The 57,671-nt window shown below is 70.5% G+C and carries 44 protein-coding genes (1 of these 44 running past the window's edge); 21 read left to right on the top strand and 23 right to left on the bottom strand.

Annotation, left to right across the window (positions count from 1 at the left end):
• The 3 genes from M503_RS0100220 to M503_RS0100210 all read left to right on the top strand — a co-directional run.
• Positions 1-1,742, top strand: partial view of an SLC13 family permease gene (locus M503_RS0100220; RefSeq protein WP_028918489.1) — the 3' portion only. Its footprint begins 79 nt before the window's first position; the window shows 1,742 of its 1,821 coding nt (coding positions 80-1,821); its start codon lies beyond the left edge, outside the window; its stop codon occupies positions 1,740-1,742.
• 70 nt (positions 1,743-1,812) lie between these two features.
• Positions 1,813-4,056 carry a DNA topoisomerase IV subunit A gene (gene parC, locus M503_RS0100215; protein ID WP_028918488.1) on the top strand — a complete coding sequence of 748 codons (2,244 nt, stop codon included), beginning with the start codon at positions 1,813-1,815 and terminating at the stop codon, positions 4,054-4,056.
• Positions 4,057-4,252: 196 nt separating this feature from the next.
• Entirely contained in the window at positions 4,253-4,909 is a 657-nt protein-coding gene (locus tag M503_RS0100210) for a thiopurine S-methyltransferase (RefSeq protein ID WP_028918487.1), read from the top strand.
• An 18-nt stretch (positions 4,910-4,927) separates the two neighbouring features.
• On the opposite strand, the gene bfr is transcribed toward M503_RS0100210, so the two are convergent.
• Positions 4,928-5,419 carry a bacterioferritin gene (gene bfr / locus M503_RS0100205; protein ID WP_028918486.1) on the bottom strand — a complete coding sequence of 164 codons (492 nt, stop codon included), beginning with the start codon at positions 5,417-5,419 and terminating at the stop codon, positions 4,928-4,930.
• Between the two features lie 154 nt (positions 5,420-5,573).
• Here bfr and M503_RS0100200 point away from each other — a divergent pair, with 154 nt between their 5' ends.
• Entirely contained in the window at positions 5,574-7,964 is a 2,391-nt protein-coding gene (locus M503_RS0100200) for a penicillin acylase family protein (protein ID WP_028918485.1), read from the top strand.
• 64 nt (positions 7,965-8,028) lie between these two features.
• Positions 8,029-8,346 carry an I78 family peptidase inhibitor gene (locus M503_RS0100195; RefSeq protein ID WP_231472278.1) on the top strand — a complete coding sequence of 106 codons (318 nt, stop codon included), beginning with the start codon at positions 8,029-8,031 and terminating at the stop codon, positions 8,344-8,346.
• A 989-nt stretch (positions 8,347-9,335) separates the two neighbouring features.
• Here M503_RS0100195 and asnB read toward each other — a convergent pair.
• Positions 9,336-11,030, bottom strand: coding sequence for an asparagine synthase B (gene asnB / locus M503_RS0100190; RefSeq protein ID WP_028920471.1), 1,695 nt, complete (start codon positions 11,028-11,030; stop codon positions 9,336-9,338).
• A 329-nt stretch (positions 11,031-11,359) separates the two neighbouring features.
• On the opposite strand from asnB, the gene M503_RS0100185 reads away from it, so the two are divergent.
• Positions 11,360-13,060, top strand: a complete 1,701-nt coding sequence (locus M503_RS0100185; RefSeq protein WP_051412410.1) for an AarF/UbiB family protein — start codon at positions 11,360-11,362, stop codon at positions 13,058-13,060.
• A 2-nt stretch (positions 13,061-13,062) separates the two neighbouring features.
• On the opposite strand, the gene dapE is transcribed toward M503_RS0100185, so the two are convergent.
• The 5 genes from dapE to map all read right to left on the bottom strand — a co-directional run bounded on the left by dapE (position 13,063) and on the right by map (position 19,081).
• Complete coding sequence (dapE, locus tag M503_RS0100180) at positions 13,063-14,202, bottom strand: succinyl-diaminopimelate desuccinylase (RefSeq protein ID WP_028920470.1); 1,140 nt, start codon at positions 14,200-14,202, stop codon at positions 13,063-13,065.
• Positions 14,203-14,263: 61 nt separating this feature from the next.
• Entirely contained in the window at positions 14,264-14,620 is a 357-nt protein-coding gene (locus M503_RS0100175; RefSeq protein WP_028916259.1) for an arsenate reductase, read from the bottom strand.
• Between the two features lie 131 nt (positions 14,621-14,751).
• On the bottom strand, positions 14,752-15,657 hold the full coding sequence (dapD, locus tag M503_RS0100170; RefSeq protein WP_028920469.1) for a 2,3,4,5-tetrahydropyridine-2,6-dicarboxylate N-succinyltransferase: 906 nt from the start codon (positions 15,655-15,657) through the stop codon (positions 14,752-14,754).
• Complete coding sequence (glnD, locus tag M503_RS0100165; RefSeq protein ID WP_028920468.1) at positions 15,657-18,278, bottom strand: [protein-PII] uridylyltransferase; 2,622 nt, start codon at positions 18,276-18,278, stop codon at positions 15,657-15,659. Before glnD ends, dapD begins: the two co-directional genes overlap by 1 nt.
• Positions 18,279-18,301: 23 nt before the next feature.
• Entirely contained in the window at positions 18,302-19,081 is a 780-nt protein-coding gene (gene map, locus M503_RS0100160) for a type I methionyl aminopeptidase (RefSeq protein ID WP_028920467.1), read from the bottom strand.
• Between the two features lie 342 nt (positions 19,082-19,423).
• Here map and M503_RS0100155 point away from each other — a divergent pair, with 342 nt between their 5' ends.
• From M503_RS0100155 to bamA, 13 genes are all read left to right on the top strand, one after another.
• Positions 19,424-19,921, top strand: coding sequence for a Csu type fimbrial protein (locus tag M503_RS0100155; protein WP_037060036.1), 498 nt, complete (start codon positions 19,424-19,426; stop codon positions 19,919-19,921).
• 22 nt (positions 19,922-19,943) lie between these two features.
• Positions 19,944-20,744 (top strand): fimbrial biogenesis chaperone, encoded by an 801-nt coding sequence (locus M503_RS0100150; RefSeq protein ID WP_051414045.1) that lies wholly within the window; start codon positions 19,944-19,946, stop codon positions 20,742-20,744.
• Positions 20,695-23,109 (top strand): fimbria/pilus outer membrane usher protein, encoded by a 2,415-nt coding sequence (locus M503_RS0100145; RefSeq protein WP_028920464.1) that lies wholly within the window; start codon positions 20,695-20,697, stop codon positions 23,107-23,109. The genes M503_RS0100150 and M503_RS0100145 overlap by 50 nt, the downstream gene beginning before the upstream one ends.
• A complete protein-coding gene (locus tag M503_RS0100140; protein ID WP_051414044.1) occupies positions 23,106-24,119 on the top strand; it encodes a Csu type fimbrial protein in 1,014 nt (337 codons plus the stop codon). Before M503_RS0100145 ends, M503_RS0100140 begins: the two co-directional genes overlap by 4 nt.
• A 343-nt stretch (positions 24,120-24,462) precedes the next feature.
• Positions 24,463-25,278 (top strand): 30S ribosomal protein S2, encoded by an 816-nt coding sequence (gene rpsB / locus M503_RS0100135; RefSeq protein WP_028920462.1) that lies wholly within the window; start codon positions 24,463-24,465, stop codon positions 25,276-25,278.
• A gap of 162 nt (positions 25,279-25,440) precedes the next feature.
• Positions 25,441-26,319, top strand: coding sequence for a translation elongation factor Ts (gene tsf, locus M503_RS0100130; RefSeq protein WP_024869749.1), 879 nt, complete (start codon positions 25,441-25,443; stop codon positions 26,317-26,319).
• Positions 26,320-26,567: 248 nt separating this feature from the next.
• Positions 26,568-27,290, top strand: a complete 723-nt coding sequence (gene pyrH, locus M503_RS0100125) for a UMP kinase (protein WP_024869748.1) — start codon at positions 26,568-26,570, stop codon at positions 27,288-27,290.
• A gap of 85 nt (positions 27,291-27,375) precedes the next feature.
• Positions 27,376-27,933, top strand: coding sequence for a ribosome recycling factor (gene frr, locus M503_RS0100120; protein WP_024869747.1), 558 nt, complete (start codon positions 27,376-27,378; stop codon positions 27,931-27,933).
• A gap of 16 nt (positions 27,934-27,949) precedes the next feature.
• Positions 27,950-28,702 carry a polyprenyl diphosphate synthase gene (uppS, locus tag M503_RS0100115; protein ID WP_028920461.1) on the top strand — a complete coding sequence of 251 codons (753 nt, stop codon included), beginning with the start codon at positions 27,950-27,952 and terminating at the stop codon, positions 28,700-28,702.
• Entirely contained in the window at positions 28,699-29,577 is an 879-nt protein-coding gene (locus M503_RS0100110; protein WP_028920460.1) for a phosphatidate cytidylyltransferase, read from the top strand. Before uppS ends, M503_RS0100110 begins: the two co-directional genes overlap by 4 nt.
• Positions 29,578-29,594: 17 nt before the next feature.
• Entirely contained in the window at positions 29,595-30,782 is a 1,188-nt protein-coding gene (locus tag M503_RS0100105; RefSeq protein ID WP_028920459.1) for a 1-deoxy-D-xylulose-5-phosphate reductoisomerase, read from the top strand.
• 27 nt (positions 30,783-30,809) lie between these two features.
• Positions 30,810-32,168 (top strand): RIP metalloprotease RseP, encoded by a 1,359-nt coding sequence (gene rseP, locus M503_RS0100100; protein ID WP_028920458.1) that lies wholly within the window; start codon positions 30,810-30,812, stop codon positions 32,166-32,168.
• A gap of 60 nt (positions 32,169-32,228) precedes the next feature.
• Complete coding sequence (bamA, locus tag M503_RS0100095; protein ID WP_028920457.1) at positions 32,229-34,682, top strand: outer membrane protein assembly factor BamA; 2,454 nt, start codon at positions 32,229-32,231, stop codon at positions 34,680-34,682.
• A gap of 283 nt (positions 34,683-34,965) precedes the next feature.
• Here the strand turns inward: bamA and truD are convergent, their stop codons facing one another.
• The 8 genes from truD to M503_RS0100055 all read right to left on the bottom strand — a co-directional run bounded on the left by truD (position 34,966) and on the right by M503_RS0100055 (position 42,676).
• The gene (gene truD, locus M503_RS0100090) at positions 34,966-36,009 is read right to left on the bottom strand and encodes a tRNA pseudouridine(13) synthase TruD (RefSeq protein WP_028920456.1); all 1,044 of its coding nucleotides are present in this window, start codon (positions 36,007-36,009) and stop codon (positions 34,966-34,968) included.
• Positions 36,006-36,500: a 2-C-methyl-D-erythritol 2,4-cyclodiphosphate synthase gene (gene ispF, locus M503_RS0100085; protein WP_028920455.1), complete on the bottom strand. Its 495-nt coding sequence runs from the start codon at positions 36,498-36,500 to the stop codon at positions 36,006-36,008. The genes truD and ispF overlap by 4 nt, the downstream gene beginning before the upstream one ends.
• Before the next feature lie 262 nt (positions 36,501-36,762).
• Entirely contained in the window at positions 36,763-37,455 is a 693-nt protein-coding gene (ispD, locus tag M503_RS0100080) for a 2-C-methyl-D-erythritol 4-phosphate cytidylyltransferase (protein WP_028920472.1), read from the bottom strand.
• Positions 37,452-37,781 carry a cell division protein FtsB gene (gene ftsB / locus M503_RS0100075; RefSeq protein ID WP_028920454.1) on the bottom strand — a complete coding sequence of 110 codons (330 nt, stop codon included), beginning with the start codon at positions 37,779-37,781 and terminating at the stop codon, positions 37,452-37,454. The genes ispD and ftsB overlap by 4 nt, the downstream gene beginning before the upstream one ends.
• 10 nt (positions 37,782-37,791) lie before the next feature.
• On the bottom strand, positions 37,792-39,084 hold the full coding sequence (gene eno / locus M503_RS0100070; RefSeq protein WP_028920453.1) for a phosphopyruvate hydratase: 1,293 nt from the start codon (positions 39,082-39,084) through the stop codon (positions 37,792-37,794).
• 580 nt (positions 39,085-39,664) lie between these two features.
• The gene (kdsA, locus tag M503_RS0100065) at positions 39,665-40,498 is read right to left on the bottom strand and encodes a 3-deoxy-8-phosphooctulonate synthase (protein WP_024869737.1); all 834 of its coding nucleotides are present in this window, start codon (positions 40,496-40,498) and stop codon (positions 39,665-39,667) included.
• Between the two features lie 120 nt (positions 40,499-40,618).
• Positions 40,619-42,277, bottom strand: coding sequence for a CTP synthase (locus M503_RS0100060; RefSeq protein ID WP_028920604.1), 1,659 nt, complete (start codon positions 42,275-42,277; stop codon positions 40,619-40,621).
• A gap of 129 nt (positions 42,278-42,406) precedes the next feature.
• Positions 42,407-42,676: a hypothetical protein gene (locus tag M503_RS0100055; protein WP_028920603.1), complete on the bottom strand. Its 270-nt coding sequence runs from the start codon at positions 42,674-42,676 to the stop codon at positions 42,407-42,409.
• 223 nt (positions 42,677-42,899) lie between these two features.
• Here M503_RS0100055 and parE point away from each other — a divergent pair, with 223 nt between their 5' ends.
• Entirely contained in the window at positions 42,900-44,789 is a 1,890-nt protein-coding gene (gene parE / locus M503_RS0100050) for a DNA topoisomerase IV subunit B (protein ID WP_028920602.1), read from the top strand.
• A gap of 178 nt (positions 44,790-44,967) precedes the next feature.
• On the opposite strand, the gene M503_RS0100045 is transcribed toward parE, so the two are convergent.
• The 8 genes from M503_RS0100045 to araD1 form a co-directional block, all read right to left on the bottom strand.
• Complete coding sequence (locus tag M503_RS0100045; RefSeq protein ID WP_028920601.1) at positions 44,968-47,073, bottom strand: glycoside hydrolase family 43 protein; 2,106 nt, start codon at positions 47,071-47,073, stop codon at positions 44,968-44,970.
• A 34-nt stretch (positions 47,074-47,107) separates the two neighbouring features.
• Entirely contained in the window at positions 47,108-49,093 is a 1,986-nt protein-coding gene (locus M503_RS0100040) for a glycoside hydrolase family 97 protein (RefSeq protein WP_028920600.1), read from the bottom strand.
• Positions 49,086-50,114: a galactofuranose ABC transporter, permease protein YjfF gene (gene yjfF / locus M503_RS0100035; RefSeq protein ID WP_028920599.1), complete on the bottom strand. Its 1,029-nt coding sequence runs from the start codon at positions 50,112-50,114 to the stop codon at positions 49,086-49,088. The genes M503_RS0100040 and yjfF overlap by 8 nt, the downstream gene beginning before the upstream one ends.
• Positions 50,111-51,163, bottom strand: a complete 1,053-nt coding sequence (locus M503_RS0100030; protein ID WP_428992237.1) for an ABC transporter permease — start codon at positions 51,161-51,163, stop codon at positions 50,111-50,113. Before M503_RS0100030 ends, yjfF begins: the two co-directional genes overlap by 4 nt.
• 8 nt (positions 51,164-51,171) lie before the next feature.
• The gene (locus tag M503_RS0100025; RefSeq protein ID WP_231472283.1) at positions 51,172-52,659 is read right to left on the bottom strand and encodes a sugar ABC transporter ATP-binding protein; all 1,488 of its coding nucleotides are present in this window, start codon (positions 52,657-52,659) and stop codon (positions 51,172-51,174) included.
• 187 nt (positions 52,660-52,846) lie between these two features.
• On the bottom strand, positions 52,847-53,818 hold the full coding sequence (locus M503_RS0100020; protein WP_028920596.1) for an ABC transporter substrate-binding protein: 972 nt from the start codon (positions 53,816-53,818) through the stop codon (positions 52,847-52,849).
• Between the two features lie 82 nt (positions 53,819-53,900).
• Entirely contained in the window at positions 53,901-55,340 is a 1,440-nt protein-coding gene (locus M503_RS0100015) for an aldehyde dehydrogenase family protein (protein WP_028920595.1), read from the bottom strand.
• 64 nt (positions 55,341-55,404) lie between these two features.
• Complete coding sequence (gene araD1 / locus M503_RS0100010; protein ID WP_028920594.1) at positions 55,405-56,412, bottom strand: AraD1 family protein; 1,008 nt, start codon at positions 56,410-56,412, stop codon at positions 55,405-55,407.
• A 157-nt stretch (positions 56,413-56,569) separates the two neighbouring features.
• Between araD1 and M503_RS0100005 the strand changes: the two genes are divergently transcribed.
• Complete coding sequence (locus M503_RS0100005; RefSeq protein ID WP_028920593.1) at positions 56,570-57,526, top strand: LysR family transcriptional regulator; 957 nt, start codon at positions 56,570-56,572, stop codon at positions 57,524-57,526.
• Positions 57,527-57,671: the final 145 nt, after the last annotated feature.

The raw sequence follows: 57,671 nt of genomic DNA, 5'->3' as shown, positions 1-57,671 counted from the left end.
ACCTGGTGGCGATGCTGGCCCTGCTGGCGCTGGGCCTCACCGGCATCCTCGACGCGCGGCAGCTGCTCGCCGGGTTCTCCAGCGAGCCGGCGATCATCGTCGCCTCGGTCTTCGTGCTTTCGGCCGGGCTGTCGGCCACCGGCATCACCGACCGCATCGGCGCCGGGATAGGCCGCGCCGCCGGCGGCAGCGAATGGCGCACGATCGCCGTGGTCATGCCCGCGACCGCCGCGCTGGCGGCGTTCTCGCACCACGTCATGGTCACCGCGATGATGCTGCCGATCCTCATGCGCCTGGCGCGCGAGCGGAAGCTGCCGGTCTCGCGCCTGCTGATGCCGATGTCGCTGGCCGCCTCGCTGGGCACCACCCTGACGCTGTTCAGCGCGCCGGCCTTCCTGCTGGCCAGCGACCTGCTCAAGCGCGGCGGGGCCGAAGGCCTCGACATCTTCGACATCACCCCGATCGGCGCGGTACTGGTGCTGCTGGGCACCACCTACATGCTGCTGGGCCGCTGGCTGCTGCCGCGACGCGAGGGCGAGGCCCAGGCGGTGGATCCGCTGCGCCTGGAACGCTATTACACCGAGCTGCTGGTGGAGGACGGCTCACCGTGGATCGGCCGCACCCGCGGAGAGTTCGAACAGGCCTTCGCCGAGCGCCTGCAGGTGGTGGACTGGCTGCGCCATGGCGTGCGTCGGCGCCGCCAGGCCGGCGACAGCCCGCTGGCCGCCGGCGACGTGCTGCTGGTGCGGGCGCCGCCGGACGAGATCGCCTCGATCCGCGACGAACCCGGGCTGGCCCTGCATGCGGTGGCCAAGTACGGCGACACCCCTCGCGAGGACCGCCAGGCCGAACTGCTCGGCGAGGAGCAGCTGGTCCAGGCAGTGGTCGCGCCGCACTCGGAGTTCATCGGCCGCAGCGTCGCCGACATCGACTTCCTGCGCACGCTGGGCGTGGTCGTGGTCGGGCTGTGGCGCCGCGAGGGCTGGCTGCACGGCGAGCTGTCGGAGATGCGCCTGGAGGAAGGCGACCTGCTGGTGCTGTGGGGCCGGCAGGCGGACGTCCAGTCGCTGGCCTCGCACCGCGGCTTCATGATGCTGATGCCGTTCCAGGGCCGGCGCCAGACCCGGCGTCGTGCGCCGCTGGCGGTGGCGATCATGGTGGCCACGGTGGTCGCGGCGGCCACCGGCCTGCTTGCGCCGCAGACCGCCTTCCTGGCCGGTGCCGTGGCCATGGTGGTCGGCCGTTGCGTGGCGATCGAACAGGCCTATGCCGGGATCGACGTGCGCATCTTCGTGATGATCGCCGGCGTGATCCCGCTGGGCATCGCCATGGAGCAGACCGGCACCGCGCAGGCCGTGGCCGACCTGCTGATGGCCCACGCCGCACAGTGGCCGGTGTTCGTGCTGCTGCTGGTGATGTTCGGCACCGCCGCCCTGCTGACCCAGATCCTCTCCGACGCGGCCACCACGGTGCTGCTGGCGCCGATCGCGCTGGCGGTGGCCGAGTCGCTGGGGCTGCCGCCGACGCCGTTCGTGGTCTGCACCGCCATGGGCGCGGTCGCCTCGTTCCTGACCCCGATCGGGCACCACGGCAACCTGCTGATCCTCAACCCCGGCCGCTACACCTTCGGCGACTTCCTGCGGGTGGGCGTGCCGCTGACCACGGCCATCGCCCTGGCCACGGCGTGGATGGCGCGGGCGCTGTGGCTCGGCGGCCCGCTGCTGCCGTCGCTGCCGGGCTGAACGGCGCCGCCGGGGCGCGGCACGCGGGTAGAATCGCAGGCTTCCGCAACATCAGGCTGTCGCCGCCCCCATGACCGAAACCATCCGCCCCACGTTCCACGGCTTCGAACAGATCCCGCTGCGCGAGTACGCCGAACGCGCCTATCTGGACTATTCGATGTACGTGGTGCTGGACCGCGCCCTGCCGTTCCTGGGCGACGGGCTCAAGCCGGTGCAGCGGCGCATCATCTATTCGATGAGCGAGCTGGGGCTCAACGCCGCGGCCAAGCCGAAGAAGTCGGCGCGCACCGTCGGCGACGTGATCGGCAAATACCATCCGCACGGCGACTCGGCCTGCTACGAGGCGCTGGTACTGATGGCCCAGCCGTTTTCCTACCGCTACCCGCTGATCGAGGGCCAGGGCAACTTCGGCTCCAGCGACGACCCGAAGTCGTTCGCGGCCATGCGCTACACCGAGTCCAAGCTGACCCCGATCGCCGAGGTCCTGCTGGGCGAGCTGGGCCAGGGCACGGTGGACTGGGTGCCGAACTTCGACGGCACCCTGCAGGAGCCGAGCTGGATGCCGGCGCGCCTGCCGCACCTGCTGCTCAACGGCACCACCGGCATTGCCGTGGGCATGGCCACCGACGTGCCGCCGCACAACCTCAACGAGATCGTCAGCGCCTGCGTGCGCCTGCTCGATGACCCCGACGCCACCGTCGCCGACCTGTGCGAGCACGTGCGCGGCCCGGACTACCCGACCACCGCCGAGATCATCACCGCCCCCGGGGAACTGCGGGCGATGTACGAGCAGGGTACCGGCTCGGTCCGTGCCCGCGCCACCTGGCAGAAGGAGAACGGCAACTTCGTCGTCACCGCCCTGCCCTACCAGGTCTCGCCGTCCAAGGTGATCGAGCAGATCGCCGCGCAGATGCGCGCCAAGAAGCTGCCGTGGCTGGAGGACATCCGCGACGAGTCCGACCACGCCAACCCGGTGCGGGTGGTGCTGGTGCCGCGCTCCAACCGCGTCGACGCCGAGCAGCTGATGGGCCACCTGTTCGCCACCACCGACCTGGAAAAGAGCTACCGGGTCAACCTCAATGTCATCGGCCTGGACGGCAAGCCGGCGGTCAAGAACCTGCGCACCCTGCTGGATGAGTGGCTGACCTTCCGTACCGATACCGTCGCGCGGCGCCTCAAGCACCGCCAGGAAAAGGTCGAGCGTCGCCTGCATCTGCTGGAAGGCCTGCTGGTGGCCTTCCTCAACCTCGACGAGGTGATCCGCATCATCCGCACCGAGGACGAGCCGAAGCCGGCGCTGATCGCCCGCTTCGGCCTGACCGACGAGCAGGCCGACTACATCCTCGAGACCAAACTGCGCCAGCTGGCCCGCCTGGAGGAAATGAAGATCCGCGGCGAGCAGGACGAGCTGGCCAAGGAGCTGGAGCGGATCATCGCCACCCTCGGCAGCAAGGCCAGGCTGAAGAAGCTGGTCAAGGACGAGCTGCTGGCCGACGCGAAGAAGTTCGGCGACGCGCGCATGTCGCCGCTGGTCCAGCGCGACGCCGCCCACGCCATCGACGAGACCGAGCTGGTGCCCAGCGAGCCGATGACCGTGGTGCTGTCGGAAAAGGGCTGGATCCGCGCCGCCAAGGGCCACGACATCGACGCCGCCGGCCTGTCCTACCGCGAGGGCGACCGCCTGCTGGCGGCGGTGCGCAGCCGCAGCACCCAGCAGGTGGCCTTCCTCGATTCGCAGGGCCGCAGCTACTCGACCGCGGTGCACACCCTGCCCTCGGCGCGCGGCAACGGCGAACCGCTGACCGGCCGCTTCTCGCCGGCCGCAGGCGCCTCGTTCCAGGCGCTGGCCAGCGGCGACAACGACAGCCGCTTCGTGCTGGCGTCGTCGCACGGCTACGGCTTCGTCACCCGCTTCGAGAATCTCACCGGCCGCAACAAGGCTGGCAAGGCCATGCTCAACCTGACCCCGAACGCGTGCGTGCTGCAGCCGGCGGCGCTGGCCAACCCGGAGACCGACCGCATCGTCGCCGTCACCAGCGCCGGCCACCTGCTGGCGATCCCGGCCGCCGAGCTGCCCGAGCTGGACAAGGGCAAGGGCAACAAGCTGATCGACATTCCCAAGGCCAAGCTCGCCACCGAGCGCGTGGTCGCGATCGCCGCGGTGTCGCCCGGCCAGACCCTGCAGGTACGCAGCGGCCAGCGCACCATGTCGCTGTCGTTCAAGGACCTGGAGGAGTACCTGGGGGCGCGGGCGACGCGGGGCGGGTTGTTGCCGCGGGGATGGCAGAAGGTCGACGCACTGGACGTGGAATAAGCCGTCGCAACCCACTGCCGCAGCGCGCGGCGGCGCGCCCGGCGCCGTCGCAAGCCGGTCGTGCAGGGGCGCGGCAGAAGGTCGACGCACTGGACGTGGAATAAGCCGTCGCGACCCACTGCACAGCGCGCGGCGGCGCGACTGGCGCCGTCGCAAGCCGGTCGTGCAGGGGCGCGCGCCATGAATGGAGGACGCGATGGAACCCGGTTTCTGGCTGCAACGCTGGCAGGAGGGCCGCATCGGCTTCCATCGCGACGCGGTGATGCCGCTGCTGGAGCGGTACTGGCCGACGCTGGAACTGCCCGCGGACGCCGCCGTATTCGTGCCGCTGGCCGGCAAGACCCTGGACATGCACTGGCTGGCCGCGCTCGGCCATCCGGTGCTGGGCGCGGAACTCTCCCCGCTGGCCGTGGAGGCGTTCTTCGCCGAAGCCGGCGTGGTGCCGCAGCGGGAACAGGACGCGGACGGCGTGCACCACCGCAGCGGCCGGATCGACCTGGTGCTCGGCGACGTGTTCGCCCTCTCGGCTGCCACGCTGGCTTCGATGCGCGGCGTCTACGACCGCGCCGCGCTGATCGCACTGCCGCCGGACATGCGCCGGCGCTACGCCGGCGAGGTGTACGGCCGCCTGCCGCGCGGCTGCCGCGGCCTGCTGATCACGCTCGAATATCCGCAGGCGGAGAAGGACGGACCGCCGTTCTCCGTCCCTGAGGACGAAGTCCGCGGCCTGTTCGCCGCGCACTGGGACGTGGAGCTGCTGGAGCGGCGCGACATCCTGGCCAGCGAGCCGGGATTCCGCGCTGAGGGCGTGACCGCACTGTCCACCGCGGTCTACCGCCTGCTGCGCCGCTGACCGCGACGCCCAGGCGCGTCAGCCGTGGGCCGGCGCACCGTCGCCGTCGAGCTTGGACAGCTGGTAGTTCTCCAGGCCGATCATGCGGATCAGGTGCAGCTGCTGCTCCAGCCACCAGGCGTGGTCTTCCTCGGTGTCCTTCAGCTGGGCCAGGAGCATGTCGCGGCTGACGTAGTCCTGCATGTCCTCGCACAGCTTCATCGCCGCGGCCAGGTTGGCGCGGACCTCGTACTCGACCTTCAGGTCGGCCTCGAGCATCTCGACCACGGTGCCGCCCGGGGTGAACGGGTGCGGACGCATGTCCGGCTCGCCCTCCAGGAACAGGATCCGGCGCAGGATCGCGTCGGCGTGCCCGGTCTCTTCCTGCATCTCATGGTCGATGCGCTCGTACAGCGCCTTCAGCCCCAGGTCCTCGTAGCGGCGCGAGTGCAGGAAATACTGGTCGCGCGCGGCCAGTTCACCCCGCAGCAGTTCCTTGAGGCAGTCGATGACTTCGGGGTGGCCCTTCATGGCGGCGGCTCCGTACGCGTGGGGGTTGCGGGACGCAGTCTGCCGCAAGCCCGGCCGCGGTGTTTCAATCGGAATCAGTCGCAATTGGCCGGCCCGGCCGGCGTGGAATAATCGGTCGCAGCGGGCCGCCGGCCACGCATCGCAAGGGGAACGCATGCTCCGCTGGATCCGACGCCTGTTCGCGTTGCTGCTGTTGCTGGTCCTGGTCCTCGCCCTGCTGGCCTGGTGGCTGCTGCGCGGCAGCCTGCCCGCCCTCGACGGCGACGACCTGCCCCTGGCCGGCCTGTCCGCGCCGGTGAGCGTGCAGCGCGACGCGCTGGGCGTGGTCACCATCGAGGCGGTGAACGAGGCCGATGCGATGCGGGCGCTGGGCTATGTGCACGCCCAGGAACGCTACTTCGAGATGGACCTGATGCGGCGCAGCGCCGCCGGCGAACTGGCCGGACTGTTCGGCCCGATCGCCCTGGACACGGACCGCGAACGCCGCCTGCACCGCATCCGCGCGCGCGTGATCCGGAACCTCGACGCCTTCATCGGCGACCGCGCCGCGCAGCTGCAGGCCTACACCGATGGCGTCAACGCCGGTCTCGACGGCCTGCGCACGCGCCCCTGGCCCTACCTGCTGCTGCGCGAGCAGCCGCGGCGCTGGGAGGTCGCCGATTCGGCGCTGGCCGGCTACGCGATGTACTTCGACCTGCAGGACTCGCGCAACGCGCGCGAACTGGGCCTGTGGCAGCTGCGCCAGCACCTGCCACCGACACTGTTCGTCCTGCTCGTCCACGACGGCAGCGAATGGGACGCGCCGCTGCAGGGGGCCGCGCGCGGCAACGCGGTGCTGCCCGGCCCGGACGAAGTCGACCTGCGTACCCTGCCCGTGCCCGAAGAAGAAGGCACTCCGCGACTGGCCGACAAGGGCACGCCCGGCAGCAACAACTGGGCGGTGGCCGGCACGCTGACCGCCGACGGCCGCGCCATCGTCGCCGACGACATGCACCTGGGCCTGCGCGCGCCCAACATCTGGTTCCGCGTACGCCTGCGCTGGCCCGATCCGCAGGCGCCGGGTGGCCAGGTCGACGTATCCGGCTTCAGCCTGCCCGGCCTGCCGGCGGTGATCGTGGGCAGCAACGGGCATGTCGCCTGGGGCTTCACCAACAGCTACATCGACGCGGCCGACTGGGCGCTGTATCCGGCGGCATCGCCGGACGCGGATGACGAGCAGGTGGTCGAGGAAACGCTGCAGGTGAAGGGCGGCGATCCGGTCGTCCTGCGCGTGCGCGAGACGGCCTGGGGTCCGGTCGTGCACGAGCTGCCCGATGGCCGCCGGCTGGCGCTGCGCTGGGTCGCGCACCAGCCGGGTGCGGTCGGCATCGGGTTCGCCGACATGGCGCGGGCCGCGGACCTCGACCAGGCACTGGACGTGGCCAGCCGTGCCGGCATTCCCGCGCAGAACCTCGTCGTCGCCGATGCACAGGGACGCATCGGCTGGCAGCTCACCGGCATGCGCCCGCTGCGCACCGCCTGTGCGACTGGAGGCGACGGCGATGCATCGGAGCTGCCCGCTCCCGCGGTGGGCGAGATCGCCCCGGCGCCGGACTGTGCGTGGACGATCCGTGCCGATGGCGCCCCGCGCCTGGTTTCGCCGGAGGTAGACCGCGTCTGGACCGCCAACGCCCGCGTGCTCGACGGCGACGCGCTGGCGATCGCCGGCGACGGCGGCTACGCGCTCGGCGCCCGCGCCCGGCAGATCCGCGACGCCCTGCTCGCCGGCGAACGCTTCGACGAACGCGCCCTGCTGGACATCCAGCTCGACGACCGCGCCGTGTTCCTGGAGCGCTGGTGGCAGCTGCTGCGCGACGAGGGCGCGCGCGCCGATTCCGGTTCGGCGTTGCACGCGCTATCCGCCGCCTCGTCGCACTGGGAAGGCCGTGCCACGGTCGACTCGACCAGCTACCGGCTCGTGCGCGCCTGGCGCCTGGCCGTGCATGCACGCATCGCCAGCGGCCTGACCGCGCCGGCCCGCGCCGCGCTGGGCGAGGACTTCGCGATGCCCGACTTCCCGCAACTCGAAGGCGTGGTGTGGCCGCTCCTGCAGGAACGTCCGGCGCACCTGCTGCCGCGCCGCTACGACCGCTGGAACGCGCTGCTGGAAGACGCTGCGCGCGAAGTCCGCGACGACCTCGCCGCGAAAGGACCGCTCGACCAGCGCCCCTGGGGCGAGCGCAACACCGCGCGGATCTGCCATCCGCTGTCCGGCGCCCTGCCCGGCCTGCTTGCCCGCCGCCTGTGCATGCCGGCCGAACCGCTGCCGGGCGACGGCGCCATGCCGCGCGTGCAGGGCCCGGCGTTCGGCGCATCCGAGCGCATGATCGTGGCGCCCGGACACGAAGCCGAAGGCATCGTGCACATGCCCGGCGGGCAGAGCGGCCATCCACTCTCGCCGTTCTGGGGCGCCGGCCACGACGACTGGGTGCATGGACGGCCGACGCCGTTCCTGCCCGGCCCCGCGCAACACACCCTGGTGCTCACGCCCGCGGCGAAGCGCTGACTCGCGGATACGCCATCCGCTCCGGCTGCGGCACAATCCCCGCAGCCCCAACGAGGATCCAGCCATGCGCATCCACCTTGCCCTGCCCATGCTGCTGGCGACGGGCCTGCTCGCTGCCTGCACCTCGCTCCAGCCCGATCCGGGCGCCGCCGGGCGCGCGGGTGCGGCGGCGGGCGCCTGCCAGGCCGACGCCGTGGCCTGGGCGGTCGGCCAGCCGGCCAACGAGAACGAGGAGGTCCTGGCACGCGTCTGGCGCGAAAGCAGCGCCGGCCTGGTCCGCCCGATCGCCCCCGGCCAGGCCGTCACCCGCGACTTCCGCCGCGACCGCCTCAACATCCATATCGACCGCAGCAACGTCATCACCGCGATCGACTGCGGCTGAGCCGAGCGTGCCGCCGGATAAGGCCGCAGGCCGCATCCGGGGCGATCTATCTGCCACTTCAATCCAACGCCGCCCAATCGCGATACCTGCAAGCGCCTGATCCCGCCCGCGGCTGACGCAACGCCGTCCCGGGTTGACGGATCAAAGCAAAGCGGGCTTCGGACGGGGCCGCCGCACCCCGGGTATCCGGGTCACCGCTCAGAAGGACATCCATGTCCTTATTCGCGGCCGTGGCACATCCATGTGCCACTTGCCCCGGATACCCGGGGTACGGCGTCCTCGGGTGGCGTCCCGGTTGTTGCTTCGATTCGCGGCGCGATGGGGCGTTCGCGTAACCCGGACAAGACCGCAGGCCGCATCCGGGTTTTCTTCTTGGCGCTTTCCGATTCCCGGATGCGCTTCGCTTATACGGGCTACGCGCTCTGAGTCCCTCTTCCACTGGGTGAGGCGGCATGGTCGCGCGCCACTGGCGCGCAGGCCGGCGAACGCGCGCGTCCCATGGCGGGCCGGGGCGCGGAGCGGGAGGTGACGAGAGGGTAGGCGTTCCGGCGCTGCTGGCCACCCGACCCTCACCCCCGGCCCCTCTCCCGGAGGGAGAGGGGAGCAAGAGCGAAGCCACGACCTGGAAGCGCCGAAAGACGCGGTAGCGCGGGGGTATGGCGCAAGCAGGCCATGGATGGCCTGCGCTCGCGCGTTGGAGCCATGGACGGCGGAACCGCGCGATGCGCCATACCCCCGNGCTGCCGCGGCTCCATCCGAAGCCGGCGATCCCACGCTGTTGATGTTGCTTTGCTCCCCATTAAGAGGCAGCGGCACAACTCACCGACAGCCCGTAGTCCGGATAAGGCCATGGGCCGCCGGGACAACTTCCGTTGCACCGGCGCGGGCCCGGGGACACGGAGCGGGTCAAGGAGAGAGCAGAAGTTTCAACGTCGCCAGCTTCCCGACCCTCACCCCTGCCCCTCTCCCAGGGGGAGAGGGGAAAGGATTCATACGCCCAGCGCCTGCTCGTGCACGCCAGCAACGGCACGACCCGAGGGGTCGGCCATCTTCGCGAAGCTGGCGTCCCAGGCGATCGCCGCCGGCGAGGAGCAGGCGATCGACTTGCCGCCCGGCACCGTCTCCGCCGCCGCCGGCGTCGGGTAGAAGCGCTCGAAGATCGAACGGTAGAAGTACGCCTCCTTGGTCTGCGGCGGGTTCACCGGGAAACGCTTGTCCGCCGCCGCCAGCTCGCGGTCGCTGACCTGCGCCTCCGCGTGCGCCTTCAGTCCGTCGATCCAGCCGTAGCCCACGCCATCGCTGAACTGCTCCTTCTGCCGCCACAGGATTTCCGGCGGCAGGTAGCCGTCGAAGGCCTGGCGCAGCACCCCCTTCTCCATCCGCTGCGGACCCGCGTCGCCCTTGCGCACCATCTTGTGCGCCGCGTCCATGCGCATGGCCACGTCGAGGAATTCGCGGTCCAGGAACGGCACGCGCGGCTCCACGCCCCAGGCCATCATCGACTTGTTCGCGCGCAGGCAGTCGTAGTTGTTGAGCGCGTCAAGCTTGCGCACCAGCTCCTCGTGGAACTCCCGCGCGTCCGGCGCCTTGTGGAAGTAGAGGTAGCCGCCGAACACCTCGTCGCTGCCTTCGCCCGACAGCACCATCTTCACCCCCATCGCCTTGATCCGCCGCGCCAGCAGGAACATCGGCGTCGACGCGCGGATGGTGGTGACGTCGTAGGTCTCGATGTGGCGGATCACCTCCGGCAGCGCATCCAGGCCTTCCTCGAAGGTGTACGCGAAACCGTGGTGCACCGTGCCCAGCGCCTCGGCGGCGATCTTCGCCGCCGCCAGGTCAGGCGAACCCTTGAGGCCGATCGCGAACGAATGCAGGCGTGGCCACCAGGCCTCGGTGCGGTCGCCGTCCTCGATGCGATGCCGCGCATAGCGCGCGGCCACCGCCGCCACCAGCGACGAATCCAGGCCGCCGGACAACAGCACGCCGTAGGGCACGTCGGTCATCAGCTGGCGGTGCACGGCCGCCTCGAAGGCTTCGCGCAGGTCCTGCGGCGACACCGCCACGCCTTCCACCGCCGCGTAGTCGCGCCAGGGCCGCTCGTAGTATTTCACCAGCTCGCCGGTGGCGGTGTCGTACCAGTGGCCCGGCGGGAACTGCGCCACGTCGGCGCAGTCGTCGACCAGCGCCTTCATCTCCGAAGCCACGCGCAGGCGGCCGGCGCGGTCGTGGCCCCAGTACAGCGGCACCACGCCGATCGGGTCGCGGGCGATGATCGCGCGGGCCTTCGCCTTGTCCCAAAGGGCGAAGGCGAAGATGCCGTTGAGCCGGTTGAGGAACGAGGCCGGTTCGTCCTCGCGGTACAGCGCGTTGATCACCTCGCAGTCGGACTCGGTCTGGAACGCGTAAGCCTGCTCCAGTTCGCCCTTGAGCCGCTTGTGGTTGTAGATCTCGCCGTTGACCGCCAGGGCCAGCTGGCCATCGTCCGACAGCAGCGGCTGCGATCCGCCGGCCGGGTCGACGATGGCCAGGCGCTCGTGGACGAGGATCGCGCCCTCGTCCAGGTACACGCCGCTCCAGTCCGGGCCGCGGTGGCGCTGCCGCTGGGACAGGTCCAGCGCCTGCCGCCGCAGGGCCTGGAGGTCATCGCCTGCCTGCAGGCCGAAGATGCCGAAGATCGAACACATGGGAAACTCCTGGGAGGTCTGGTGGTGTTACGGAATCCTTCCTGCATCGAGGCCAGCGGTCGCCCTTTCCCGGGGCACAAAAAAACCCGCATCGGCCGGATGCGGGTTCTCTGGTAGCCGGGGCCGGTTCGTTCTAGGCCAGGCTGCGCTCCCGCATCGGTCGCGCACGGTTATTCGCCGCATTGTTATTGCGGTTGGAATTGCCCGGATTGGCGCGGTCGCGGAAGTGCATGGAGCCGACGTTAACCGGCCTCCCGGGGCCGCGCAACGGTTGCTGCGGCAACTGACACCCCGCTCACGCCACCGGCCGAATACTTCAGGCCCCAGTGATGCATCCGCCGTCACCGGAGGCCACCTTGCCCGATACCACCCAACGCCTTGCCCGCACCACGCAGGTCGTCACCCGCCTCGCGCGCCACCGCCGCATCCTCTCCGGGATGGACTGGAGTACGGCGCCGGCGACGGAGCCGACCATCGCCCACGTGTCCGAAGTCGCCGAAGCCAAGGCCTTCGCTGCCGACCTGGAGGCGCTGGGCCCGGCCTTCATCAAGCTCGGCCAGTCGCTGTCGACCCGTCCCGACCTGGTGCCGGCGGCCTACATCGATGCCCTGGACCGGATCCAGGACGAAGTCGCGCCAGTGGACACCGCGGTGATCGAGAAGATCATCGAGGACGAACTGGGCGCCAGGATCAGCCGCATCTTCGCCAGCTTCGACCCGGTGCCGCTGGCCGCCGCCTCGCTGGCGCAGGTCCACCGCGCCACCTTGCGCGACGGCCGCGAGGTCGCGGTCAAGGTGCAGCGACCGGGCATGGACGCGGCCATCCGCCTGGACCTGGAAGTGCTGGCCGGCCTGGCCGGCACCGCCGACGCCCTCACCCAGGCCGGACGCCGCCTGCGCTTCGCCGACTGGATCGCCGAGTTCCGCAAGATCCTGCTGCTGGAGCTGGACTACCGCCGCGAAGCCGAGAACCTCGAACGCTTCCGCGAACACCTGTCCGAGTACCCGCACCTGTACGTACCGGCGCCGGTCTGGGGCCTGAGCACCTGCAAGGTGCTGACCATGGAACTGGTCCATGGCGAGAAGGTCACCTCGGTCACCGGCCTGCAGCGCACCGAGCTGGACCTGCGTACGCCGGCCTCCGAGCTGATGCGCGCCTACCTGGACCAGGTGTTCGTCAACGGCGACATCCACGCCGACCCGCACCCGGGCAACGTGCTGCTGTGCCGCGACGGCCGCCTGGCCCTGATCGACCTGGGCATGGTCGCCCAGGTCGCGCCGCGCATGCGCGAGCGCCTGCTCAAGCTGCTGTTCGCCGCGGTCGACGCGCGCGGCGAGGACGTGGCACGCGAGCTGGTGGCGATCGGCACCCGCCTGGAACAGTTCGACGACGCCGCCTTCGTCCGCGACACCGGGCAGCTGGTGGCGCGCTACGCCACCGGCGGCCGGCGCACCTCCGAGGGCCGGCTGTTGCTGGACCTGGTCGCCTGTTCGGCCGAGCGCGGCCTGCGCGTGCCGCCGGAGATCAGCCTGCTCGGCAAGACCCTGCTCAACCTGGAGCGGGTGGCCGATGCGCTGGATCCGGACATGGACGTGCGGCGGATGGTCGAGGCCCACCTGCAGTCGATCATGCGCAAGCAGCTGCGGCGCTCGTTCTCCACCGCCAACATGGCCAGCGAGGCGCTGGAGGTGCAGGCGCTGCTGCGCGACGCGCCGCGCAAGATCTCCGACACGCTGTCGCTGCTGGCGGAGAACAGGATGCAGGTCCGCCTCGATGGCCTTGACCACTCCAGGATCATGGAGAACCTGCAGAAGATCGCCAACCGCATCGCCGCCTCGGTGGTGACCGCGGCGCTGCTGCTGTCCTCGGCGATGCTGATGCGGATCGAGACCAAGGCCACCCTGTTCGGCTACCCGGTACTGGCGGTGCTGCTGTTCCTGGTCGGTGCGGGCCTGGGCATCACCATCGCGCTGAGCGCGCTGATCTTCGACCGCCGCGCGCGGCCGCCCGAACGCAGCGGCCCGAACTGAGCTCAGCGCGCCGGCGGCAGCAGCAGGCGTTCGAGCAGGCGCAGGTACAGGCCAGGCAGCGCTTCCAGGTCGGCCACGGACACGTGCTCGTCGACCTGGTGGATGGACGCGTTCACCGGCCCGACCTCGATGCACTGCGCGCCCAGCGGCGCAATGAAACGTGCGTCCGAGGTGCCGCCGCCGGTGCTTTCCTCCGGCGGCGCGCCGGCGAACTGCGCCAGCACCTCGCGCGCTGCGCTGCGCAGCGGGCCTTCCGGGGTATAGAACGGTTCGCCGCTGCGGTGCCAGCGCAGCGTGTAGTCGAGGCCATGGCGGTCCAGCAGCGCAGCGATTTCCGCCTCCAGCCGCGGCGCGTCCCAGTGCGGGTTGTAGCGCAGGTTGAACAGCACCCGCAGCTCGCCGGGGATGACGTTGCTGGCGCCGGTGCCGGCGTGGATGTTGCTGACCTGCAGGCTGGTCGGGGGGAAGCTCTCGTAGCCTTCGTCCCAGACCCGCGCGGTGAGCTCGGCCAGGGCTGGCGCGGCCTGGTGGATCGGGTTGCGCGCCTTGTGCGGATAGGCGACGTGGCCCTGCACGCCCTTCACCGTGAGCGTGCCCGACAGGCTGCCGCGCCGGCCGACGCGCAGCAGATCGCCCAGCTTCGCGGTGGACGACGGCTCGCCGGTGATGCACCAGTCGATGCGCTGGCCGCGCTGGCGGAAGGTTTCGGCGACGCGGCGCACGCCGTCGATCGCATCACCCTCCTCGTCCGAGGTCAGCAGCAGCGCCAGCGTGCCCGGATGCTCCGGATGCGCGGCGACGAAGCGTTCGGCGGCGACCACGAAGGCGGCGACGCTGCCCTTCATGTCGGCGGCGCCACGGCCGTACAGCACGCCGTCGCGGATCTCCGGCACGAACGGATCGCTGGTCCAGGCTTCGCGCGGGCCCGGAGGCACCACGTCGGTATGTCCCAGCAGCACCAGCACCGGACCGCCTTCGCCGTGCGTGGCCCACAGGTTGTCGACCTCGCCGTAGCGCAGGGATTCGCAGGCGAAGCCGGCACGCTGCAGGCGGTCGGCCAGCAGCGCCTGGCAGCCGGCGTCGTCCGGGGTCACCGAGGGACGCGCGATCAGTTCGCAGGCCAGGTCCAGCACTTCGCTCATGCACTCAATCCGTGTTTGCAGGCGCAGGAAGGATACGACCGCATGCGGTCGCGCGATCGGCTCAGCCGATGCCGAACAGCTTCTTGAAGCCGTTGTCGGAAAAGCCCTGGCTGAAGCTGCCGTCGTCCTTGACCACCACCGGGCGGCGCACCAGCTGCGGGTGCTCGCGCAGCAGCAGCTTCCACTCCGCCTCGCTGCCCGGCGACTTGCGGTTGTCCGGCAGCTGCCGCCAGGTGGTCGAGGACTTGTTCACCAGGGCGTCGAAGCCGCCGGCCTTGCCGGCCCACTCCACCAGGGTCTCGGGCGAAGGCTTGCTGTCGCGGTAGTCGACGAAGGTATACGGCACGCCGAAGCGGTCCAGCCACTTCGTCGCCTTCTTGCAGGTGTCGCAGTTCTTGAGGCCGTAAAGCGTAGTCATCGCAGTCTTCCAGGGTTTGGCAGCCACCATGGCGTCAGGCGGCGGGCTTCGGGTCGCCCGGCGCGGCCATCCGTGGCCGCGCGTCCGGGAGCGCGGCTGCCGCCGGCAGGGCAGCAGCCAGGCGCGTCCCCTCACCCACGCAGCAGCTCGTTGATGCTGGTCTTGGCGCGGGTCTTCGCATCGACCTGCTTGACGATCACCGCGCAGTACAGCGAATGCGTACCGTCGGCGGCCGGCAGCGAGCCGGACACCACCACGCTGCCCGGCGGCACGTACCCGTAGGAAACTTCGCCGGTGGCGCGGTTGTAGATGCGGGTGGACTGCCCGATGAACACGCCCATGCCGATCACGCTGTGGTGGCCGACGACCACGCCCTCCACCACTTCCGAGCGCGCGCCGATGAAGCAGTGGTCCTCGATGATGGTCGGGCTGGCCTGCAGCGGCTCGAGCACGCCGCCGATGCCGGCGCCGCCGGAGATGTGGCAGTGCTTGCCGACCTGCGCGCAGGAACCGACCGTGGCCCAGGTATCGACCATGGTGCCTTCGCCGACGTGCGCGCCGATGTTGATGAAACTCGGCATCAGCACCACGTCCTTGCCCAGGTACGAGCCGCGGCGGGCGATCGTGCCCGGCACCACGCGCACGCCCAGCCGGCGGAACTCGGCCTCGCCGTAGTCGCCGAAGCGCGCCGGGACCTTGTCCCAGAACGGCGCCGGGCGGCCGTCCATCACCACCATGTCGTTGACGCGGAAGTACAGCAGCACGGCCTTCTTCAGCCACTCGTTGACCGTCCAGCCGCCCTTGCCGTCCGGCTCGGCCACGCGGAACTCGCCGCTCTCCAGGCCGGCGATCACGCGCTCGACCAGCGGGCGGGTCGAGCCTTCGATCTCGTCCAGGGTCAGCGCGGCGCGGCGCGCGAAGGCGCTGTCGATCGAGAACTTCAGCTCCTCCAGTCCCGGGCCGGTACTGGCCGGGAGCAGGGTGCGCTTGCGCGCGGTCTTCTTCGCAGCGGTCTTCTTCGGGGGCTGTGCAGCCATCAGGCGGGGGCTCCTGTCGTCGTATTGCCATCCAGCCGCGCGCGCAGCTCGCCACGCAGCCTTTCCTGCGTGGCGGCGTCCAGCGGCCGGTCGTGTTCGTCGGTGATCTGGAAGATGTCTTCCACGCGCTCGCCGAACGTGGCGATGCGTGCGTCGTGCACGCGAAGCCCGCAGGCGCGCAGGGCCTGGGCCACGTCGGCCAGCAGGCCGGGACGGTCAGGGCAGACCAGGCCCAGCAGGCTGCGGCGGCCGTCGGCGGTGGTGTTGAACTCCACTTGCGGCGGGAAGCGGAAATGGCGCAGCTGGCGCGGCGCCGCGCGACGCGGCGCGCGCACCTGGTCCAGGGCGCCGGCCAGGGCCTGGCGCAGGGCCTGTTCCAGCTGCCGCGGATCGCCGCTGGCGAAGCTGTCGGAGGGCAGCACCTCGAAGGTGTCGAACACCGCGCCGTGCGGGCCCATCAGGATCCGCGCCTGGTGCACGCCGTAGCCGTGGCGGTCGAGCGTGGCCACGATCGCGGCGAACAGGCCGTCACGGTCGGGCGAGTGCACGAACACTTCCAGTGCGGCGCCGTGGTTGCCGATCCGGCGCACCGCCACCTGGGTGTCGCCGGCATACACCTCGACCAGCGCCGCGGCCTGCCAGGCCAGCTGCTCGGGGCGGAAGCGCAGGAAGCTTTCCTCCGGCATCTCCGCGAACTGGCGGTCGATGGTGGCGTCGTCGTAGCCCTGTCCGCGCATCAGCTGGCGGGTGGCCTCGCGCGCCTCGGCGACGCGGGCTTCCGCGTCCACCGGCGCTTCCAGGCCTTCGCGCAGCACGCGCCGGGTCGACAGGTACAGGTCGGCCAGCAACCGGTCCTTCCACGCGTTCCACAGCTTGGGGCTGGTGCCGGCGATGTCGGCGCAGGTCAGCAGGTACAGGTAGTCCAGGCGTTCGCGGTCGCCGACCAGGATGGCGAAGCGGCGCACCACCTCCGGATCGGAGATGTCCTGTTTCTGCGCGGTCACCGACATGCGCAGGTGCTGCTCCACCAGCCAGGCCACCAGGCCGGTGTCGGCCTCGCTGAGCCCGTGCGCGGCGCAGAACTCGCGCGCGTCGACCGCGCCCAGCTCGGAATGGTCGCCGCCGCGGCCCTTGGCGATGTCGTGGAACAGGCCGGCCAGCAGCAGCAGCTCCGGCTTGCGCAGGCGCGGCCAGACTTCGTGCGCGATCGAGAAGCGCTCGTCGGGCACGCCGCTGGCGAAGCCGGCCAGGTTGGCCAGCACCATCAGCGTGTGCTGGTCGACCGTGTAGGTGTGGAACAGGTCGAACTGCATGCGCCCGGACACCTGCGCGAACGCCGGCAGGTATTCGCCGAGCACGCCCAGGCGGGCCATGCGGGTCAGCGTCTCCACCGGTCGCGGGCCGCGCAGCAGGGCCATGAAACGCTCGCGCGCGGCCGGGCCGGCCTCGGTGTACGGCGGCAGCAGCTTGAGCGATTCGGCCAGCGCGCGCGCGGTCTGCGAGTGCAGGCCGCGCACCTCGCCGAGCCCGGCCCAGGTGGCGAACAGCGCCAGCACCTCGCGCAGGTCGCCTTCGGGCCAGTACGGCGCGGCGGCGGCCAGGTAACCGCGGCGCAGGACGAAGTCCGGGTTCACCGGCTCCGGCGTGGCCTCGCCGTCGAAGGTCTCCTCGAAGCGCTGCAGCAACCGGTCGCTGATCCGGCGGATGATCGCCGCGCTGCGGTAGAAGCCCTGCATCATCTTCTCGACGCCGAGGCTGTGCTCGTCGTCCTGGTAGCCGAGCCGTTCGGCCAGCGCCTTCTGGTAGTCGAAGCGCAGCCGCTCCTCCGGCCGGCCCGCCACCAGGTGCAGGCCGAAGCGCAGGCGCGCCAGCGAGCGGCGCTCGCGGACCAGCGCCGCGGCCTCGTCCGGACCGAGCTGGCCCAGGCTCACCAGCGCCTCGATGTCGCTCACGCCGAACGCGCGCAGCGCCATCCAGCCCAGCGTGTGCAGGTCGCGCAGGCCGCCCGGACCGTCCTTGATGTTCGGCTCGAGGTTGTCGGAGGTGTCGCCGTGGCGACGGTGGCGCAGGAGCAGTTCCTCGCGCTTGGCGAGGAAGAAGTCGCGCGGCGGCCAGATCCGCTCCGGCCCGATCGCCTTCGCCAGCGCCGCCATCGTCGCCGCGCTGGCGACCACCGGGCGCGCCTCGATCAGCGCGGTCATCACCGTCTGGTCGGCGGCCGCGGTCGTGCACTCGTCCAGCGAGCGCACGGCGTGGCCGACCGGCAGGCCGACATCCCACAGCAGCGCGAAGAAGGCGCACAGCTGGACATGGTGCGCCTGCTGCGCCTCCGGTTCGGCCAGCACCAGCAGGTCGATGTCCGAACGCGGGAACAGTTCGCCGCGGCCGTAGCCGCCGACCGCCACCAGCGACAGCGGCGCGTCGGCGGCAATGCATTCGTGCCAGGCGCGGCGCAGCAGGTCGTCGACCAGCCGCGCGCGCAGCGCCAGCAGCCGGTCGATGTCGACGTCGCGGCCGTAGCGCTTGAGCAGGCGCGCGTCGCCCTGGGCCAGCAGCTCGCGGGCCTGCGCCGCCCATCGTGCGGACGTGCCTGCGTCGGCCTGGGCCTGGACCCGCTCCATGCCGGCACCCACGTCCGCGGTGCTCACGCCGGCGGAGGCTGCTGGCCGGGGGCCAGCGTCAGCACGTCCACCCCGTCCTCGGTCACCGCGACCATGTGCTCCCACTGCGCCGAGAGCTTGCGGTCCTTGGTGACCACGGTCCAGCCGTCCGGCAGCACCTTGGTGTGGCGGGTGCCCTCGTTGATCATCGGCTCGATGGTGAAGGTCATGCCCGGCTTGAGCACCAGGCCCTGGCCCGGACGCCCGTAGTGCAGCACCTGCGGTTCGTCGTGGTAGACCTTGCCGATGCCGTGGCCGCAGTACTCGCGCACCACCGAGAAGCGCTCGGCCTCGGCGTATTCCTGGATGGCGTGGCCGATGTCGCCCAGGGTCGCGCCCGGCTTCACCGCGCGGATGCCGCGCCACATGGCCTGGAAGGTGGTCTCGACCAGGCGCCGCGCCATCACCGACGGGGTGCCGACGTAGTACATGCGGCTGGTATCGCCGTGCCAGCCGTCCTTGATGACGGTGACGTCGATGTTGAGGATGTCGCCGTCCTTGAGGACCTTGTGCGGGCTCGGGATGCCGTGGCAGATCACGTTGTTGACCGACGTGCACGTGGTCTTCGGGTAGCCGCGGTAGCCGACATTGGCCGGGATGGCTCCCTGCACGTTGACGATGTGGTCGTGGCAGATGCGGTCCAGTTCCTCGGTGGTCACGCCCGGCTTGACGTAGGGCGTGATCATCTCGAGCACCTCGGCGGCCAGGCGGCCGGCGACGCGCATCTTCTCGATTTCTTCTGGGGTCTTGAGGTGCAGGGTCATGCGGGGATTATCGCCGATCCGCGCCGATCCTGAACGCGACGGGCCGTTCCATGGCCGGGACCGCCCCCGCTCCGCCTTCCGGTTCCGGCCAGGTGGTCCGGCCCAGGTCGGGACCGGTCTTGATTAGGACCAAAAGCGTGATGCTGGTCAAAAATTTGGACCAATTGGACCAAAATTGACCAACTGGATCACAAATATTTCGTGAACCTGAACCGGAGGCCCGGCTTCCAGCCTTCCGTGCACCCGTGAATTAAATCGCCAATTAGAGGGTTCACCTACTTGGCACGGTTCCTGCGCTGTCACCGGCGGCTGCAACCCACCTTGGAACCAACGGAGTACGGAATGAACCTGTTCAAGACCACCCTCCTCGCCACCGTCGTCGCCGCCGCCGGGTTTGCGGGCACCGCGATGGCGGCCTCTCCGGTGACCGATACCTTCGAGGTCAAGATCGAGATCCAGGAGACCTGCAACATCCTGACCAGCAGCGACATCGTCTTCGACGCCACCGTCCCGACGCCGGGCACCGTCGAGCAGGAGGGCGAGATCGTCGTGGAGTGCACCAACGGCACCCCCTACTCCCTTTCCCTGGATGAGGGTTTTTCCGGCGACCGCCACATGGCCGGCCCCAACTCGCACGAGATCGCCTACGAGCTGTACCAGGACAGCGCCCGTACCTCCGTCTGGGGCATGGCTGCCGACGGGCTGGACGTCACCGGCGAGGGCGACGGTCTCGGCAACGCCTACCGGATCGTGCACGACGTCTATGCCGTCGCCACCCTGGTGGGTAACGAAGAGGCCGGCGACTACAGCGATGTCGTGACCGCCACCCTGACCTTCTGATCCACGAAGGTCGCACACGGCCATGAAGGCAGCGATCTCCTTCCGCATGGCGCGCCTGCGCCATGCGGCCCTGGCATCCCTGGCGGCGCTCATGACGATGGCGTCGGCCGCCGCCGGCGCCGCCGACCTGCAGGTCTCTCCGATCACGCTCGAGTTCGGGGCTCGGCAGCAGGCGGCAGCCGTCTGGCTGAGCAACACCGGCACCCGGCCGCTCCATGCCCAGGTGCGGGTCCAGGCCTGGGACCAGGCCGGCGGCGAGGACGTGCTCGAAAGCAGCCAGGACCTGGTCGCCAGCCCGGCCATGCTCGAGGTCGCGCCCGGCGGCAGGCAGATGGTCCGCATCATCCGCCTGCAGCCTTCGGCGCAACCGCGCGAGCGCAGCTACCGCCTGCTCATCGACGAGCTGCCCGCCGCACCCGACGAAGAGCGCAAGGGCCTGCAGTTCCTCCTGCGCTATTCGATCCCGGTGTTCGTCGCGCCCGCCACCACGCTGGCGCAACAGGCGTCGACCGGCCCCGACCGGGCGCCCCTGGCCGACCTGTCGCCGGTGCGTTTCAGCCTGGAGCCGGATGCAGGCGGCAGCCGCCTGCTGGCCAGCAATGGCGGAGCTACGCGGCTCAAGCTCAGCCAGTTGGTGCTGGTCGAGGCCGATGGCAGCGAAAGACCTGTCAACCAGGGCCTGCTGGGATACGTGCTCGCCGGTCGCAGCATGGCCTGGCCGGTGCCCCTCGCCTCCCCCCTGAAGCCGGGCCAGTCCCTGAAGGCGAGACTCAATGACGACCTGCAAGCGCAGCCGTTGCCGCTGGACGGTCCTGGCCACTAGCCTCGCGGCGATCCTGGCCGCGCCGCACGCCGTCGCCGACATGCGCACCGCAGCCCTGGCTACCGGCAGCGTCGGCGGGGGCATGCTCGAGCTGGTCGACGCCGGACCCGAAAGCCTGCCGGACGGGGCGACGCAGCTTTTCCTGGAAGTGGTGATCAACCAGGCGCCGACCGGCCAGCTCGCCCGCGTCGGCCTGGTCGATGGCCGCCTCGTCGCCGATCCGGAAACGTTGCGCGCACTCGGCCTGGCATGGCCGGGAAGCGACGGCGATGCGGCCGGCGCACCGGTCGTTCTGGAGGAGATCCCCGGCGTCGCGGTGAGCTACGACGCCTCGCTGCAGCGCCTGCACCTGATGGTGCCGGTCGCACTGCTGTCCGGGCCTGCCGCCACCTTCGGCTATGCCCCGCCGCCCGCCCCGACCCTGGCGCCGGAAACGCGCGCGCCGGGCCTGCTGCTCAACTACGACGTATTCGCCCAGGGCGACCGCCACAGCCGCAGCCTCAGCAACTGGTACGAGCTGCGCCTGTTCGGCACCGGCCCCGGGGTGTGGCGCAGCAGCGGCGTACTGCGTTCCAGCGACCGGCCGGAAACCTCGTCGAGCGGCGTGCGCCTGGACACCTCCTGGCAGCTCGACTTCCCGGAGCGTATGGTCAGCGTCCGCATCGGCGACGGCATTGGCGGCCAGCTCGACTGGACCCGTTCCACGCGCTTCGGCGGCATCCGCGTGTCGCGCGACTTCAGCCTGCAGCCGTACCGGGTGACCGTGCCGCTGGCCTCGTTCGCCGGCGAGGCGGCCCTGCCCTCGACGGTGGACCTGTTCGTCGATGGCATCCGCCAGGCCCAGCAGCAGGTGGGCCCGGGCCAGTTCCGGATCGACGGCACCCCCATCCTCAGCGGCGTCGGGCAGGCGCAGCTGGTGGTGACGGACATCAACGGGCAAAGCCGCACCCTCTCCTTCTCCCTGTACAACGCGCGCCAGCTGCTGCAGGGCGGCCTGAGCGACTGGTCGTTCGAGGCCGGCAAGCTGCGCCGCGAATATGGTCGGGAATCATTCGCCTACGCCGAAGACGCGATGGCCAGCGGCAGCTTCCGCCATGGTGCGGGCGACCGGCTCACCCTCGAAGCGCATGCGGAGACCACCCGCGGCCTGGACATGGCCGGTGCCGGCGCGGTGTGGCTGGTGGGCCGCAGGGGCGGCGTGGCCAGCGCTTCGTACGCCTCCAGCCGTTCCGGGGCCGGCCGCGGCACGCAGCAGGCCTTCGGATACCAGTGGCAGGGACGGCGCTTCAACGTGGATGCCTCGACCCTGCGCCGCGACCGTGCTTTCCGCGACGTCGCCAGCATGGAAGGCTCGCTCCTGCCGGCACGCACCGACCTGGTGTTCGCCGGCGTCGGCCTCGGCCGCGGCCACCTGGCCGCCAGCTACGTGCGCCAGGACACGTTCGACCAGCCGTCGTCGCGCTATGCCGGCTTCACCTGGTCGCAGTCGTTCGGCCGCGGCCTGTCCGGCGCACACCTGAGCCTCAGCTTCAACCACGACCTGGAACGCGGCTCCGGCACCAGCGGCAACCTGTACCTGTCGATCCCGCTCGGACGGCAGCACCAGGCCTGGGCCAGCGCCAGCAGGCAGGAGCGCGGCAGCACCGCCTCGGTAGGCGCGTCGCGCTCGGCCGGCATGGACCAGGAGGACTGGGGCTGGCGCGTGCAGGCCAGCAGCGGCGACCAGGCCGGCGGCCAGGCGGAGCTGAGCCGGCTCGCGCGCCATGGCCAGTGGCGCGTGGGCGCGCAGCGCTGGAACGCCGGGAACACCCTCGCCTATGCCAATGCCTCTGGCGGCGTCCTGCTGATGCAGGGCCGCCTGTTCCCGATGCGCCAGGCCTATGACGCTTTCGCCGTGGTCTCCACCGACGGCATCCCCGACGTACCGGTGAAGCTCGAGAACCGCCTGGTCGGCACCACCGACGAACACGGCCTGCTGCTGGTGACGCCGCTCAACGCCTGGCAGAAGAACGACCTGTCGATCGACCCGCTGCTGCTGCCGCCTGACATCAGCGTCGGCCGCACCCGGCTCAGCGCGGTGCCGGCGACGGCCAGCGGCATGCTGGCGCGCTTCCGCATGCACGCCGTCGTGGCGGTGCAGTTCGCCGTGCGCGACGCGCGGGGCCAGTGGCTGGCGCCGGGCACGCAGCTGCGTGCGGAAGACGGCAGCCCTGTGGCCACCGTCGGCCATGACGGCCTCGTCTACCTCGAGAACCCGCCCGCCGGGGGCCGCCTGCGGGCTGCCACGGCGGCCTGCTCCGTTTTGTTGCCCGCCACGCTGCCTGCGCGCGGCTGGATCGACCTGGGAGAACTGCAGTGCCATTGACCGATCATCCCGCCTTCCGCGGGGCCGACCGGCCGCGCCTGGCGCGGCGCCTGTCCGCATGGCTGGTCGCCGCGGTGCTGGCCTGCATGCCGCTGGCCGCACTGGCGCAGACCTGCCACATATCCGGCTCTTTCGGGCTGAACTTCGGAAGCGTCAACGCAAACGGCAAGAGCGCCACCTCGTCGATCACCTACGTCTGCCAGAACTACACCTCGGCGCCGGTGCTGTACTTCGATCTGTGCCTCTACGTGGGCCCCGGCCAATACAGCAACGGCCAACCGACCCGGCGGATGATCAACCACAGCAGGCAGACCTACCTGTCGTACGACCTGTTCTCCGACAGCTCGCATACCGGCAAGCTCGGCCCGCCCGGCACCCTGCCGCCCTACCGGTTCCCGATGACGGTGGCGAACGGCAGGCAGATCTCCGCCAACGCGCCCATTTACGGGCTGGTCTATCCCGGGCAGACGAGCGCGGCTGCCGGCAGCTACCAGGAACAGAACACCAGCGGCATCCTGCGCTGGCGCTACGCCAACGAGCCGTTCACCGCCAGTGCGGACTGCAGCAGCGGCGGCCTGGGCGGCGGCGAGACCTCGTTCAATTCCTCCGGCGTCCTGGCGGACTACGACAACAGCTGCGTGGCCCGGATCACCGCCGCCGACCTGGACTTCGGGCAGACGCCCCCGCCCGGTACGGCGATCGCGGCCACCTCCACGATCGCAGTCAGCTGCCCGCCGCAGACCTCGTGGCGGCTGGGGCTGAACGAGGGCCTGAACCACGCCGGCGGCTCGCGACGCATGGCCGGCAGCGGCAGCTACGTGCGCTACAACCTGTACCGCGATCCGGGTCGCACCCAGCAGTGGGGCAATGCTGCCGCCGACAGCTACACCCACACCACCGCGGCCAACGGGAGCACCATCACCGTCACCGTCTACGGCCTGGTGCCCGCCCAGCCGGAGGCCGTGCCGGGCAACTATTCGGATACGGTCACCGTCACCCTGACCTACTGACATCCGGCTCCTCCGCGCCCCTGGACCCCAGTCGCCCCAAGGGGGGGCGTTTGCCGGGGGGCCGCCGGACGGCTATACTCCCGCAGCTATCCCTCCGCCCGGTCTCCGGGCCGCCCACGCCGGGCGGGGATGCGCCGGCTCCGTCCGGCCCGGCGAATACACACCTGTCGCCACCCTCCGTGCCGGGGTGCCTGCTTCGAGAAGCGGGTTCGGACACGGAAGCGCCAGGGAGGCCCAACCCCGGAACCGTCGCGCGACCCGCCAGGGCCGCGCCCCCGCGCGGTCATAACCATGACGCACCGCCGGGCGAAACAGCGGTTCCACTGCCAGGAGTTACCAAGCAATGCCCCAGATCACCATGCGCCAGATGCTGGAAGCCGGCGTGCACTTTGGCCACCAGACCCGTTACTGGAACCCGAAGATGGCCCCGTACATCTTCGGCGCCCGCGGCAAGATCCACATCATCAACCTCGAGAAGACCGTCCCGCTGTTCCAGGACGCGATGAACTTCATCTCGGGCATCGCGCAGAAGCGCGGCACCATCCTGTTCCTGGGCACCAAGCGCAGCGCGCGCGAGGCGATGAAGGAAGAGGCCGAGCGTTGCGGCATGCCGTACATGACCCAGCGCTGGCTGGGCGGCACCCTGACCAACTTCCGCACCGTGAAGCAGTCGGTCGCCCGCCTGAAGGAGCTGGAAGCCGCCGAGACCGACGGCACCTTCGAGAAGCTGGTCAAGCACGAAGTGCTGGGCCTGCGCCGCGAGCGCGACAAGCTGGAAGCCTCGCTGGGCGGCATCAAGGACATGAACCGCCTGCCGGACGCCCTGTTCGTGATCGACATCGGCCACGAGGACATCGCCATCAAGGAAGCCAAGAAGCTCGGCATCCCGGTGGTCGCCGTCGTCGACACCAACTACGACCCGAACCTGGTCGACTACCCCATCCCGGGCAATGACGACGCCATCCGCGCCGTCCAGCTGTACGCCCGCGCCGCCGCCGACGCCGTGCTGGAAGGCAAGGCCGCCGCTCCGCACGCGGCCACCGTGACCGAAAGCGACTTCGTCGAAGCCGACGAGGGCAAGGGCGCCCGCCGCGCCCCGGCCAGGAAGGGTCCGCGCAAGGGCAAGGCCGAGGAAGGCGAGTCGGCCGCCGCCGAGTAAGCCACGCCAGGCGGCCGCCATGCGCGGCCGCCGCTGTCCCGCGGGCGGCCCTGCGTGCTGCCCGCGGCCGGGCCAGGCCAGCCCGCGCGTCCGCGCGCGACGGCCACGCCCCTGCCCCGCCCGCGTGCGGGGCCCACTACATCCCATAACGAGGTCATTCCCGTGGAAATCACTGCTTCCCTGGTCAAGGAACTGCGCGAGCGCACCGGCGCCGGCATGATGGAGTGCAAGAAGGCGCTCACCGAGAACAACGGCGACATCGACGCGGCGGCCGAGTGGCTGCGCAAGTCGGGCCTGGCCAAGGCCGACAAGAAGGCCGGCCGCGTGGCCGCCGACGGTCGCATCGCCTTCGCCCAGGACGGCGGCAAGGCCGTGCTGGTCGAGATCAACTCCGAGACCGACTTCGTCGCCAAGGACTCCAACTTCCTGGCCTTCGCCGATGCCGTCGCCCAGGCCGCCCTGGCCTCCGGCGCCGCCGACGTCGAAGCCCTGAAGGCCGCCAGGCTGGCCTCCGGCGAGACCGTCGAGGAAGCCCGCGCCGCCGTCATCGCCAAGGTCGGCGAGAACGTGCAGGTCCGTCGCCTGGTCGCCATCGACAGCGCCAACAACGTCGCCGCGTACGTGCACGGCGGCCGCATCGGCGTGCTGGTCGAGGTCAAGGGCGGCAACGAGGAGCTGGCCCGCGGCATCGCCATGCACGTGGCGGCCATGAACCCGCCGCACATCAAGGCTTCCGACGTCCCGGCCGAGTTCATCGCCAAGGAAAAGGAAATCGAGCTGGCCAAGATGTCGGAGAAGGACAAGGCCAAGCCGGCCGAGATCCTCGAGAAGATCATCTCCGGCAAGATCGCCAAGATCGTCAACGAGGTGACCCTGTACGGCCAGCCGTACGTGCTGGACACCAACCAGACCGTCGAGCAGGCGCTGAAGGCCGCCGGCGCCGAAGTCCTGCGCTTCGACCGCCTGGCCGTCGGCGAAGGCATCGAGAAGAAGGAAGACGACTTCGCCGCCGAAGTGATGAAGCAGGCCGGCCTGGCCTGATCGTCGCCCAGGCGCGAAACCGGGAAAAAGCCGCGGCCTGCCGCGGCTTTTTTCTTTTCCTGCGCGGTGCAGCGCATCTCCCCCGGGATTTCCCCGGGCCCCGCCAGGCAGCCCGTCCGCCGCGCCCGCATGCGCTCGCCATCACGCCGGCGCAACGGAAACCCGTGCCGGATGCGCGATGGACGCGTCAGGAGGCGCGGGTTTTCCGCTAGAATTCCCGCGCCCCCTCCACTGACCACGAGACCGCCATGTCCGAGCTCGCCTACCGCCGTGTCCTGCTGAAACTTTCGGGGGAGGCGCTGATGGGGGCGGAGGACTACGGCATCGACCCGGTCGTCATCGGCCGCATCGCCCGCGAGATCATGGAGGTCCGCGAAGCCGGCGCCGAGATCGGCCTGGTCATCGGCGGCGGCAACATCTTCCGCGGCGCCGGCCTGGCCGCCGCCGGCATGGACCGGGTGACCGGCGACCAGATGGGCATGCTGGCCACGGTGATCAACGCGCTGGCCATGCAGGACGCGCTGGAGAAGCTCGGCGGCAAGGTCCGCGTGATGAGCGCGATCAAGATCAACGACGTGTGCGAGGACTACATCCGCCGCCGCGCCGTGCGCCACCTCGAGAAGGGCCGCATCGCGATCTTCGCCGCCGGCACCGGCAACCCGTTCTTCACCACCGACTCGGCCGCCGCCCTGCGCGCGATCGAGATCAACGCCGACCTGCTGCTGAAGGCCACCAAGGTCGACGGCGTCTACGACCGCGACCCGAAGAAGCACCCCGACGCGGTGCGCTTCGAGGAGCTGGACCACGACGAAGTCATCGCCCGCGACCTGCAGGTGATGGACACCGCCGCCTTCGCCCTGTGCCGCGACCACGGCATCCCGCTGCGCGTGTACGACATCTCCGTGCCGGGCAACCTGATGCGCATCCTGCGCGGCGAACCGGTCGGCACCCTGGTCCGCGCGCGCCGCTGAGCCGGCCTCGCCGGCTTCCCCGGGGCGCGCCGGGGGCGGTCATCGCCTATAATCCGCCGATTCGGTTTTCCGACGGAACATGGCGATGATCAACGAGATCAAACAAGACGCGCAGGCCCGCATGGCGAAGAGCATCGAAGCCCTGCGCCACAACCTGGTCAAGATCCGCACCGGCCGCGCATCCACCGGTCTGGTCGACACCATCCGGGTCAGCGCCTACGGCAGCGACGTGCCGCTGTCGCAGGTCGCCGCGGTCTCGGTGTCCGACGCCCGCTCGCTGGTGATCACCCCCTGGGACAAGTCGATGGTCGGCCCGATCGAGAAGGCCATCCTGGGCTCGGACCTGGGCCTGACCCCGAACACCGCCGGCACCACCATCCGCCTCAACCTGCCCGCCCTCACCGAGGAGCGCCGCCGCGAGCTGGCCAAGGTCGTGCACGGCGAAGGCGAGGACGCCAAGGTCGCGATCCGCAACATCCGCCGCGACGCCAACCAGCAGGTCAAGGACCTGCTGAAGGAAAAGCAGGTCACCGAGGACGAAGTCCGCCGCGCCGAGGAAGACATCCAGAAGATCACCGACAAGGCGATCAAGGACGTCGACGAGGTGGTCAAGGGCAAGGAACAGGAACTGATGGCGGTCTGAGCGGTCTGCACTCCGCATGACTGCCACCAACGCCACCGTCGCGTCCGTCCCCCGCCACCTGGCGATCATCATGGACGGCAACGGCCGCTGGGCCCAGCGCCGGCGCCGTCCGCGCGCCATCGGCCATCGCGCCGGCGCGCGCGCGGTCAACCTGGCCATCGACTTCTGCCTCGAACGCGGCATCGGCGCGCTGACCCTGTTCGCCTTCTCCAGCGAGAACTGGGGGCGCCCGCAGGAGGAAGTCGGCGCGCTGATGAAGCTGTTCCTCAACGCGCTCGAACGCGAGGTCGACGAGCTCGACCGCCGCGGCGTGCGCGTGCGCTTCATCGGCGAACGCTCGCTGTTCCCCGACGCGATCCGCGAGCGCATGGCCACCGCCGAACGCCAGACCGCGCACAACGCGCGCCTGCAGCTGTCCATCGCCGCCAGCTACGGCGGCCGCCAGGACATCGCCACCGCCGCGCGCGCCCTCGCCGAGGACGTGGCTGCCGGCCGGCTGCGCCCGGAGGACATCGACGAGGCTGCGGTCGGCGCGCGCATGGCGCTGGCCGACCTGCCGCCGCCGGACCTGTTCATCCGCACCGGCGGCGACCACCGGGTCAGCAACTTCCTGCTCTGGCAGCTGGCCTATACCGAACTGTGGTTCACCGAAACCCTGTGGCCGGACGTGGACGCCGGCGTGCTGCAGCAGGCCCTTGACGACTACGCCGGGCGCGAACGCCGCTTCGGCCTCACCAGCGCCCAGGTCGGTGCCAAGGCCACCGCATGACCCGCACCCGAGTTCTCGCCGCCCTGGTGATGGTCCCGGCCGCGATCGCGGCCATCCTCCTGCTGCCCACGCCCTGGCTGGCGGCGGTGGCCGCGCTGGTCCTGCTCGCCGCCCTCTGGGAATGGCTGAAGCTGGCCGGCGTCGACGACACCCTGCCGCGCACCGTGCTGGTCGGCCTGAACCTGCTGCTGATGGTGCTGCTGGTGTGGGCCTCGCGCACAAACGGCGAGTTCTCGCCGGTGCTGTTCCAGCTGGCGACCCTGGCCGGCGCCGGGGGCTGGGTGCTGGCGCTGCTGTGGCTGTGGCGGTCCGGCTTCAGCGCCGGCGACCAGGCCTGGAAGCGGGTGTTCAAGCTCGCCGCCGGCACCATGGCGGTGATCCCGGCCTGGTGCGCGCTGTGCCTGGTGCACTCGTCCAGCTTCGCCGGCCTCGCGGCCGATGCGGCCAATGCCGCCGGCGACGCCAACGGCCACCGCTGGCTGCTGACCGCGCTGGCCCTGGTCTGGGCCGCCGATTCGGGCGCCTACTTCGCCGGCCGCCAGTTCGGCCGCCACAAACTGGCGCCGGTCATCAGCCCCAACAAGACCGTCGAAGGCGCGCTCGGCGGCGTGGTCGCCGGCGTGCTCATCGCCCTGGCCTTCGGCTGGTTCGCCGGCGCCACCACGGCGCAGTTGCCGGCGCTGGCGCTGGTGGCGGCGGTGACCGTGGCCGCCTCCATCGTCGGCGACCTGGTCGAGAGCCTGCTCAAGCGCCAGGCCGGGGTGAAGGATTCCGGCGACCTGATCCCTGGCCATGGCGGCGTGCTCGACCGCGTCGACAGCGTGCTCGCGGCCTTGCCGGTGTTCGCCATCGGCAAGGAAATCTTCGGTTTCTGAGGCTGGACGAACCGGACATGCAAGCCGCTGCGGACATGCGCCAGGTCGCCGTACTCGGCGCCACCGGCTCGATCGGCACCTCGGCGCTGGACGTGATCGCGCGGCACCCGCAGCGCATGCGCGCCAGCGTGCTGGCCGCCGGCAGCCAGGTCGACGCGCTGCTGGCGCTGTGTATCGCCCATCGCCCCGACCACGCGGTCATCTCCGACCCGGCCGGCCATGCGCGGCTGCGCGACGGCCTGGCCGCCGCCGGCCTGCACACCGAGGCCCACGCCGGCAACGAGGCGCTGGAAGCGCTGGTCGCCGGCCCGGCCTGCGACACCGTGGTCGCGGCCATCGTCGGCGCCGCCGGCCTCGGTTCGACCCTCGCCGCGGCCCGCGCCGGCAAGCGCCTGCTGCTGGCCAACAAGGAATCGCTGGTGCTGGCCGGCGAGCTGGTCATGGCCGCCGCGCGCGCCTCCGGCGCCGACATCGTGCCGATCGACAGCGAGCACAGCGCGGTGTTCCAGTGCATGCGGTCCTGCCGCGCCGAAGAAGTGCGCCGGATCGTGCTTACCGCCTCCGGCGGCCCGTTCCGCGGCCGCGACCGCGCCTCGCTGGCCGAGGTCACCCCTGCGCAGGCGGTGGCCCATCCGAAGTGGTCGATGGGCCCGAAGATCTCGGTCGACTCGGCCACGTTGATGAACAAGGGCCTGGAAGTGATCGAGGCCCACCACCTCTTCGGCCTGCCGGCCAGCCGGATCGGCGTGCTGGTGCATCCGCAGAGCCTGGTCCACGCCCTGGTCGAGTACGTCGACGGCTCGACCCTGGCCCAGCTTGGCCTGCCGGACATGCGTACCGCTCTGGCCGTGGGCCTGGGCTGGCCTGAACGGATCGAGTCGGGCGTGGGCGGGCTGGACCTGCTCACCCAGGGCCGGCTGGAGTTCGAGGCCCCGGATACCGATGCCTTCCCCTGCCTGCGCCTGGCCGGCGAGGCCATGGAAGCCGGCGGCACCGCCCCGGCGGTGCTCAACGCCGCCAACGAGGAGGCGGTTTCAGCCTTTCTTCAGGGCCGGATCGGTTTCCTAGGCATACCCGCGCTGGTCGAGGAAGCCCTCGCCGCACTGCCCGCGGCACCGGCCGGTTCACTGGATGCGCTGCTGGAAGCCGATGCGGCGGCCCGCCGACTCACCCGCCAGCGCATCGAATCAGGGGCCCCCGCATGAGCGTCATCGACCCGCAGGAATCCGCCCATGGGTGACTTCCTGGGCTCCGTCTGGTGGCTGGTGGTCAGCCTCGGCCTGCTGGTCACTTTCCACGAGTTCGGCCACTACTGGGTGGCCCGCCGCTGCGGCGTCGACGTGCTGCGCTTCTCGGTCGGCTTCGGCCGCCCGCTGTGGTCGCGCCGCAACCGCGCCGGCACCGAGTTCGCGATCTCCGCGATCCCGCTGGGCGGCTACGTGAAGATGCTCGACGAGCGCGAGGCCGACGTCCCGGTCCACCGCCAGGCCTATGCCTTCAACCGCCAGGGCGTGTGGCGCCGCATCGCCATCGTCGCCGCCGGCCCGGCCGCCAACCTGCTGCTGTGCGTGGCCCTGCTGTGGCTCATGTTCATGGTCGGCCGCCAGGACTACGCGCCGGTGGTCGGCCAGGCCACGGGCGTCGCCGCCCAGGCCGGCTTCCAGCCCGGCGACCGCCTGCTGGAAGTGGACGGGCGCCGGATCGCCACCTGGACCGAGGCGGCCATGGCCCTGGCCACCCCCGCGCTGGACCGCCGCGACATCGAGGTCCGGGTCGAGGACGCCGCCGGCCAGGAGCTGGCCCGCACCCTGCGCCTGTCGCAGCTGCCGGCGACCCTGGACGAGCACCGCATCCCCGAGCAGGCCGGCTTCACCTGGCGCTTCCTGCAGGCCCCCGCCCGGATCGAGGCGGTGGCCGAGGGCAGCGTCGCCCAGGGCACCCTGCTGCCGGGCGACCTGATCCTGGCCGTCGACGGCACCCGCATCGACGCGGCCGACCAGGTCTCCCCGGCCGTGCAGGCCCTGGGCGAGCGCGGCGGCCTGGGCATGGTCGAGGTCGAGCGGGACGGCGAACGCCTGGCGCTGGAGCTGGCCCCGCGCCGTTCCACCGACCCCGAGCGCGCCGGCCGCTGGGAACTGGGCATCGCCCTGGCCCGCCCGGAGGCCCCGGCCTACGACGCGGTCCAGCGCTACGGCCCGCTCGCCGCGCTGCCCATGGCCCTGCGCGAGACCGGCCGCCTGGCCACCGATTCGCTGGGGATGATGCGGCGGATGGTCACCGGCGAGGCCTCGGTGAAGAACCTGTCCGGCCCGGTCACCATCGCCCGCGCCGCCAACGCCTCGGCCAAGCGCGGCGCCGACTGGTTCCTGTACTTCCTCGCCCTGCTGTCGCTGAGCCTGGCCATCATCAACCTGCTGCCGATCCCGATCTTGGACGGCGGTCACCTGCTGTATTACCTTATCGAGTTGGTCAAAGGCAGCCCGTTGAGCGAACGCGCGATGGCTGCGGGGCAGTACGTAGGCCTGGCCTTGCTGGCCGGGTTGATGGGACTGGCCTTCTACAACGACATACTGGGCCTGATGCCGCGATGACCGACCGTCGGCCCCAACCGCGGTTCCTGCCCCAATACCCCGTTTTCCACCGGATGTGACATGACGCGATACCCCGTGCGCCGCCTGCTCGCCCTCGCCCTAGCCTCCTCCCTGGCCCTGCCGGCGATGGCGCAGACGGTCGAGCCGTTCACCGTGAGCGACATCCGCATCGACGGCCTGCAACGTATCGCCGCCGGCACCGTGTTCACCTACCTCCCGGTGGAACGCGGCGAGACCATGACCCAGTCGAGCGCCGGCGAGGTCATCCGCGCCCTGTACCGCACCGGCTTCTTCGAGGACGTGCGCGTCGACCGCCAGGGCGACATCCTGGTGGTCACCGTGGTCGAGCGCCCGGCGATCAACAAGCTGACCCTGCAGGGCAACAAGGACATCAAGACCGAAGACCTGATGCGCGGCCTGCAGGACATCGGCCTGTCCGAAGGCGAGACCTTCGACCGCCTGGCCCTGGACCGCGTGGTCCAGGAGCTGACCCGCCAGTACAACAACCGCGGCAAGTACAACGTCCAGATCACCCCGACGGTGTCGCCGCTGGACCGCAACCGCGTCGACGTCACCATCGACGTCAAGGAAGGCAAGGCGGCCAAGATCCGCCACGTCAACCTGATCGGCACCGAGAACTTCGGGAACGAGGAGATCCTCGATACCTGGGAGTCGCGCGAGAGCAGCTGGCTGTCCTGGTACCGCCGCGACGACCAGTACTCGCGCGAAAAGCTCTCCGGCGACATGGAGAAGCTCAACTCCTGGTACCTGGACCGCGGCTACATCGACTTCAGCATCGACTCCACCCAGGTGTCGATCAGTCCCGACAAGCGCGACATGTACCTGACCGCCTCGGTGACCGAGGGCGAGATCTACACGATCTCGGAGATCAAGGTCACCGGCGACACCATCCTGCCGCAGGAGGACATCGAGCGCCTGCTGATCCCGCAGGCCGGCCAGGTGTTCTCGCGCGTGCTGCTGGAGGCCTCGGCCGACCGCATCACCGCGACCCTGGCGAACATCGGCTACGCCTTCGCCCGGGTGAACCCGATCCCGACCACCAACCGCGAAGACCGCACCGTCGCGATCAACATGCAGGTGGTCCCGGGCCCGCGCGTCAACGTGCGCCGCATCGTGTTCAAGGGCAACACCCGCACCTCCGACGAGGTCCTGCGCCGCGAGATGCGCCAGTTCGAGAACGCGTGGTTCTCGCAGGCGGCGATCGACCGTTCGAAGATCCGCCTGCAGCGCCTGGGCTACTTCGAGACCGTCGAGGTCGAGACCCCGGCCGTTGCCGGCAGCAACGACCAGGTCGACGTGGTCTTCAACGTCAAGGAGACCAACTCCGGCAGCTTCGTGTTCGGCCTGGGCTACTCGCAGCTGGCCGGCATGACCACCTCCATCCAGCTGAGCCAGAGCAACTTCCTCGGCGGCGGCAACCGGGTGTCGGTGGAAGCGCAGCGCAGCGACTACCTGCAGCGCTACGCGTTCTCCTACGTCAATCCGTTCTTCACCGACGAAGGCCTCTCGCTCGGCTACAACCTGTGGTGGCGCGAGCTGGACTACTCGGACTTCAACACCGCGCAGTACAACAGCACCAACGCCGCCGCGCAGGTCATGCTGGGCCTGCCGATCACCGAGCACAGCTCGGTCTCGCTGCTGTTCGGCATCGACAGCAACCAGATCCAGACCTACGGCGGCTACACGCCGCAGGCGATCATCGACTACGTCGACGCGATCGGCCAGCGCACCTTTCACTCCTGGCGCACCGAGCTGGGCTGGGCGCGCGACACCCGCAACGACTTCTTCATGCCGACCAACGGCACGTACCAGCGCGTGGGCCTGGAAACCACCCTGCCGGGCTCGACGGTCGAGTACTACAAGATCAACTACGAGTTCTCCAAGTACTGGCCGCTCAGCCCCTCGTTCGTGCTGCGCACCGGCCTGGACATCGGCTACGGCGACAGCTACGGCAACGACACCACCCGCAACATCTGCTACACGCCCGGCTCGTACATCGACACCGACGGCGACGGCAAGGTGGACACCTGGCAGCCCGGCCCGGCGCCGAGCGAGCCCTGCCTGCCGGATTCGTCGGACTTCCAGAAGACGGTCACCGCCTCCGGCCTGCCGTTCTTCGAGAACTTCTACGCCGGCGGTACCCGTTCGGTGCGCGGCTTCCGCGACAACACCCTGGGCCCGCGCTCGGAAGTCATCGCCGGCTACCGCGGCCAGCCGCTGGGCGGTTCGCTGAAGACCGTCGGCCAGGTCGAAATGGTCTTCCCGCGCCTGTTCGACAGCAAGGCCGCGCGCGTCTCGGCGTTCGTCGACTTCGGCAACGTCTACAACGGCATCGACGACTTCGACGCCGGCGAGCTGCGCGCCTCGGCGGGCGTAGCCCTGCTGTGGCGCGCGCCGGTCGGCCCGATCTCGATCAGCTACGCCTTCCCGCTGCGCAAGAAGGAAGGCGACGAGATCGAGCGCCTGCAGTTCACCTTCGGCGGCGGCTTCTGACGGAAGCTCCCCGCACGAGCTGGATGCAACGACGGCCCCTTCCGGGGCCGTCGTCGTTTCAGCCCCTCTCCTCCCGGGAGAGGGGTTGGGGAGAGGGTCGGCATTCCGGACGCCGCCAGGTGCCCGACCCTCACCCCTGCCCTCTCCCGGAGGGAGAGGGGAACAAAGAACGAAGCCACGACCTCAACGCGCCGGAAGACGCGCTGCCGCGGCTCCGTCAGAAGCAATGCCGACTACCCGCCTGCAGGGATCCTGCCCTCTCCGGCAGGGAGAGCGGGAAGCGCTACTGCAGCGAGGCGGCGTCCTCGATGGCGCCCAGCTGTGCCAGCACGGAAGTCGCATAGCTGCCCGGGGGCAACGAGAACGCCATGCGCAGGCTGGTCCCGTCCACCCAGTCCCACTCCAGTCCGCCCGCGCGCACGCGCAGCGCGCGCCGCTCCTGTTCCAGCCCGGCGCGCTCCAGGCCCTCGCGCAGCTTCACCGAGCCCACGTCATCCAGCGCCGCCAGCTCCAGTTCACGGCACGCACCCTGCGTGCGCAGTTCGCCGCGACCCCACAATGGCCCGGTGGGATGGATGTCGAACGCCGCCAGGCGTCGCGCGATGTCGTCCGACATCGGCTCCGGCCCGAACACGCTGCGGCTGCCCTCCAGCGCCCAGACCTCGCCTTCCATGCCGCTGTCCCAGCTGCCGTCGGCCACGCGCGCGGCCAGCACCTGGTTGAACAGCGCCGAGCGCACCGCCGACAGCAGCATCGAACGCTGCTCGCGGCCCACGCGCTTGCCGGCGAACATCGCCAGCGCCTTGCCGACGTTGCCGCCGCCATGGCCGAAGCGCTGCTCGCCGAAGGCATTGGGCACGCCACGCCGCTCGATCTCCTGCAGCCGGGCCTCGATCGCATCGCGCGCGCCCTCGACGTCGCGCAGCACCAGCACGAAGCGGTTGCCGGCCAGCGCCCCGCGCGGCAGCTTGCGCCGGTGCCGGGCCTGCGCGAGCACGCGCAGCCCGTCGCGCTCCAGGGTCTCCAGTGGCGGCGCCTCGCGCCCCGGCAGCTGCACGCTGAAACGCTGCACGGTGACCGCGTGCCGGTCCTTCAGGCCGGCGTAGCCGACCGCCACCTCGGGCACCCCGGCCCAGCGCGCGAGCTCGCCGGCCACGTAGCCGGTGTTCATGCCGCGCTTCTCGATGGTCAGCAGCAGGTGCTCGCCATCGCCGCTGGCCTCGAAGCCGTCCAGTTCCTCGACCCGGAAATCCTCCGGGCTTACCCGGATCCGCGCCGACAGCACCGCCGGCCCGAAGGCGTCCGCGCCGGGATCGTTGGCGCTCACGCGCGCACCAGCAGGGCCACCGCCTGCGCGGCGATGCCTTCGCCACGGCCGGTGAAGCCCAGCTTCTCGCTGGTGGTGGCCTTGACGCTGACCGCGTCGACGTCGACGCCACAGGCTTCGGCGATGCGCTCGCGCATCAGCGGCGCGTGCGGGCCGACCTTAGGCCGCTCGCAGACGATGGTGATGTCGGCATTGCCCAGCTTCCAGCCGCGCCCGGCCACCAGGCTGACGCAGTGATGCAGCAGGCCGAGGCTGTCGGCGCCACGCCAGCGCTCGTCGCTGGGCGGGAAGTGCACGCCGATGTCGCCCAGCGCCAGCGCGCCGAGGAGCGCGTCGCACAGCGCGTGCAGGGCCACGTCACCGTCGCTGTGCGCGACCACGCCGCGCTCGTGCGGCACGCGCACGCCACCGAGCATGACGTGGTCGCCCTCGCCGAAGACGTGGACGTCGTAACCCTGGCCGATGCGGAAGGGAGGAAGTTCGCTTGCCATGTCGCAGGTTTTCCGGTGTTGCCGGAACGGCCCGGCACGTCGGCGGGTATTGTGCCTCGCATGCCGGAGGATCGCTTCCCTCTCCCTCCGGGGTGGGACGACATGTGTGCGCGCCGCTGGCGTGCATGGCGTCGAATGTCCGCGCCCATGGGGGCGGGCCGGGGCTCGGAGGGGGGCTGGGGGCAGGTCGGGAGCCTTGGGCGGCGCGAAGAAGCCGGCCCTCTCCCCTTCCCCTCTCCCGGAGGGAGAGGGGAAACACGGCTCAACGGCGCGAGAGCTCGAACTCGAAGCGCGCCAGGTCGGCGGGGGTGGTGACCTTGAAGTTGTCTTCGCGGCCTTCCACGAGCAGCGGACGCAGGCCCTGGCGTTCCAGCGCCATGGCCTCGTCGGTGACCTCGACGCCGGCCGCGGCGGCGGCCTGCAGGGCCCGGGTCAGCTGCAGGCGGCGGAACAGCTGCGGGGTCAGCGCGCGCCACAGGCGTTCGCGCGGCTCGGTGCCGTCGATGCCGCCGTCGTCGCCGGCGCGCTTGAGCGTGTCGCGCACCGGCGCGGCCAGGATCGCGCCGACCGGATCGGCACGGCCGCTTTCCAGCAGGCGGTCCAGGTCGGCCTGCGCGAGGTTCGGGCGCGCCGCGTCGTGGACCAGCACGAAATCGTCGGCCCGCACCGACTCCGGCAGGCTTTCCAGCGCGGCCAGCACCGACGCGGCGCGGCTGTCGCCACCGGTGCAGGCCAGCACCGGCTTGCCGGCGAACTCGGTCCAGCCCGGCCACCATTGGTCGCGCTCGCCGACCGCCACGACCACGCCAGCCACCGCCGCATGCGACAGCAGCGCATCGAGCGTGTGCGCCAGCAGCAGCCGCCCGGCCACTTCCAGGTACTGCTTGGGAACTTCGCCGCCGAAGCGCGTGCCGCGGCCCGCGGCGGGAACCACCGCCCAGATCGAGGCCATCAGTCCTGGCTCTCCTCGTCGCGGGGAGGCGGAGCAGGACGCTGTCCCGGCTCCTCCACCACCCGGTAGAACACCTCGCCCGGGCGGATCATGCCCAGCTCGCTGCGCGCGCGTTCCTCGGCGGCGGCCACGCCTTCCTTGAGGTCGCGCACTTCCGCGGCCAGCGCGGCATTGCGTTCCTTCAGGCCGCTGTTCTCGCGGCGCTGGTGCTCGACCTGGGCCTGCAGCGCGGCGACCTCGCCGGCGCTGCCGATCCCGAACCACAGCCGGTACTGCAGCCATCCCAGCAGCAGTACCAGGCCGAGCAGCACCCAGCGCATCGCGCGCACCGGCGTTCCGTCAGCGCTTCAGCGAGACGAACGCGTCGCGGCCGGCGTAGCGGGCGGAGGCGCCCAGCGCCTCCTCGATGCGCAGCAGCTGGTTGTACTTCGCCACGCGGTCGCTGCGGCACAGCGAACCGGTCTTGATCTGGGTCGCGGTGGTGGCCACGGCGATGTCCGAGATCGTGGTGTCCTCGGTCTCGCCCGAGCGGTGCGACACGATCGCCGCATAGCTGGCCCTGTGCGCCATGGCGATGGCTTCCAGGGTCTCGGTCAGGGTGCCGATCTGGTTGACCTTGATCAGGATCGCGTTGGCGGTGCCCGAATCGATGCCCTGCTTGAGGATCTTCGGGTTGGTCACGAACAGGTCGTCGCCGACCAGCTGCACCTTGTTGCCGATGCGGTCGGTCAGCAGCTTCCAGCCGGCCCAGTCGTCCTCGGCCAGGCCGTCCTCGATGGTGATGATCGGGTACTGCGCGACCCAGTCGGCCAGGAAGTCGACGAACTGCTCCGACGACAGGCGCTTGTTCTCGCCCACCAGGTGGTACTTGCCGTTGTCGAAGAACTCGCTGGAAGCCACGTCCAGGCCCAGCAGCACGTCCTCGCCGGCCTTGTAGCCGGCCTTGCCGATCGCCTCGAGGATGGTGTCCAGCGCCTCGACGTTGCTGCGGAAGTCCGGGGCGAAGCCGCCCTCGTCGCCCACCGCCGTGCTCAGGCCATGGCCCTTCAGCACCGCCTTCAGCGAGTGGAAGATCTCGGCGCCGGCGCGCAGCGCCTCGGAGAACGACGACGCGCCGACCGGCAGGACCATGAATTCCTGGAAGTCGACGTTGTTGTCCGCGTGCGCACCGCCGTTGATGATGTTCATCATCGGCACCGGCAGCGACACGTTTGACTCGGTCAGGCCCGACAGGTACTGCCACAGCGGCTGCTTCCTCGACGCGGCCACCGCGTGCGCCGCGGCCATCGACACGCCCAGCAGCGCGTTGGCGCCCAGGCGGCCCTTGTTCTCGGTGCCGTCCAGGTCGATCAGGCGGCGGTCCAGGCCCTGCTGGTCGGCGGCGTCGAAGCCGGCCAGCGCTTCGGCGATGGCGCCGTTGACGTTGGCCACCGCGTTCTTCACGCCCTTGCCCAGGTAGCGGGTCTTGTCGCCGTCGCGCAGCTCCACGGCCTCCTTGGTGCCGGTGGAGGCGCCGGACGGCACCGCGGCGCGGCCGAAGGAACCGTCGACGAGGGTGACCTCGGCCTCGAGGGTGGGATTGCCGCGGCTGTCGAGGATCTCGCGGGCGTGGATCTTGGCGATGCTGGTCATGGGTCGGGCATGCGTCCAGTGGGTGGAGTCGTGGCGAAGTTTAGCCGAGCGCGGCCACTTCTGGCGCCGTTTCCCACTGTTTCCGGGCACTTGCCGGTTGCCGGTTGCCGGGTGCCGGTTGCGGGCGAAAGCATCGCCCGGCGGACGTGCGAGCGGCTGGACGAACCTGGCGGCCCCTCCTGGCACCCGGGCGGGGGCTTGGCGAGACCTGGGCAAAAACAAGGCAGCTTCCGGCGCGCTGGGGTCAGGGCCTCCACGGCGTCACGAAAAGAGCGCGCCATCCCGACGCCCCCAGCACCGATCGCCCGGTAGAGTCGGGCTTGCCCGACTCCCACGCCGGGTCGGGCTACCGCAACCCGGTAGAGTCGGGCTTGCCCGACTCCCACGCCAGGTCGGGCCACCGCAACCCGGTAGAGTCGGGCTTGCCCGACTCCCACGCCAAGTCGGGCTACCGCAACCCGGTAGAGTCGGGCTTGCCCGACTCCCACGCCCGGCGCCCCGAGTCACATGAAAGCAGCGGGGCAAGCCCCGCTCTACAGAAGCAGCCCAAGGACCGCGCAGCGCGACTGCGCGATTTGCCTTACAGGCTCGCTTCCGCGAAGCCGTGCTTCTTGGTGACCGCGTCCAGCTCCAGCAGCGTTTCCAGCAGCTCGGCCATGCGGCCCAGCGGCCAGGCGTTGGGGCCGTCGGACAGGGCCTTGGACGGGTCCGGATGGGTCTCGGCGAACAGGCCGGACACGCCGACCGCCACCGCCGCCCGGGCCAGCACCGGCACGAACTCGCGCTGGCCGCCGGAACTGCTGCCCTGCCCGCCCGGCAGCTGCACCGAATGCGTGGCGTCGAACACCACCGGGCAGCCGGTCTCGCGCATCACTGCCAGCGAACGCATGTCGCTGACCAGGTTGTTGTAGCCGAAGCTGGCACCGCGCTCGCAGACCAGGATCTGCTCGTTGCCGGTCGACTTGGCCTTGTCCACCACCGGCTTCATGTCCCACGGCGAGAGGAACTGGCCCTTCTTGATGTTCACCGGCTTGCCGGCCGAACACACGTTCCTGATGAAGTCCGTCTGCCGGACCAGGAACGCCGGCGTCTGCAGCACGTCGACCACGGCCGCCACCTCGTTCATCGGCGTGTACTCGTGCACGTCGGTGAGCACCGGCACGCCGATCTGCTTCTTCACCTCGGCCAGGACCTTCAGGCCCTCCTCCATGCCCGGGCCGCGGAAGCTGGTGCCGGAAGTGCGGTTGGCCTTGTCGAAGCTCGACTTGAAGATGAAGTTGATGCCCAGCTTGCCGGTGATTTCCTTGAGCTGCCCGGCCACGTCCAGCTGCAGCTGCATCGACTCGATCACGCAGGGACCGGCGATCAGGAACAGCGGCTGGTCCAGGCCGACCTCGAATCCGCACAGTTTCATCACTTCATTCCTCCAGGTGGCCGCGGCGGGCGTCGACGCGGGACGCGGCCCGACGGCGGCCGGACGTGACAGTGCACCCCAGGCGGCGCGAAGACCGCGCCAACCCGGCGTTCCCGGGCCTCAGGCCCGGGCTTCCTTCAGCAGCTTGCCGCCGGCCTTCTTCTCGCGCGCGGCGCGGATGAAGCCGACGAACAGCGGATGGCCCTCGCGCGGCGTGGACAGGAACTCCGGGTGCGCCTGGCAGGCCAGGAACCACGGGTGCACCGTGCGCGGCAGCTCGACCATCTCCACCAGCAGGTCGTCCATCGACTTGGCCGAGATGACCAGGCCGGCGTCCTCCAGCTGGGTGCGGTAGCGGTTGTTGAACTCGTAGCGGTGGCGGTGGCGCTCGGCCACCACGTCCTTGCCGTACAGCTCGCGGGCCAGGGTGCCCGGCTTGAGCCGCTGCTCCTGCAGGCCCAGGCGCATGGTGCCGCCCAGGTCGGACTTCTCGTCGCGCTTCTCGACCTCGCCGCTGCTGGTGCGCCACTCCGTGATCAGGCCGATCACCGGATGCGGGCACTGCTTGTCGTTCTCGGTGCTGTTGGCGCCTTCCAGGCCGGCGACGTTGCGTGCGTAGTCGACCACCGCCGCCTGCATGCCGTAGCAGATGCCGAAGTACGGGATGCCCTGCTCGCGGGCGTACCTGGAGGTGAGGACCTTGCCCTCGAAACCGCGGTCGCCGAAGCCGCCGGGCACGAGGATGCCGTCGACGCCTTCCAGCTCGGCGGTGCCGGACTCGATGTCCTGCGACTCCAGCCACTTCAGGTTGACCCGGGTGCGCTGGCGCAGGCCGCCGTGCTTGAGCGCCTCGCCGACCGACTTGTACGCGTCCTTGTGGTCGACGTACTTGCCGACCACGGCGATGGTGACCTCGTCGACGGGGTGCACGGTCGCGTCGACCGCCGCTTCCCACTCCGACAGGTCCGCCGGGCGCGGCGGCTGCAGGCGCAGCCGGTCGGCGACCAGCGCGTCCAGGCCCTGGGCGTGCAGCTCCAGCGGCAGCTTGTACAGCACGTCGACGTCCTGCACGGAGATGACCGCGCGTTCGGGGACGTTGGTGAACAGGGCGATCTTGCGGCGCTCGCCGTCCGGCAGGGGCTGCTCGGAGCGGCACAGCAGCACGTCCGGCTGGATGCCGATCGAGCGCAGCTCCTTGACCGAGTGTTGGGTCGGCTTGGTCTTCAGCTCGCCGGCCGCGGCGATGTACGGCACCAGGGTCAGGTGCATGAACAGCGCCTTGTCCGGGCCGCGTTCGGCGCGGATCTGGCGGATCGCCTCGAGGAACGGCAGCGATTCGATGTCGCCGACCGTGCCGCCGATCTCGACCAGGGCCACGTCGTAGCCCTCGGTGGCCTCGTCGATGCAGCGCTTGATCTCGTCGGTGATGTGCGGGATCACCTGCACGGTCGCGCCGAGGTAGTCGCCGCGGCGCTCCTTGCGGATCACGGCCTCGTAGATGCGGCCGGTAGTGATCGAGTTCTTGCGGCTGAGGCGGGTGCGGACGAAGCGCTCGTAGTGGCCCAGGTCCAGGTCGGTCTCGGCACCGTCGTCGGTGACGTAGACCTCACCGTGCTGGAACGGGCTCATCGTCCCGGGATCAACATTTATGTAGGGGTCCAGCTTCATCATCGTGACCTTCAGGCCACGGGTCTCGAGGATGGACGCGAGCGAGGCGGCCGCGATGCCCTTGCCAAGCGAGGACACGACGCCGCCGGTAACGAAAATTAGGGGAGTCATTGGCGGGGCTCCGGAAAGCCATAGTCTACCGGCTCGGCTTCCGCGGCCCAAGCCGGGAACGGGCGGATGCAGCGTTCCGCGCCCGGCCGGAGCCCGCCGCGCAAGGCGGCGGGCGGGCTCAAACCGGCCTCAGCGCGGGGGGCGCTTGGCCTCTTCTTCCTCTTCCTTGCGCGGCGCGTCGGCCTTGCCGCGCGGGTCGTTGCCGCTGCGGGCCGCCTCGCGGCGCCTGGCGCGCTCGGCCGCGGCGGCCTGTTCGCGCTGCTCCTGGGCCTGGTGCTCGGCCAGCGCGGCCTTCTCGCCGGACTGCCCGGCCTTGCCCCGATCCTGCGCCCACAGCGGCGCACTCGCGGCCACGGCCACCACGGCCGCAACGGCACTCCAGAACAGACGTCGATTCATGCTTCACCTCCTGTCGCGGCGGGCTTCCCCATGCGCCCGCCTTCGGGTTGCAGGCCGCGGACGCCCGGGTACCAGGGCTTGCGCCCGCACCGGCCGCTTCCCGCGAACCTGGCGCCCTTATACGCCGGAGCGGCCTGCGCCCTCCTGAACAGGCACCGAGGGGGTGCAAAAAGCGGGGCCAGGCCCCACACTTCCGCGTCGCATCGCGCCATCGCAAGGTTCCATGAGCAGCCGTTACAACGCCGCCGACATCGAAGTCCTCTCCGGCCTGGATCCGGTCAAGCGCCGCCCGGGCATGTATACCGACACTTCCCGGCCCAACCACCTGGCCCAGGAAGTGATCGACAACGCGGTGGACGAGGCCCTGGCCGGGCACGCGCGGGAGATCGAGGTCACCCTGTACCGCGACGGAAGCTGCGAGGTCTCCGACGACGGCCGCGGCATGCCGGTGGACATCCACCCGGAGGAGAAGATCCCCGGCGTCGAGCTGATCCTCACCCGCCTGCACGCGGGCGGCAAGTTCAGCAACAAGAACTACACCTTCTCCGGCGGCCTGCACGGCGTGGGCGTGAGCGTGGTCAACGCGCTGTCGACCCTGGTCGAGGTGCACATCAAGCGCGAGGGCCAGGAACACCGCATCACCTTCCGCGACGGCGACCGCGCCACCCCGCTGGAAGTGGTCGGCACCGTCGGCAAGCGCAACACCGGCACCCGCGTGCGCTTCTGGCCGGATCCGAAGTACTTCGACAGCCCGCGCTTCAACCTGCGCGCCCTGCGCCACCTGCTGCGCGCCAAGGCGGTGCTGTGCCCGGGCCTGGCCGTCACCCTCCACGACGAGGCCAGCGGCGAACGCGACCGCTGGTACTTCGAGGACGGCCTGCGCGACTACCTCAAGGGCGAGCTGGCCGGACGCGAGCTGCTGCCGCCGGAGCTGTTCACCGGCAGCCTGAAGAAGGACACCGAGGTGGTGGACTGGGCGGTGGCCTGGATCCCGGAAGGCGATCTGGTGCAGGAGAGCTACGTCAACCTCATCCCAACCGCGCAGCACGGCACCCACGTCAACGGCCTGCGCTCGGGCCTGACCGACGCGCTGCGCGAGTTCTGCGACTTCCGCAACCTGCTGCCGCGCGGCGTGAAGCTGGCGCCGGAGGACGTGTGGGACCGCGTGTCCTTCGTGCTGTCGCTGAAGATGACCGACCCGCAGTTCAGCGGCCAGACCAAGGAACGCCTGAGCTCGCGCCAGGCCGCCGGCTTCATCGAGAGCGCCGCGCACGACGCCTTCAGCCTGTGGCTGAACCAGCACGTGGACCTGGGCGAGAAGATCGCGCAGCTCGCGATCGAGCGCGCCAGCGCGCGCCTGAAGACCGAGAAGCAGGTGACCCGCAAGAAGGTCACCCAGGGCCCGGCCCTGCCCGGCAAGCTGGCCGACTGCATCAGCCAGGACCTGTCGCGCACCGAGCTGTTCCTGGTGGAAGGCGACTCGGCCGGCGGCAGCGCCAAGCAGGCCCGCGACAAGGACTTCCAGGCGATCCTGCCGCTGCGCGGCAAGATCCTCAACACCTGGGAAGTGGCCTCCGGCAGCGTGCTGGCCTCGCAGGAAGTGCACGACCTGGCCGTGGCGATCGGCTGCGACCCGGGCAAGGACGACCTCACCGGCCTGCGCTACGGCAAGGTCGTGATCCTCGCCGACGCCGACTCCGACGGCCTGCATATCGCCACCCTGCTGTCGGCGCTGTTCCTGCGCCACTTCCCGGCGCTGGTGGCCGCCGGCCACGTGTTCGTGGCAATGCCGCCGCTGTTCCGCGTCGACGTGGGCAAGCAGGTGTTCTACGCGCTGGACGAGGAAGAGAAGCGCCTCCTGCTGGAAAAGATCGCCCGCGAGAAAATCAAGGGCCAGGTCAACGTGACCCGCTTCAAGGGTCTCGGCGAAATGAACCCGCAGCAGCTGCGCGAATCGACCATCCATCCCGACACCCGCCGCCTGGTCCAGCTGACCGTCGACGACGGCGAGCAGACCCGCGCACTGATGGACATGCTGCTGGCCAAGAAGCGCGCCTCCGATCGCAAGGCTTGGCTGGAGCAGAAGGGCGACCTCGCCTCCCTCGAAGTCTGAGAACCCAGAACGTAGCCCGGTAAGCAAAGCGCACCCGGGACACCCCCCTCTCCCCCCGGGAGAGGGGCCGGGGGAGAGGGCCGGTTACCGAACCCGTAGTCGGTCGCATGGCGCTGATTTCGCCCACGCGCACAACACATCGCCCCATCCCCGGATGCGGCCTTCCGCCTTATCCGGGCTACTGCCCCTTTACCGCCCTCCACACCAGCACCGTCCCATCGCGCCGGTCAGGCCGCGTGCCCGGACGATCCGCCGCGTAAGGCTCGCCAGTCCCCGGCAGGATGCCCAGGTAACGGTGGGTCTTCATCGACAGCAGCATGAACTGCCCGCGCAGCAGGTCCTGCCACATGAAGCGGCTGTCGACCGGGTGCTCCGGCAGCAGGCGCACGTCGGCGGACAGGCCGATGCCGGCCACGGTCAGGAAGCCGCTGCCATCCAACGCCTCCAGCGCCACCTGGCCGCCACCGCGATCATGAACCCGGAACCGGGCCGCAGGCGACTTCGCCTTCTCCGCATCGGCCGGCAGCGGCTGCAGCACGCCCAGCGGGTGCACCGTGGCCACGCTGCCATCGCCCAGGTTCTCCAGCGTCACCACCTGCCCCAGCGGGATATTGCGCGAACGGTCGGCGAGCGGCTCGACCAGGTCGAAGCGGTCGAAGTCGGCATGCCCGCCCTCGCGGCCGGCGCTGTTGAACGCGAACAGCGCGTAGCGCGAACCCTGGAAGGTCTTGAGCTGGTACGGCAGCCGCACCGGCGTGCCGATGTCGTGGAACTCGCGCCCGTCCACGCTCCAGGAGAACCAGGCCAGGTCCTCGTCGTGGTCTCCGCGCAGGCGCAGGTAGACCCGTGCCTGCGGCAACGGCACATCGATACGGCGATCCTCCGCCTGCGAGTACCAGCGCAACACGCGCCGCCCGTCTTCCTGCACCACCGCCAGCCACGCCGCCGGCATGTTCAGCACGCCCAGCCCTGCGACATCGCCCGGCTGCAAACCGCCGGCATCCAGCACCACGGTGGCCGTGGCTTCCGGGCCCACGACGCGCTGGGTCAGCGTGTTGCGCGCGTGCAGGAAGCCATCGACCGGCAGCGCATGCAGGCGCAGGTGCCCGCGGCGTTCCTGCAGCGACCAGTTGCCGTCCTGCGGCTGGTGGTTCCACTGCCACACCGGCTGCAACTGCGCGGCGGAAAAGTCATCGCTGCGCCGGTAAGGCGCATGCGGCTTCACATCCACATCGACCTTCGGCTTGGTCCACGTGCGCGGCGAGCGCCCCAGGTTGCCCGGCAGGCCGAAGTACGGCCAGCCTTCGTGCCAGGTGACCGGCGACAGGAAAGTGGTCCGGCCGATGGACTTGAGGTCCATCATCGAGAAGCCCCACCAGCTGCCGTCCGGCGCCTGGACGATGCCGCCCTGGTGCAGCGGCACCGCACCCAGTTCGTTGTCGCCGGGCCTGTGCGAAGAGAAACGCGCGCCGTCGGCCGGGATCGGCGAGCGCTGGCCGACGCTGCTCTCCCACCAGCCCCGCTGGAAACCCATGCTCTCGCTGGCGCTGATCGCCACCGTTTCCCACGGCCCGTCGAGGCTGTCGGCGCGCGCGGCCTGCATGCGCCCGACCGGGGCGTAGTTGGCGCTGATGATGTAGTAGCGCCCGTCCACCTTGTAGAAGTGGTGGCCCTCGCCCATGCCCTGGCCGGCCGGGATGATCACCCGTTCGCTGCCCTCGACCACGCCGGACAGGTCCGGCTCCAGTTCGACCAGGCGCACCTCGTTGTAGTTGAACACCGCCCAGACCCGGCCGTCGTCGTCGAACAGTACCGACAGGTCGTGCAGGTTGCGGTCGATCACCTTATGCGTCCAAGGTCCCGCCGGATCTTCCGCGGTGAACACGTGCAGCCCGCGCTCGTTGATGTTGGCGAAGATATGGAAGCGGCCGTCGTGATGGCGCAGCACCGGTGCCCAGATGCCCTGGCCGTACAGGTCCTTCCCTTCCTCGAGCCGGTATTCGGGCCCCGGCGGAAACTCCGTCAGCGCATAGGACACGAATTCCCAGTTGACCAGGTCGCGCGAGCGCAGCAACGGCAGGCCGGGCACGGCGTGCATGGTGGTGCCGGTCATGTAGAACCAGTCGCCGACCCGGATCAGGTCAGGGTCGGAGAACTCGTCGTAGAAGATCGGGTTGGTGTAGGTGCCGTTGCCGTTGTCGGCGGTCCAGGAGACCGGCGCCGCCACGACGGATGCGCCGCCTACCAGCAGGGACAGCAGCAGGAGCAGTCGCGCAAACACCATCACTCACCTCCCGGCGCGACGCGTGAGGCGCCGCTCAGTCCAGTTGCAGCACGAACCCGCCGGCCGCCGGCAGCTCCAGTTCCAGTGGCTTCCCGGGCCCGAACTCGACGCGCCGCCGGGCGAAGCCCGGCGCATCGTCGCCATCGACGATCAGCAGGCCGCGCTGCACGCCGCCGCCCAGCCTGCCGGCGTCCAGCATGAGCTTGCGCGGCCCGGGGCCGGCGTTGATCCCGCCCACGAACCAGCGACCGCCACCCTGGCGCGCGAACACCGCGTACTGCCCCGGGTAACCGTCGAGGAAGCGGCTGTCGTCCCACACTTCCGGCAGGCCGGAAAGGAAGGCGCGCACGTACTTCGGCACCTGCGCCATGCCCTCGGCGGTCTCGGCATAGTGCTGGATGCCGGAAACGAACAGCACCGACTGCGCCAGCTCGAACGCCGGGCTGGTGCGGCGCTGCACGCGGTCGTTGAGCTTGACCATCGCCAGCGGGGTGAAGTCCATCGGGTCGAACACGTTGCGCACGAACGGCAGGGTCGCCGCGTGCACGGGCACGCGGTCGGCATTGGCCTGCTCGAAGGTGGCGAATTCCAGTCCGCGCACCGCCTCCATCGTCTGCAGGTGCGGCCAGGTGCGCTGCCAGCCACGCGGCAGCGTGGCGCCGTGGAAGTTCATCTGGAAGCCGTAGGGGGCAGCGTCGGCCAGCAGGTCAAGGTAGTAGGCGATCATCGACGAGCCGTCGCCGCCGAAGAAGTCGACTTTCAGCCCGGCCACGCCCATGGCCTTGAGCCTGTCGAACTCGCGCACGCGGCTGGCATGGTCCAGCAGCCGGCCGCGCGGGGTCTGCGGGGCGTCGTTCCAGTCGCCGGCCGAGTTGTACCAGACCAGCACGGACACGCCCTTGCCGTGCGCGTACTCGACGAGTTCGCGCATCCTGTCCTCGCCGATCTGCGTGTCCCACAGCGCATCGACCAGGGTGTAGCGCCAGCCCATGCGCGCGGCGTAGTCGACGAACTGCTTCTGCACCTCGAACACGGTGTGGTCGTCGCCCAGCAGCGGCCAGCTCCACGAGGCCTTGCCCGACACCGAAGGCGCAGCCACTGCCGGCGGATCGGCCAGGTCCGTGCCGAGGGTGGAATCGACCACCGTGGCCAGGCCGCCCACCGCGACGATGCGCCACGGCGAACGCCACGGGAACGCCCCAATCCACGGCAGCGCCGCTCCGCCCGGCAGCGCCTCGCGCCCGTCGGGGAAGCCGATCAGGTACTCGCCCGGAGTCGCGCCATCGAGCAGGCGGCTGCCGGCATCGCCGCGGCGCAGGCTGCCTTCGCTCAGCAGGATCCAGTCGTCCCCGCTGCGGAACAGCGCGGGGAACACCCAGCCATGCCCCATCGGCGTCGGAGTACCCACCGGCACGTCCTGCAGGTAGTACTCCTCGTACGAGGGATTGGTGCGCGCGAAGCCGGTCTTGGGTTCGGCCATCGGCTGCAGCCAAGCGTGCGCACCGGGCGGCAGGCGGAATGTCGCCGCGTCTCGCTTCCAGGTCTGCAGCCCGGGCACCGGGTGTTCCAGCTCGTAGCGGAACGCGGCGCCGTCGTTCGACACCTGCCAGGCCACGGCCAGCCCGTGGCCCTGCGCGTCCTTCCAGCGGAACACGCGGCGGTTGGCGCGGTATTCGTTGTGGCGGCGCTTGCCCGACAGCAGCTCGTAGTCGTCGGCCACCGGCTGCACCGGATCCACGCCGGCGAAGACCAGTCCCTGGGACAGGTCCACGCCCTCGCCCACCATGCCCAGCGGCGATGGCGCGACGACTTCGCGTCCCTCACGCAGCAGGCGCCACATGGGCCGCCCGGCATCGTCCAGCGCCATCTCCACGCGCAGGCGGCCGTCCGGGCTGGGGACATCGCCCAGCGATGCCGCGGCGGCCTGCAGCGGCACCCAGACGGCCAGCAGCGCCATCGCCACCACCGCCCGCGCAGTGCGCGCCGGCAGCCCGCGAACCCGACGCAACACCTCAGCCATGTCCGCCTCCACCCGCCGCGCTGGTCCGCACCAGCAGCCGCTGCAGCAGGCAGAACGCCAGCAGCAGCACGCCGATGGCGATCTTCGTCCACCACGAGCTGAGCGTGCCGTCGAACACGATCAGGGTCTGGATCAGGCCGAGCACCAGCACGCCGAACATCGTGCCCCACACGCTGCCGGCGCCACCGGCCAGCAGGGTGCCGCCGATCACCACCGCGGCGATCGCGTCCAGCTCCAGTCCGCTCGCGTGCAGGCTGTAGCCGCTGAGCATGTAGAACGTGTAGAGCACCCCGGCCAGCGCCGAGCAGAAGCCGCTGAGCGCATAGACCTTCACCAGCACCCGGTCGACCGGCAGGCCCATCAGCCGCGCCGAGGTCTCGTTGCCGCCGATGGCGTAGACGGCGCGGCCGAAGCTGGTCCGTCCGGCCAGCAGCACGCCGGCCAGCACCACCAGCAGCGCGACCACGGCGCTGGCCGACAGCGAAGCGCCGCCACCCAGCGGGATCCGCATCCCGGCGATGCCGACGTGGAAGGGGTGGGTAATGCCGATCGATTCGACGCTCACCAGGGTGGCCGCGCCGCGGGCGAGGAACATGCCCGCCAGGGTCACCACGAACGGCTGCATCCGGTAGCGCTGGATCAGCGTGCCCATCAGCGCCCCGAAGATCGTCCCCACCGCCAGCACCACGGCGATCGCCGGCAGCGGATGCCAGCCATGCCGCTGCACCAGGCTGGCCAGCAGCACCGTGCTGAAGGCGACCACCGCGCCGACCGACAGGTCGATGCCGCCGGTGAGGATCACGAAGGTCATGCCGACCGCGACCACCAGCAGGAAGCCGTTGTCGATGAACAGGTTGAGGAATACCTGCGGGCGCAGGAAGCCGTCGTACAGCACGCCGCCGGCCACCGACATGCCGATGAACAGGAGGATGGTCACCGCCAGCGAGACCAGGCGCGGGTCGCGCCAGAGCCGCGACAGGCCGGCGCTGCGCAGCATCACGCGGAGCGGGATCGCGCTCATGCTCCACCCCGCAGCGGACGGGTGACCAGCGCCCGCAGGCGCGCGCGGAACTCCGGCGTCTGCAGCAGCAGCACCGCCAGCACCAGCAGCGCCTTGACCACGAGATTGACCTGCGGCGGCACGCCGATGGCGTAGATCGTTGTGGTCAGCGCCTGGATGATCAGCGCGCCGACCAGGCTGCCGGCGAGGCTGAAGCGGCCGCCGGTCAGCGCCGAGCCGCCCAGGGCCACGGCCAGGATCGCGTCCAGTTCCAGCAGCTGGCCGGCATTGTTGGCGTCGGCGCTGGCCACGTTCGAGCTGACCAGCAGCCCGGCCAGGCCGGCGCAGAAGCCGCTGAACACATACAGCGACAGCGTGATCGCGTGGGCGCGCACGCCGGCCACGTGCGCCGCCAGCGGGTTGTGGCCGATCGCGCGCACGAACAGGCCCAGCGCGGTGCGGTCCAGCAGCAGCTTCAGCACCACGAACACCGCCGCGACCACGAACAGCGCGAACGGCAGCCCGAGCAGGAAGCCGCCGCCGAGGAAGGCATACGGCGCGTAGTAGATGGTCAGGATCTGGCCGTCGCTGACCAGCTGCGCCACGCCGCGACCGGCGACCATCAGGATCAGGGTGGCGATGATCGGCTGCATGCCCACCTTCACCACCAGCAGGCCGTTCCACAGGCCGCACAGCGTGGCCGCGGCCAGCGCCGCGGCGATCGCGGCGAACAGCGGTCCGAGCCCGGTCGCCCCTCCCGCGGTCATCCGCGTGATCGTCCAGGCGGCGACGGTGGCGGCGATGGCCAGCACCGCGCCCACCGAGATGTCCAGGCCGCGCACCGCGATCACCAGGGTCATGCCCAGCGAAACCAGGATCAGCGGCGCGGCGCGGTTGGCGATGTCGACCAGGTTCCCGTACAGCCGGCCGTCGCGCCACTCCAGCGCCAGGAAGCCGGGATTGAACACGCCGTTGGCGACCAGCAGCAACGCCAGCGCCAGCAGCGGCCAGGCCAGCGGATGGCCGAAGGCGCGGCGCAGGATCGAGGGTCGGGCCGTATCGGCAGCCATGTCCTGCATCAGCCCTGCCCCGCGATCAGTTCCAGGACCTGGTCGCCGTCGCTGCCGCCGGGCAGTTCGCCGGCCAGGCGGCGCTCGCGCAGCACCGCGATGCGGTCGCCAAGCCGGGTCAGTTCCTCGATCTCGGCGGAAATGAACAGCACCGCCATGCCCTCGCGGGCCAGGCGCAGTACCTCGGCCATGATTTCCTGCTTGGCGGCGACGTCGATGCCGCGGGTCGGTTCGTCGAGGATCAGCAGCTTCGGCTGCGTGGCCAGCCAGCGCGCCAGCACCACCTTCTGCTGGTTGCCGCCGGACAGCGCGCCCACCGGCGTCTCGATGTCGGCGGTGCGGATGCCCAGCAGGGCGACGTACTGGTCGGCCAGCTTCACCTGGGTCGCGCGCGACAGCGCGCGCAGCCAGCCGCGGCGCGCCTGCAGCGCGAGGATGATGTTCTCGCGCACCGACAGCCCGGCAACGATGCCCTCGGTCTTGCGCTCCTCCGGGCACAGCGCCAGCCCGCGCGCCACCGCATCGGCCGGATGGTGCAGTTCGACCGGCGTGCCGTCCACGCGCAGTTCGCCGCTGCCGGCGCGATCCAGCCCGAACAGCAGCCGCGCCAGTTCCGTGCGCCCGGCGCCGAGCAGGCCGCCCAGCGCCAGCACTTCGCCGGCGCGCAGCTGCAGGTCCACCGGATGCAGGCTGCCGCGACGGCCGAGACCACGCGCCTCGACCACTACCGGCGCGTCCGTGGGCGCCGGCGCGGCGGCGTCGCGGCCGCCGGCCAGTTCCACCTCGCGCCCCACCATCGCCCGCACCAGCGCGGCCTGCGGCAGCTCCGACGGCAGGTACTCGCCCACCAGCGCGCCGTTGCGCAGCACGGTGATGCGGTCGGAGACCTCGTAGACCTGGTCGAGGAAATGGGTGACGAACAGGATCGCCATGCCGCGCTCGCGCAGCCGGCGCATCACCGCGAACAGCTCGCGCACCTCGCCCTCGTCGAGGCTCGAGGTCGGCTCGTCCAGCACCAGCACCTTCGCCGACACGCCCAGCGCGCGGGCGATCGCCACCATCTGCTGGATCGCCACCGGGCACGAGGACAGCGGCATGTCCACGTCCAGGTCCAGGTGCAGCTCCGCCAGCAGCGCGCGGGCCTCACGGCGCACGCGTTTCCAGTCGATCAGGCCGAACCGGCGCGGATAGCGGCCGGCGAACAGGTTCTCGGCGATCGACAGGTTCGGGCAGAGGTTGACCTCCTGGTAAACCGTACTGATGCCTTCGTGCTGCGCCTCCAGCGGCGTGGCCGGGGCGATGGCACGACCGTCGAGGGTGACGCTGCCGGCGTCGGGCCGTTCCACGCCGGTCAGCAGCTTGATCAGGGTCGACTTGCCTGCCCCGTTCTGGCCCATCAGCGCGTGGATCTCGCCGGCGCGCAGGCACAGGCTGGCGCCGTCGAGCGCCCGGGTCGCGCCGAAGCGCTTGGACAGTCCCTGCGCGTGCAGGACCACCGCGCTCAAGCGCGACTCCCGGCCGACGCCATCGCGCCCGGTGCAAAGGCCCGGCAACGACCAGCCTTGCGCGCCGGCCGGAGCGTGAGCGTGTGCCGCTTCCCTTTCCCCGGATGCGCTTCGCTTGGCCGCGCTACGGGCGCTGCGTGCATGCGCGGGCGGCGGAGGGCCTGCATTGCGAGGGTGCTCAGTACTTGCGGTTGGGCAGCTCGGCTTCGGCCTGGTCCCGGGTGAACACGCCCTCCTCCACCTGGACCCGCTTGGGCACTTCGCGGCCCGCGTGCACGTCGCGGATCAGCTGCGCCAGCTGCGGGCCGAGCAGCGGGTTGCACTCGACGGTGGCGTTGAGCTTGCCAGCCTTCATCGCCTCGAACGCGCCACGCACACCGTCGATGGAGACGATGCGGATGTCCTCGCCCGGCTTCAGCCCGGCTTCCTCGATCGCCTGGATCGCGCCGATGGCCATGTCGTCGTTGTGCGCGAACAGCACGTCGATGCCGTCGCGGCCCTCGGCCTTGAGGAAGGCTTCCATCACTTCCTTGCCCTTGGCGCGGGTGAAGTCGCCGCTCTGCGAGCGCACGATCTGGAAGCGCGGGTCGGCGTCGATGACTTCCTTGAAGCCCTTCATGCGGTCGTTGGCCGGGGCCGAACCGACCGTGCCCTGCAGCTCGACGATGCGGATCGGGCCGGCCTGGCCTTCGCTGTCCTCGAGCAGCCAGCGCGCGGCACGGCGGCCTTCCTCGACGAAGTCCGAGCCGATCAGGGTCACGTACAGCGAATCGTCGGCGACATCCACGGCGCGGTCGGTCAGCACCACCGGGATGCCGGCGGCCTTGGCCTCGCGCAGCACCGTCTCCCAGCCGGTTTCCACCACCGGCGAGAAGGCGATCACGTCCACGCCCTGGGCGATGAACGAACGCAGCGCCTTGATCTGGTTCTCCTGCTTCTGCTGCGCGTCGGAGAACTTGAGGTTGAACTCCGGCGCCGCCAGCGCTTCCTTCACCGAGCGCGTGTTGGCGGTGCGCCACTCGCTCTCGGCGCCGACCTGGCTGAAGCCCACGGTGATCGCGCCATCGGCCGCTTCGCCGCCGCCCTTGCCGCAGGCGGCCAGCGCCAGTGCGCACAGCAGCATGGCGAACCGCATGAAACCCTTCTTCATCGCTCCTCCCTCGATGCTCCTGTGGCCCCGCCGCCTTGCGGCGTGCCGCACGCCCTCCAGCGTGCGGCTGCGGGGATGCGGCTCAGGCCGCGGTGTAGGCGGTCTTGACCGTGGTGTAGAACTCCACCGCGTAGCGACCCTGCTCGCGCGGTCCGTAACTGGAAGCCTTGCGCCCGCCGAACGGCACGTGCGGATCCACGCCTGCGGTCGGCAGGTTGACCATCACCATGCCCGCCTGCGCGTTGCGCTTGAAGTGCGTGGCATGCTTCAGCGATGTGGTGCAGATGCCCGCGCACAGGCCGTACTCGGTGTCATTGGCCAAGGCCAGCGCGTGCTCGTAGTCGTCGGCGCGCAGCAGCGCGGCGACCGGGCCGAAGATCTCCTCGCGGGCGACCCGGTCGGACGGCTTGGCCGCGAACAGGGTCGGCGCGAGGAAGTGGCCCGGCGTCTTCCACTCCACGCGATCGCCGCCGGCGAGCAGCTCGCCGCCGTCCTCGTGGCCGGCGCGGATGTAGGACAGGTCGGTGTCCAGCTGCGCCTGGCTGGCGACCGGACCGATGTCCACGCCCTGCTCCAGCGGATCGCCGACCTTCACCTTCGCCAGCCGTGCCCGCACCTTCTCGACGAAGGCGTCGTAGATGCTGTTCTCCACGATCAGGCGGCTGGAGGCGGTGCAGCGCTGCCCGGTGGAGAAGAAGGCGCCGTTGACCGCGCACTCCACCGCCTTGTCCAGGTCGGCATCGGCCAGCACGATGAGCGGGTTCTTGCCACCCATCTCCATCTGCACCTTCAGCGCGCGCGCGGCGGCCTGCTTGAGCAGCGCGTGGCCGGTGGGCACCGAACCGGTGAAGGTCAGCGCGTCGAGCTTCGGGTGTTCGACCAGCGCCTGTCCGACCACCTTGCCGCTGCCCAGCACCATGTTGAACACGCCTTCCGGCAGGCCGGCGCGCGAGAGGATCTCGGCGATCGCCCAGGCGCAGCCGGGCACGATCTCCGCCGGCTTGAACACCACGGTGTTGCCGTAGGCCAGGGCCGGGGCGATCTTCCATGCCGGGATCGCCAGCGGGAAGTTCCACGGCGCGATGATGCCGACGGTACCGACCGGCTCGCGGGTGATCTCCACGTCCACGCCGGGGCGGGTCGAGGCCAGCTTCTCGCCGGGGATGCGCAGGGCCTCGCCGGCGAAGAACTTGAAGATCTGCCCGGCGCGGGCGGCCTCGCCGATGCTCTCGGCCAGGGTCTTGCCCTCCTCGCGCGCCAGCAGCCGGCCCAGTTCCTCCTTGCGGCGCAGGATCTCGCTGCCGACGAAGTCGAGGATGTCGGCGCGCTGCTGCGGGTTGGACAGCGACCACGCCGGCAGCGCCGCCGCGGCCGCCTCGACGGCCTGCCCGGTGCGCGCGCCGTCGACCGTGCCGTACTGGCCGACCGGGGTGCCCAGGTCGGACGGGTTCTCGTCGGGGTGCGCGCCATCGCCCTCGACCCACTGGCCGGCGATGTAGCTGCTGAAGCGCTGTTCGCTCACGATGCTTCTCCTGTCGCAATTCCAGTGGCGCATCCGGCCCGCGGCCGGCGCGCGTCCACGCACCTTACAGCGCGCCCACCCCGCCGGGTGCGAAGCCTGCCGGCACCGTACGCAGCGGGTTGGCCAGCGGCGCCCCCAGCTCCGGCAGCTCGATCTCGAACACGTCGCCCGGCTCGGCGCGGACGCCGTCGGCGAAGCTGAGCGTGGCGGTGCCGAAGAAATGCAGGTGGACGTCGCCCGGACGGCGGTGCGCGGCGTACTTGAAGTGGTGGTACTCCAGGTTCTCCAGCGAATGGCACATGTTGGCCTCGCCGGTGAGGAAGGGTTTTTCCCAGACCACCGCGCCGTTGCGGCGCAGGCGGCTGGTGCCGCGCAGGTCCTGCGGCAGCGGCCCGGTCCGCAGCTCCGGGCCCACCGCGCAGGCACGCAGCTTGGAGTGGGCCAGGTACAGATAGTTCCGGCGCTCGGTGACGTGGTCGGAGAACTCGTTGCCGATGGCGAAGCCGAGCCGGTGCGGGGTGCCGTCCGGGCCGACCAGGTACAGGCCGACCAGTTCCGGCTCCTCGCCGCCGTCGAGGGCGAAATCCGGCGAGGACAGCGGCGCGCCCGGCGCGGCGACGATGCCGCCATCGCCCTTGTAGAACCATTCCGGCTGCACGCCGGCCTGGCCGGGCGCGGGGATGCCGCCTTCCACGCCCCACTGGAACATGCGCATCGAGTCGGTCAGGGTGCCGTCCTCGGCCTGCTGCTGCAGCTTCTGGTGCATGGCGTCGCGGGCCGCGGCGCTGCCCAGGTGGGTCAGGCCGGTGCCGGTGACCAGGCAGTGCGCCGGATCGGGATGGTGCAGCGGCGGCAGCACGCGCCCCGCCTGCAGCAGGGCCGGGTAATCCAGCGTTTCCTGGCCGGGCGTGGCGGCGACCTGTTCATCGAGGCTGCGACCGGCAGCCAGCGCAGCGCCGGCCAGCGCATAGGTGGAGTCGACGCCATCGAGCAGGCGCACGCGTGCACCCGCCTCGTCCACCACTCCGACCCGCGTGTTGCCGCCGTCGTCCAGCAGCTGGATCAGTCGCATCGCCCCTCCGCCCGCCCGTGGATTGGTAGGCACGCCGTCCTTCGGAGAGAGAAAGGGACGGAAACGCGCCTTCGGCCATTCTGCCCATCGCAGGCATATGCATCCAATCCATTTTCGTGCATAACATATATAAACATTGCTATCGAGGGGGGCGCGCTTGCCACCGAACATGCCCTGGTTCGTCCGCGCACGGCTCAAGACGCGGCAGCTGATGCTGCTGATCGCGATCGACGAGGAAGGCAACATCCACCGCGCCGCCGAATCGCTGGCGATGTCGCAGCCGGCCGCGTCCAAGCTGCTCAAGGACCTCGAGGAAATGATCGGCGTGCCGCTGTTCGAGCGGCTGCCGCGCGGCATGAGCCCGACCTGGTACGGCGAGACCATGATCCGCCACGCCCGCATCGCCCTGGCCAGCCTCGGCGAGGCCGGTGCGGAGATCGAGGCGCTCAAGGGCGGCTACGCCGGCAGCGTCTCCATCGGCGCCATCGCCGGCCCGGCGATGAGCCTGCTGCCCACCGCCCTGGCGCGGGTGGCGAAAGAGCACCCCGACCTGCGCGTGTCGCTGCTGGTGGAGAGCAGTGACGTGCTGCTGGAACGGCTGGAGCAGAACCGCATCGACTTCCTGGTCGGCCGCCTGTTCGAGGGCCACGACAAGCGCCACCTGCACTACCAGGCGCTGGCCGAAGAGGAGATCTGCGCGATCGCCCGCCCCGGCCACCCGATCCTCGCCCTGGAAACCATCGACCTGGCCGAGCTGGCCCGCGGCAGCTGGATCGTGCCGCCGGAAGGCAGCGTGCTGCGCCACCGCTTCGAACTGATGTTCCGCGGCGCCGGCCTGCAGCCGCCGAAGCAGGTGCTGTCGACCACCGCGCTGGTGTTCATCTCCAAGATGCTGCAGGAGAGCGACTACATGGCGGTGGTCCCGGTCGATGTGGCCCGCCACTACGCCAGGCACGACATGGTGCGGATGGTGCCGGTGGAGCTGTCCTGCAGGATGGACTCGTTCGGCCTCATCACCCGCACCGACTGGCTGCTCTCGCCCGGCGCGCGCGTGGTGCTGAAGGCGCTTCAGGAGGCCGCCACCGAGGTCTACGGCACCCCACCCGCCACCTGACGCCCTCGTAGAGTCGGGCTCGCCCGACTCCCACGCCAGGCGAAGCGACGAAAGGCAAAGCAAGAGCAGTGGGGCAAGCCCACCCCACACAGTGGCGCCGCCCGGTCTCGCTGCCTTTGTAGAGTCGGGCTCGCCCGACTCCCAC

It is taken from the genome of Pseudoxanthomonas suwonensis J47 (assembly GCF_000513955.1).
Classification (GTDB): Bacteria; Pseudomonadota; Gammaproteobacteria; order Xanthomonadales; family Xanthomonadaceae; genus Pseudoxanthomonas; species Pseudoxanthomonas suwonensis_C.
Note: the sequence above shows the minus strand (reverse complement) of the source record. Positions and strands in the feature narration are given on the sequence as shown.

Excerpts from the sequence above, each read along its gene's own strand:
- parC (WP_028918488.1), top strand. The coding sequence starts at position 1,813 with ATGACCGAAACCATCCGCCCCACGTTCCACGGCTTCGAACAGATCCCG.
- M503_RS0100210 (WP_028918487.1), top strand. The coding sequence starts at position 4,253 with ATGGAACCCGGTTTCTGGCTGCAACGCTGGCAGGAGGGCCGCATCGGC.
- bfr (WP_028918486.1), bottom strand. The coding sequence starts at position 5,419 with ATGAAGGGCCACCCCGAAGTCATCGACTGCCTCAAGGAACTGCTGCGG.
- M503_RS0100200 (WP_028918485.1), top strand. The coding sequence starts at position 5,574 with ATGCTCCGCTGGATCCGACGCCTGTTCGCGTTGCTGCTGTTGCTGGTC.
- M503_RS0100195 (WP_231472278.1), top strand. The coding sequence starts at position 8,029 with ATGCGCATCCACCTTGCCCTGCCCATGCTGCTGGCGACGGGCCTGCTC.
- asnB (WP_028920471.1), bottom strand. The coding sequence starts at position 11,030 with ATGTGTTCGATCTTCGGCATCTTCGGCCTGCAGGCAGGCGATGACCTC.
- M503_RS0100185 (WP_051412410.1), top strand. The coding sequence starts at position 11,360 with ATGCATCCGCCGTCACCGGAGGCCACCTTGCCCGATACCACCCAACGC.
- dapE (WP_028920470.1), bottom strand. The coding sequence starts at position 14,202 with ATGAGCGAAGTGCTGGACCTGGCCTGCGAACTGATCGCGCGTCCCTCG.
- M503_RS0100175 (WP_028916259.1), bottom strand. The coding sequence starts at position 14,620 with ATGACTACGCTTTACGGCCTCAAGAACTGCGACACCTGCAAGAAGGCG.
- dapD (WP_028920469.1), bottom strand. The coding sequence starts at position 15,657 with ATGGCTGCACAGCCCCCGAAGAAGACCGCTGCGAAGAAGACCGCGCGC.
- glnD (WP_028920468.1), bottom strand. The coding sequence starts at position 18,278 with ATGGAGCGGGTCCAGGCCCAGGCCGACGCAGGCACGTCCGCACGATGG.
- map (WP_028920467.1), bottom strand. The coding sequence starts at position 19,081 with ATGACCCTGCACCTCAAGACCCCAGAAGAAATCGAGAAGATGCGCGTC.
- M503_RS0100155 (WP_037060036.1), top strand. The coding sequence starts at position 19,424 with ATGAACCTGTTCAAGACCACCCTCCTCGCCACCGTCGTCGCCGCCGCC.
- M503_RS0100150 (WP_051414045.1), top strand. The coding sequence starts at position 19,944 with ATGAAGGCAGCGATCTCCTTCCGCATGGCGCGCCTGCGCCATGCGGCC.
- M503_RS0100145 (WP_028920464.1), top strand. The coding sequence starts at position 20,695 with ATGACGACCTGCAAGCGCAGCCGTTGCCGCTGGACGGTCCTGGCCACT.
- rpsB (WP_028920462.1), top strand. The coding sequence starts at position 24,463 with ATGCCCCAGATCACCATGCGCCAGATGCTGGAAGCCGGCGTGCACTTT.
- pyrH (WP_024869748.1), top strand. The coding sequence starts at position 26,568 with ATGTCCGAGCTCGCCTACCGCCGTGTCCTGCTGAAACTTTCGGGGGAG.
- frr (WP_024869747.1), top strand. The coding sequence starts at position 27,376 with ATGATCAACGAGATCAAACAAGACGCGCAGGCCCGCATGGCGAAGAGC.
- uppS (WP_028920461.1), top strand. The coding sequence starts at position 27,950 with ATGACTGCCACCAACGCCACCGTCGCGTCCGTCCCCCGCCACCTGGCG.
- M503_RS0100110 (WP_028920460.1), top strand. The coding sequence starts at position 28,699 with ATGACCCGCACCCGAGTTCTCGCCGCCCTGGTGATGGTCCCGGCCGCG.
- M503_RS0100105 (WP_028920459.1), top strand. The coding sequence starts at position 29,595 with ATGCAAGCCGCTGCGGACATGCGCCAGGTCGCCGTACTCGGCGCCACC.
- rseP (WP_028920458.1), top strand. The coding sequence starts at position 30,810 with ATGGGTGACTTCCTGGGCTCCGTCTGGTGGCTGGTGGTCAGCCTCGGC.
- bamA (WP_028920457.1), top strand. The coding sequence starts at position 32,229 with ATGACGCGATACCCCGTGCGCCGCCTGCTCGCCCTCGCCCTAGCCTCC.
- ispF (WP_028920455.1), bottom strand. The coding sequence starts at position 36,500 with ATGGCAAGCGAACTTCCTCCCTTCCGCATCGGCCAGGGTTACGACGTC.
- eno (WP_028920453.1), bottom strand. The coding sequence starts at position 39,084 with ATGACCAGCATCGCCAAGATCCACGCCCGCGAGATCCTCGACAGCCGC.
- kdsA (WP_024869737.1), bottom strand. The coding sequence starts at position 40,498 with ATGAAACTGTGCGGATTCGAGGTCGGCCTGGACCAGCCGCTGTTCCTG.
- M503_RS0100060 (WP_028920604.1), bottom strand. The coding sequence starts at position 42,277 with ATGACTCCCCTAATTTTCGTTACCGGCGGCGTCGTGTCCTCGCTTGGC.
- M503_RS0100055 (WP_028920603.1), bottom strand. The coding sequence starts at position 42,676 with ATGAATCGACGTCTGTTCTGGAGTGCCGTTGCGGCCGTGGTGGCCGTG.
- parE (WP_028920602.1), top strand. The coding sequence starts at position 42,900 with ATGAGCAGCCGTTACAACGCCGCCGACATCGAAGTCCTCTCCGGCCTG.
- M503_RS0100045 (WP_028920601.1), bottom strand. The coding sequence starts at position 47,073 with ATGGTGTTTGCGCGACTGCTCCTGCTGCTGTCCCTGCTGGTAGGCGGC.
- M503_RS0100040 (WP_028920600.1), bottom strand. The coding sequence starts at position 49,093 with ATGGCTGAGGTGTTGCGTCGGGTTCGCGGGCTGCCGGCGCGCACTGCG.
- yjfF (WP_028920599.1), bottom strand. The coding sequence starts at position 50,114 with ATGAGCGCGATCCCGCTCCGCGTGATGCTGCGCAGCGCCGGCCTGTCG.
- M503_RS0100030 (WP_428992237.1), bottom strand. The coding sequence starts at position 51,163 with ATGGCTGCCGATACGGCCCGACCCTCGATCCTGCGCCGCGCCTTCGGC.
- M503_RS0100020 (WP_028920596.1), bottom strand. The coding sequence starts at position 53,818 with ATGAAGAAGGGTTTCATGCGGTTCGCCATGCTGCTGTGCGCACTGGCG.
- araD1 (WP_028920594.1), bottom strand. The coding sequence starts at position 56,412 with ATGCGACTGATCCAGCTGCTGGACGACGGCGGCAACACGCGGGTCGGA.